The following is a 55967-nucleotide window of genomic DNA, read 5'->3' on the forward strand; positions in this document are numbered from 1 at the left end:
CATGCATGACAAGGTGCCGCAGGCCCGCATCTACCGGGTCTGGAACGTGGCCGAGGTCGGCAATGACGACCTTGAGCGACTGCAGCTCTTGGCGCAGGTGCTGGGCGGCAGCCGGTCGTCGCGCCTGGATGCGCGCCTGCTGCACGGCGACCAACTGGTCGACAGCATCAGCGCGGGCACCTATGCCAAGCAGCTGGGCTCGAACTTCATCCTCATGGCCAACGTGAAGCAGGGCGTGGATCCGGCGAAGGTGGAGGCGGTGATCGACGAAGAGATCGACCGCCTGCTGGCCGAAGGCCCGACCGCGGACGAGATGGAGCGCGCGCGCACCGTGTTCCGCGCCGGCTTCATCCGCGGCATCGAGCGCATCGGCGGCTTCGGCGGCAAGGCCGACGCACTTGCCGAATGCGCGGTCTATGCAGACGACCCGGGCTGCTTCCGCGAGTCGCTGCGCATCATCGACACCAGCACCGCCGACCAGGTGCAGGCCGCCGGCCGCGAATGGCTGGCCGGCGGCGACCACACGCTGCTGATCCTGCCTGGCGAGCGCACCCCGCTGGCCGAGGATCCGGCCGGGACCCCGCAGCCCTGGAACCTGCCGGTCGTTGACCCTGCCTATTCGGTCACGCCGGCGACGGTCGACCGCAGCGCGGGCGTGCCGATGCCCGACGCCTTCCCGGAGCTGAAGTTCCCCGACGTCGAGCGCGCCACGCTCGGCAACGGCACCACCGTGGTCCTGGCGCGCCGCACCGGCGTGCCGGTGGTGCAGCTGCGCTACCAGTTCCCGGGCGCGGGCTACAGCGCCGATGCCGGCCGCAAGATCGGGACCGCGAGCTTCGCCATGGGCATGCTGGACGAGGGCGCCGCGGGCCTCAAGCCGCTTGAATTCGCCGACCGCGCCGAGGCGCTGGGCGCGCAGCTGGGTGCAGGGTCCGGCCTGGATGCCGGCACGGCGTGGCTGTCGGCCCTGAAGGGCCAGCTGGATCCGTCGCTGGCGCTGTTCGCGGACATGCTGCGGCGGCCGGACTTCGACGCGGCCGAGATCGAGCGCGTGCGCGCGACCTGGATCGCCAACATCGCCCAGGAGAAGGCGCGTCCGCAGACCGCGGCGCTGCGCGTGCTGCCGCCGCTGCTCTACGGCGAAGGCCATCCGTATGCGATGCCGTTCACCGGCAGCGGTACGGAAGAGTCGATCGCATCGCTGACACGCGACGACCTGGTGGCCTTCCATCGCGCACAGATGCGGCCGGAAGGCGCGACCCTGGTCGTGGTCGGCGACACCACGCTGGCCGAGATCGTGCCCCTGCTGGAAGCGCACCTGGGCGACTGGTCCGGCAGCGGCGCGGCGCCCGACGCCGCGGCGGCGATCCCGGCCGTGCCCCGCCCCGCGGCGGCGCGCGTGTTCCTGATCGACCAGCCCGGCGCGGTGCAGGCCAACATCTACGCCGGCCTGCTGGTGCCTGCGACGACCGACGACGGCGCGGTGCGCTTCGACATGGCCAACGGCGTGATCGGCGGCGACTTCACAGCGCGCCTGAACATGAACCTGCGCGAGGACAAGCACTGGTCCTACGGTGCGCGCAGCGGCGCCTCCGGGGCCCTGGGCCAGCGCCCGTGGCTGGCCTCGGCGCCGGTGCAGATCGACAAGACCGCCGAAGCGATGGCGGAGATGAAGCGCGAGATCGCGGGCTTCGCCAGCGGCGAGGCGCCGCCGACGGTGGAGGAAGTCGAACGCATCCGTGCGATCAACACGCTCAGCCTGCCGGGCGCGTACGAAACCGCCTCCTCGGTGGCGTCGACCATCGCCGGCAACGTGATGTACGGGCGACCGGACGACTACGTGCAGCGCCGCAAGGCGGAGATCGAAGCCATGACCCCGGCGCAGGTGGCGGAGGCCGCGAAGACCATCGACGCCAATGCGCTGACCTGGGTGGTCGTGGGCGATCTCTCGCAGATCGAAGCCCCGGTGCGCGCGCTGGAGCTGGGCGAGGTCACCGTGCTCGACGCCGACGGCCAGCCCGTGACCCCCTGACCCCCGCGCTCCCGCCAAACAAATGCAGGGCACAATCGACCGGGTCCAACACGGAGCTCCTCCATGCGCCAACTACTGCTGGTTCCCCTCCTGATGGTCTTGTCCGCCTGCACCTGGGTGCATATGGCGCCCGGCGCGTCCGCGGTGCGCATCGCCGCCTCGCCGCCGGCGGGTTGTGAAAAGCGCGGCGAGGTCGAGGTGTCGGTGAAACACAGCATCGCGTTCATCGACCGAAATTCGCTGCGGGTCCGCGAGGAGCTCGAGACCCTGGCCCGCAACGAGGCCCCGGGACTGGGCGCGGACACCATCCATCCCCTGTCCGACCCCGTCCGCGGCGCCCAGCGCTGGGCCGCCTGGCGCTGCGGCAGCTGATCCCCCGCCCCAAGCCACCAGTAGGAGCAGCTATAGCTGCGACCGTACTAACCGGACAGCCGGGCAGCCGGATACCCCCGGGATCCGGGGTCGCAGCTATAGCTGCTCCTGCATAAAGGTGAACGGATTTGCGAGGCGGAAAGTGCGCTGGGGGCCGTAAGCCGCTACATTAGGCGATCTTTTTCCCAGCTTCACGGCGGCATAGCCCATGTTGTTCCATCACGTAGCCATCGCGGGTCTTGCCCACATCGACGCCCCGCGCCGGTTGACCTCCGACGAGATCAACGCCCGCCTGAAGCCGACGCTCGATCGCCTCAACATCCGTACCGATGTCCTCGGCGACGTTGCCGGCATCCATGCCCGGCGCCTCTGGGACGGCGACATGCTGGCCTCCGATGCCGCCACCCTGGCGGGCGTGAAAGCGCTTGCCGACGCCGGCATCGACCCTGCGCGCGTAGGGCTGCTGGTCAACACTTCGGTCAGCCGCGACTACCTCGAGCCGTCCACGGCCAGCATCGTCAGCGGCAACCTCGGTCTTGGCGAAGAGTGCCAGAACTTCGACGTCGCCAATGCCTGCCTGGCCTTCATCAACGGCATGGACATCGCCAGCCGCATGATCGAGCGCGGCGAGATCGAATACGCCCTGGTGGTGGACGGCGAAACCGCCGACCTCGCGTATGAAAAGACCATCGAGCGCCTGAGCCGCACCGAGACCACCGAAGAGAACTTCCGCAACGAGCTGGCCACGCTCACCCTCGGCTCCGGTGCCGCCGCCATGGTGCTGGCACGCGCCGAACTCGCCCCGGGCGCACCGCGCTACCGCGGCGGCGTGACCCGCGCGGCCACCGAGTGGAACAAGCTCTGCCGCGGCAACCTCGACGGCATGATCACCGACACCCGCACGCTGCTGATCGAAGGCGTGAAGCTGGCCACCAAGACCTTCGAGGTCGCCAAGCACAAGCTGGGCTGGGTGGTCGGCGAACTCGACGAGTTCGTGATCCACCAGGTCAGCAAGGTGCACACCGCCGCCTTCACCAAGGCCATGGGCATCGATCCGAAGAAGGTCATGACCATCTTCGGCGAGCACGGCAACATCGGCCCGGCCTCGGTGCCGATCGTGCTCAGCAAGCTGCGCGAAGAGGGCCGCCTGAAGAAGGGCAACCGCGTCGCGCTGCTGGGCATCGGCTCGGGGCTGAACTGCTCGATGGCCGAGGTGGTCTGGTAAGACCGGGCCACATCGCAAGCTGACCGGGGCCGGCCTGTCCGGCCCCGCGTCGTTTCAGGGGCACCCACCCGCATGGCGGGCGGTGCGGATGGTCACCGCGATGGAGGTCGTTCGATGGAGTTCGGTTTCGAGGTGTTGGCCCTGCTGGCGCTGGCGGCCTTCGTCGCCGGCACCATCGATGCGCTGGCCGGCGGCGGAGGGCTGATCACCATCCCCGCGCTGATGGCGGCCGGCATCCCGCCCGTGCAGGCGATCGCCACCAACAAGCTGCAGTCGAGCTTCGGCACCGCCGGCGCAGTGCTGGCCTTTGCGCGCCAGGGGCGGATCGATTTCCGGCGCTTCCTGTGGCCTGCCGTGGGTGCGTTCACCGGCTCGGTTGGCGGCGCGATCGCGATCCAGCTGGTGGATCCGTCCTTTCTCGCCGGCCTGGTGCCGGTGCTGCTGGTGGCGATGGCCGCCTACTTCCTGCTCGGACCGAAGGCCAGCGAAACCGAACGCCACGCGCGGCTGGGGCACGCGGCCCTGGTCACGATCATGTTCGCGATCGGCTTCTACGACGGCTTCTTCGGGCCCGGCACCGGATCGTTCATGGCCACCGCGCTGGTGGCGCTGTTCGGCATGGGGCTGGTCTCGGCCACGGCGCACACCAAGTTCCTCAACCTGGCGAGCAACGTCGCCGCGCTGGCGACGCTCATCGTCGGCGGACAGGTGCTGTGGCTGGTGGGCCTGGTGATGGCGGTGGCGAGCATCGCCGGTGGGCAGCTGGGCGCGCATCTCGCGCTGCGCGTGGGCGGAAAGGCGATCAGGCCGCTGCTGGTGGTGATGTCGCTGGCGTTGACGGTGAAGCTGCTGTTGGACCCGGACAATCCGCTGGTGGCGTTCGTCGTCGGCTGAACTGTCTGCGCAGCGACGCATCTCGGCCACAATGTGCACGGACGCAAGGGCACGGGACGCAGGTACGCATGAGCAAGAGAACGAAGGCCAAGCGGAAACGGACGCAGCCGGCACGGCATGACGCTGGCGTGGCGGCAACGTCGAAAGCGCTGAAAGCGCCACGATCAAGCACCGACATCGCATTGCGTGTGCTCACCGCGTTCGGCCTGCTGCTGACCGCCTACCTGACGTGGGTGGCGATGCGCGAGACCGGTGCGGCGTTCTGCACGGAAGGCTCGGGGTGTGACGTGGTGCAGAACAGCCAGTGGTCGCGCTTCCTCGGCTTGCCGATCGCGCTGTGGGGCGGCGCGCTGTATGCGTTGCTGGCGTGGGTGACATGGCGGCCGGCACCGAGGCTGACGCGCTGGCGGCGGCTATGGCGCCTGTCGTTCCTGGGCCTGGCGATCAGCGTGTACCTGACCCTGGCGGGCTGGATCGCGTTGGCTGCGTTCTGCGCCTGGTGCCTGCTGTCGCTGGCGACGTTGCTTGCGATCTTCGTGCTGGTGCACGTGGCCCGGCCCGACAGTGCGCCGGGAGCGCAGTGGTCGACGTGGTGCCTGGGCAATGGCCTGATCGCGCTTGCGGTGGTGGCGGCCTTGCACGTCTCCTCGTCCGGTCTGCTGGAGCGCCGCGGCGGTCCGCGCCTGCATGCACTTGCCGCGCATCTGGAAGAGTCCGGTGCGAAGTTCTACGGCGCCTATTGGTGCCCCACGTGCACCCAGCAGAAGCGCAAGTTCAGCGGCGCGGCAGCGCAGCTGCCGTACGTGGAGTGTTCGCCCAACGGCCCCAACGGCGGCGTGGCCTCCGAATGCGCCATTGCCGGCGTGACCGGCTACCCGACCTGGGTCATCGGTGGCCGCCAGTATGTTGAAGTGCTCGAGCCAGCGCAGTTGGCCGCGATGACCGGCTTCGACTGGGAGGGTGCACGCGGCGACTGACGGCGGGCAGGTGCCTGCTCGACCACCCGCCACCTCCGCATCCCGGATTTCAACGGCGTCCTGATCTTCGGCAGCCGCGCGTGTTGTGGGCCCCATTTTGCAAAGAATGTTTCTTTCCCAGGCACTTCTGGCGAATAACGAAAAAAAGTGGTATTTAATTTTCCTTGACCCCGCCGCGGGTGCCCACAAGGAAAGCTGACCATGGCCACCAGGGTCACAGGCCACTACGTCTCCGGCTCCTTGGCCGGCAGCCGTTATCAGGCCTTCATCCCCGATCCACTGCCGCCGGAGCCGCCGCTCGACTTTGCCGCAGGGGATCTGGTTGCGCGCAAGGAGCGCGCCGACCAGGCGCTTGGGCGTCTGGACGGCATCACCCTGATGCTGCCGGACCCGGAGCTGTTCCTGTACCAGTACGTGCGCAAGGAAGCGCTGCTGTCTTCGCAGATCGAGGGCACCCGGTCCTCCCTGTCCGACCTGCTGCTGTTCGAGGTTGACGCCGCGCCAGGCGTGCCCATCGACGACGTGGAGGAGGTCTCCAACTACGTGGCCGCGCTCAAGCACGGCCTGCGCCGCCTTCGCGAAGACGACTTCCCGCTCTCCCTGCGCCTGATCCGCGAGATGCATGCGCTGCTGCTGCGCGGCGGGCGTGGTGCCACCAGGCAACCCGGAGAGTTCCGCAAGGGACAGGTGTGGGTCGGTGGTCCGTCGCCGGCACTGGCCCATTTCGTGCCGCCGCCACCGGAGGCCCTGCCGGACGCACTGGCTGCGCTCGAGCGCTTCCTGCATGAGCCGTCAGGCCGGATCCCGCCGCTGGTGAAAGCCGCACTCGCGCACGTGCAGTTCGAGACCATCCATCCCTTCGGCGATGGCAACGGCCGCCTCGGTCGCCTGCTGATCGTGCTGATTCTTTGCAATGAAGGCGTGCTGCGTGATCCCAGCCTGTACCTCAGCCTGTACTTCAAGCGCCATCGCGCCGACTACTACGAGCGCCTCAACGGCGTGCGCGTGCGCGGCGACTGGGAGGGCTGGCTGGGCTTCTTCCTCGACGGCGTGGCCGAAACCGCGCAGCAGGCGGTCGACACCGCGCAGCGCCTGCTGGCGCTGCTGGCAAGCGATCGCGCCCGCATCGCAGCGCTTGGGAAGCGTGCCGGCAACATCGGCCTGGTGTTCGACCAGTTTGCCCGCCGCGTAATACTGACCGTGCCGCGCGTGGCCCCTGAGCTCCCGCTCAGCCCACCCACTATCCGCGCGGCGGTGCGCGCGCTGGAAGAACTCGAGATCGTGAACGAAGTGACCGGGCAGCAGCGGCATCGCGTGTTCGCCTACACCCGGTATCTCGACATCCTCAGCGAAGGAGCGCAGCCGCTGTGAGCAGCACCGGACTGCGGAAGATCAGGGCCGACAACAGGAGCACGTGCGCATGCCGCTGAGCCTCAACGAGATCCGCGACCGCGCGCGTGCCTTCGCCCGCGAGTGGGACGGCGAAACCTCCGAGCGCGCCGAGGCGCAGAGCTTCTGGAACGACTTCTTCCACGTGTTCGGCAAGAAGCGCCGCAGCGTGGCCGTGTACGAGCAGAAGGCGAAGCGCTTTACCGGCACCGCCCAGGGCCGCATCGACCTGTTCTGGCCCGGCGTGATGCTGGCCGAGCACAAGAGCGCGGGCGTGAACCTGAACGCCGCGTTCGACCAGGCCACCGACTACTTCGCGGGCTTGGAACTGGAGATCGGCGTGTCGCGGATGGAGCGACGCGATCCCCGGCAGGGTGCCGTGCTGCGGACATGGCTGGACGGGACGCTGGTCCCGGAATTCGAGGGGCGGGTGCTGCCCGTGGATGGGCAGGTGGCGCTGCGCTGCGCCCGTCTGCACGTGCCGGATCCGCAACCGGAGCGCGACGCGCTGCTGGCCGCCACGGCGCTGGCCCACGGTTTGACCGTGGTGACGCGCAACGAGGCCGACTTCGCGCCAACGGGGGTGGACGTGTTCAATCCGTGGCGTGCCTGGGCGGTGCAGGAAGGTACCGGCCGGTACGTCGCCGGGGACGACCGGGAGTGGACCTCGCCCTAGCTTTTTCCGGCCACTGCGGCCAGCAGCGATCCGGTCAGTCCCGCGCAGGCGCCTCGAACATTGCCTGTCAGGTTTTCTGCCGAGGGTTCGTCTTCAGTTGATACACGAACTTCGGGAGGGGCGGGCATGCAGATGACAGGCGGACAGGACCAGGCGATCGGTCGGGTGCACTCGGGGATGGAATGGGGCCGGGCAGGTGTGTGGTGCATGCGGGGCTGGCGGATATTCCGGCTGGCGCCGGTAAGGATTTCTCTTCTGGCGCTGGTACCCATCGTGGCCGAAGGACTGATCCAGTTGGCTCCCGGGATGGGCGTGGTCGTGTCAAAGATCCTGACTCCAATCGTTGGAGCCTGGGTCCTGCTGATGCTCGATCACAAGGTGCGTGATGCGTTGTTCGGGCCAGGCATGGCTGCCCGGGAAGTCGGGCTGCGCTGGAACAAAGTGGCCGTGATCGCATTGGTGAGCCTGGCTGTCTTCGGCTTTCAGGTTCTGGTGGCGGCCATCGTCGGCAATCAGGAGCAGGCCGTGGCATTTGCGACCGGGGACATTGCCGGCATTGCCTATTCCCGTGCAGAACTCGCCGGCATCCTGACGTCAGGCTTGCTCCCGATGCTTCTGCTGTTCTTTGTTTTTCCACGCATGCTTCTTGACGGTTTGAGCTTGCGGCCGGCATTCGTGGAGAATGCGCGCCTGCTCGTGCACTACTGGCGGCCGATCGCTCTCTACACGTTGGGATCGGCGGTGCTGATGGGCAGTCTGCTGTGGGTGCCGGTGATGCTGCTGGTGCTTCTTCCGGCAGGTTTGTGTGTCGGCTATGGCGCCTACCGTGATGTTTTCGACCTGAAACAGGAATCGTGAGCGTTGCCTCGATTGCCTGATATCGCCGCAGTCCTGCGCGAGCACGGGGGGATGCTGTTCCGCATCGCTTCGGGCTACACGCGCACCACGGCCGCCCGCGACGACCTCGCCCAGGAGATGTCGGTGGCGGTGTGGAAGGCGCTGCCGGCCTATCGCGGTGACGGTGCATTGAAGGCGTTCATCGCGCGCACCGCGCAGTTCGCCGCGCTGGATCACGTACGTAAACGATCCAACCGCTTCGACGGTGACGCTATCGACGAAAACTTCGAGAGTCACGACCTGCGCCCGGATGAACTTGCCGGGCAGTCGCAGCGCCGACAGCAGCTGTTGCAGGCGGTGCGGGGCTTGCCCGTCGGACAGCGCGAGTGCGTATTGCTGGTGCTGGAAGGATTCAACAACCGGGAGATCGCCGACATCCTCGGCATGCCCGCCAACACCGTGGATCAGCGCCTGTCACGAGCGCGGCAGCATCTGCGTACAACGCTGGAGGCAGACACATGAGCAACCAGGAATGGGATGTGCTAGCGGCCCAATGGGATGGAATGGAGGTGGGCGATCCGGCCCTGCTGCAACGGCGCCTGCGCCGTCATGTGCGCTGGAAGCGGGTTGGCCTGCTTGGCGAAGTGTTCGGCCTGCTGTCTGCGCTGGGTGTCATTGCCTTTGCGTGGACTCGCGCCATCGATCTGCGCGACTGGTTGGCCGCCATAGCCGCGGTGCTGGTGCTCAGCCAGGGCATCCATTTGATGCTGCGTCATCGCTACCGGCTTTTTGGCGCACCCGATGGTGGGCTGGTGGGATTGATCGATGCCGAAATCCGCCGGGCGCAGTTCGTGATTGCCGCCCACTGTGCCGGCGCCGGGATTGGAGTGCTGATTCTGTCCTTGGCGTGGGCGCTTATCCCGGCTGATGGTTACTCGCTGGCGGTCGATGGCTTGATCGGCGGCCTGGTCGCTGGCGGGCTGTCCTTGGCGTACATGGCCCTGCGCAGTTGGCAGATGCTGCGGCGGATCCGCCGGCTCCGCGAAGAGCGGACGAGCCTGGCGGAGTGAAGAATGTCGGGCTCAATGCACTCCGCAGCACTTCTTGTGCTTTTTCCCGCTGCCGCAGGGGCAGGGGTCGTTGCGACCAGGTCCTTCATCGCGGCGGATCGGCGTGCGCGGGGTCAGCGCTTCCACCCGGTGGTGGTTGAGGTCGGCCAGCATCCCGGGCAGGTTGATGACGATTCCCAGCCGCTCGCGGTAGTCGACCGGCATCGGCTCGGTGGTGGGATCTTCCGGATTGATGGCTTCGCCGCTGGCCAGCCGGTCGAGGGCGTCGAAAATGTCTTCGATCCACTCGTTGTCATCCAGCCACTGGTCCCACTCGGCCTCGCGCAGCATCACCGCGGAGAAGAAGCCCTGGGACCAGTCGGCGCCGACGTCGAGCTGATCCTCTTGCAGGGCGTCCTCGCCGGTCAGCTCCGGGTCCTCGGGTAGCCACATCAGCGGAGCGAGGTGGTCCGGCAGGTCGCCGTCGTCGTAGCGCACGCGGGCGGTGCACATGTTCAGGTGGCCGAGCAGCAGCTGCTGCACCTGGAGCGCTTCCTCGGCGCTGTCCCAGGTCGGCGGCTTGCCGCCCCAGACCACGGGCTGCCATTCCTCCAGCGGCACCGCCGAGGGCGACACCGCCAGCGCGCTCAGGAAGCCGTCCAGCGCCTCCAGGTTGAATCCCTTGAACGGGACGGCGCGCCGGTCCAGCAGGTCGGCGAGCTGTTCGATGCGTGCTTCGTCGAGGTAGGGCGGGGCGGAGATCGGGCTGGACATGGCGTTTAGGCGGAAGGAGGCGAGGCCTGCATGGTAATCGTGTCGCCGCGCGGCGGAGCGTTCCTGCCCGCGAGCCGGTGCCTTGGGCCGGCGCAGGCACCCGCGTCCTACAATGGCGGCTGTTGTCCGCCATGGCGCCACCATGCATCTTCCGGGTTATCCCACTACTCCCCATCGCTTCCAGGTTCGCCCCGGCATCGAGATGTCCTATCTCGACGAGGGCCCGCGCGACGGCGAGGTCGTGGTCATGGTCCACGGCAATCCGTCGTGGAGCTATTACTGGCGCACGCTGGTGGCGGGGTTGTCGGATCCCGCTTCCGGCAAGGGTTATCGCTGCATCGTGCCCGACCACGTCGGCATGGGGCTGTCCGACAAGCCCGACGACGCGCCGAATGCGATACCGCGCTACGACTACACCCTGCAATCGCGGGTCGAAGACCTGTCCACGCTGCTTGAACACCTCGGTATCGACGGCCCGGTGACGCTGGCGGTGCACGATTGGGGCGGGATGATCGGCTTCGGCTGGGCGCTGTCGCACCAGGCACAGGTGAAGCGGCTGGTGATCCTCAACACCGCCGCCTTCCCGATGCCGGATGCCAAGGCCATGCCCTGGCAGATCGCGCTGGGCCGCGACTATAACGTCGGCGAAATGGTGATCCGCGGGTTCAACGCGTTTTCTTCCGGTGCGTCCTGGCTGGGCGTGGAGCGGAAGATGCCCGCCGACGTGCGCCGCGCCTATGTCGCGCCCTACGACAGCTGGAAGAACCGCATTTCCACCATCCGCTTCATGCAGGACATCCCGCTGTCGCCGAAGGACCGGGCCTGGCCGCTGCTGGAGGAGTCGGGCCGGCGCCTGCACGAGTACGCCGGCCTGCCGGTCTTCATCGGCTGGGGGCTGAAGGACTTCGTGTTCGACCGCCATTTCCTCGAGCGCTTCCAGGCCGAGCTGCCGGGTGCCGAGACGATGGCCTTCGATGATGCCGGCCATTACGTGCTGGAAGACAAACACGAAGTGCTGGTGCCTGCGATCCGCGACTTCCTGGACCGCAACCCACACTGATCAGGCTGCGATCGGCGGGGGCAGTGCGGGCGGCGGGGTGCCGCGGTCGTTGGGGTGGTCGCTGCCGTCGGGATTGCCGTCGCGGTCGTTGGCCGCGGCTTCGCGCCAGATCCAGTCCGCCGGCGTCAGCGCGGCCAGGCCGTGCGCCGCGCGCGCGCTGTCGCACTGGCAACCGTGTTCACCGAACTCCCACGAGGCCGCCACGTCGCGGCAGGCCTGCGGGCGCAGCGGATGGATGCTGCAGCGCGAACGGCGGCCGATGTCCGCCTCCAGCGCCACGCAGCGCGGCGTCGAGCCGCCCGCGGTGCCGCGCATGGCGACTTCGTGGTTGCGCAGCGGAACCGTCAGCGCCGCCGGCACGCGCCCGCCCAGCGCCGGGTCGGCTTCGGACCAGTGCAGGCTCACGCGGAAATGGGCGCAGCAGGCGCCGCAGCTCAGGCAGGGATGGGGCACGCGGGCGGTTCGCGGAGTGGCGGGTGCAGGATTTTTCGGCAAGCGCGGGCGGCGCGCAAGGGGTTTCGGAGCGCGGGCTCGCCTATGCTGGTCCGGCACACATCCGCGCGATACGGCGTTGGGGTGAGGATTGCGGCGGGGTTGCTTTCGCAGCTATAGCTGCTCCCACAAGAGCTGCTCCAACTGGAGCTGATCCTGCAGGAACCATGGCGGCGCCCGGGATCAAGGTCCGGTGCCCGCCGCATCCAGCCCCTGCTGCCAGAATTCCGCTTCCAGGCGCGAGGCCTTGCGGAAGATGGCGACAAGTTCGTCGTAGCGGTTCTCGCTGGCATAGCGCCGTCCGAGGTCGTCCAGCCACGCGTGCGCGGCGGCGCCGGCCTGCTGAAAGGCGCTGCCGGAGTATTCGGCGATCCAGTCGCGGTAGGGATGGTCGGCGGCAATGGCGTCGATGCCTTCGGGCGTGAGCCGGCGGCCGATCTCGGCGTAGCCGAGCGTGCAGGGGATCAGCGCCACCTGCAGGTCGAGCAGGTCGCCGGACATGCCCACGTCGAGCACGAAGCGGGTGTAGGCCACGGTCGCCTGCTGCTCTTCGGTGGCTTCGACATCGGCGGCCGACAGGCCCCAGCGCTCGCACACGCGCAGGTGCAGGCCCATCTCGTCCAGGATCGCGGCCAGCCCGCCGCGGGCCGCCTGCATGTCGGCCAGGCTGCGGCTCTTGTACGCGGCCAGGGCGTGGGCGCGGGCGAACTGGATCAGGAACAGGTAGTCCTGCACCAGGTAGTTGCGGAATGCCGCCCGCGGCAGGCTGCCGTCGCCCAGGCCGCGCACGAAGGCGTGGTCGATGTAGGCGTTCCAGTCATCGGCAGCGGTGGCCTTGAGGCGTTCGAACAGCGACATGATCGGGTCTCGGGGACGCGCGGCCCGGCCGCGGGGCCGGCGATTGTCGACCATTGGTGCGCACGGGGCCAACGGGCTGCCAGGCCGCCCGGGCCGGAAGCGCGATGATCCCGCGATGGCGGAGCCTGCAGGATCGCCGACGCGCCGACGCGCCGACGTGCATGTGCCCCGCGCGGGTCCGGGCGATAATCGGGCCATGACTGGCTCCTGCAACATCGCCGCCGCGCTGCCGCGGCTGGCTCGCGAGCTGCCCGACCGGGTGGCGATGCGCGCCCCGGGCCGTGACGGCCGCTATGCCACCTCGCTGACCTACGCCCAGCTCGACGCGCGCAGTGACGCCATCGCCGCGGGCCTTGCCGCACGCGGCATCGGCCGCGGCACGCGCACGGTGGTGATGGTGCGGCCGACGCCGGAGTTCTTCCTGCTGATGTACGCCCTGTTCAAGGCCGGCGCGGTGCCGGTGCTGGTGGATCCGGGCATCGACAAGCGGGCGCTGAAGCAGTGCCTGGGCGAGGTCCAGGCCGAGGCCTTCGTCGGCGTTCCGCTGGCGATGTTCGCGCGCGTGCTGCTGGGCTGGGCGAAGTCGGCGCGGGTGCGGGTGACCACCGGCGCGCGGCCGCGGTTCGCGGACGTGACCCTGGCCGAGGTCGAGCGCAGCGGCGCCGACGCGGGCCCGCAGCTGGCCGACACCGCGCCCGATGACGTCGCGGCGATCCTGTTCACCAGCGGCTCCACCGGCGTGCCCAAGGGCGTGGTCTATCGCCACCGTCACTTCGTGGCCCAGATCGACATGCTGGGCGGAATGCTTGGCGTGTCGCCCGGTGGCGTGGACTTTCCGACCTTCCCGCCGTTCGCGCTGTTCGATCCGGCGCTGGGCCTGACTTCGATCATCCCGGACATGGACCCGACGCGGCCGGCGAAGGCCGATCCGCGCAAGCTGCATGCGGCCATCGAGCGCTTTGGCGTGACCCAGCTGTTCGGCTCGCCGGCGCTGATGCGGGTGCTGGCAGAACATGGCAAGCCGCTGCCCACGGTGACCCGCGTGACCTCGGCCGGCGCCCCCGTGCCCAGCGAGGTTGTGGCGAAGATGCGCGCGCTGTTGCCCGACGACGCCCAGTTCTGGACGCCCTATGGCGCCACCGAATGCCTGCCGGTGGCGGTGATCGAAGGTCGCGAACTGGTGACCCTGCGTGAGCGCACTGAAACCGGCGCTGGCACCTGCGTCGGCCGCCCGGTGGCGCCGAATGAGGTCCGCATCATCCGCGTCAGCGACGAGGCCATTCCCGAATGGTCCGACGCGCTGCTGGTGAAGCCTGGCCAGGTGGGTGAAATCACCGTTGCCGGACCCACGGCAACCGACACCTATTTCAACCGCGACGCGCAGACCGCGCTGGCGAAAATCCGCGAGGTCGGCAACTTTCCCGCGAACCCCGCGGAGACGTCCCGCATCGTCCACCGCATGGGCGACCTCGGCTATTTCGACGCCGAGGGCCGCCTCTGGTTCTGTGGCCGCAAGTCGCAGCGCGTGGTCACTGCGCAGCGCACCCTGTGCACCGAACAGATCGAACCGGTCTTCGACACGCACCCCGACGTCCGCCGCACGGCGCTGGTCGGGATCGGCGAACGCGGTGCCCAGCGGCCGCTGCTCTGCGTCGAGTTGCAGCCCGGTATCGACAAGGCCGGACGCGCACGCATCGCCGACGAGCTGCGCCACCTCGGCGAAGGTTTCGTGCACACCGCGCACGTGGATGCCTTCACCTTCCACCCTGCGTTTCCCGTCGACATCCGCCACAATGCGAAAATCGGCCGCGAAAAACTGGCCGTCTGGGCCGCGCGCGAGCTGCGCCGCGGCAGGGTCTTCGAAGCGGCGGTGACGCCTGATTGACGCGAGGGAGCACTGAAGTGCGGGTACTGGTGACTGGCGGCGGCGGATTCCTTGGCCAGGCGCTGTGCCGTGGCCTGGTCGAACGCGGACACGAAGTCACGAGCTTCAACCGCGGCCACTACCCGGAGCTCGACGCACTCGGCGTGCGCCAGCTGCGCGGCGACCTTGCCGACCGCGATGCGGTCATCGCCGCGTGCGCGGGCATGGACGCGGTGCTGCACAATGCCGCCAAGGCCGGTGCCTGGGGCAGCTTCGACAGCTACCACCGCGCCAACGTGATGGGCACCGGCCACGTGCTGGCCGGCTGCCGCGAGCACTTCGTGCCGAAGCTGGTCTACACCTCGTCGCCCAGCGTGACCCATCGCGCCACGCACCCGGTCGAGGGCGGCACCGCCGACACCGTGCCCTATGGCGACGACCTCAAGGCGCCGTACGCCGCGACCAAGCTGATCGCCGAGAAGGTGGTGCTTGCCGCCAACGACGAATCCCTGGCCACCGTCGCGCTGCGCCCGCGGTTGATCTGGGGGCCGGGTGACAACCAGCTGGTCCCGCGCCTGGCCGAACGCGCCCGCGCCGGCCGCCTGCGCCTGGTCGGTGGCGGCATGAATTGCATCGATACCACCTACATCGACAACGCCGCGCAGGCACACTTCGATGCGCTCGATCACCTGGGCCCGGGGGCGGCCTGCGCCGGCCGTGCCTACTTCATCAGCAACGGCGAACCGATGCCCATGCGCGAGATCGTCAACGCGCTGTTGCGCGCGGTCGGTGCGCCCGAAGTCGAGGGCACGCTCCCCTTCGGTGTCGCCTATGCGATCGGTGCCGCCTGCGAGACCGCGTGGCCGCTGCTGCGCCTGCGCTCGGAGCCGCCGATGACCCGTTTTCTGGCCGAACAGCTCAGCACCACGCACTGGTATGACATGGCGCCGGCCACCCGCGACTTCGGCTACGTGCCCCGGGTATCGATCGCCGAAGGCCTTGAGCGGCTGGCCATCTCGCAGCGCGGAGCCATCACCTCCTGACGACCCGTGGCCGGCAAGGATGTCGCCAGCCGTCGGCGCTCCGACGGACTGGAGAACCGCCATGCTGAGTTACGCCGTCATCTTCCTGGTCATCGCCCTGATCGCCGCCGTGCTGGGCTTCAGCGGTATCGCGGGTGCCGCCAGCAACATCGCCTGGATCCTGTTCGTCGTGTTCCTGGTGCTGGCCGCGATCTCGTTCTTCCGCGGCAAGCGGGTCTGACCCGCGCCACCGGTGCGCCGCGGCTGTGCGGCGCACCGGTGGGCCGCCTGCAGCGCAGCCTGCGCACCGGTGGCGTGGGCCCGGCCGCTACAATGCCGGCCATGGCCCGATCCCCTTTTTCGCTCCCCGGCTTCAAGCCGCTGGCCGGCCGCGCGCTGGAATCCGCGCTCAACCGCGCGCTCGCACTCGATGACGACACCCGCCAGGCGCTTGCCCGGCTGGACGGGCGCCACGTCGCCCTGCACCTGGCCTCGCCGCCGCTGGCGATGTCGGTGCGCGTGGATGGCGAAGCGCTGCGCGTGGGGCCGGTGGCGGGCGACGCCAGCCCCGACCTGTCGGTGCGCACCACGCTTGGCGGCCTGCTTGGCCAACTGCAGGGCATGCTTGGCGGGGGCGATGAGCACGCCACCCCCAGCGGCCGGCTGCGCATCGAAGGCGACGCCGAGCTGGCGCGCGCGCTGCAGCGGCTGGCCTCGCGCTTCGACCCCGACTGGCAGCGGCCCTTCGTCGCCGCCTTCGGCGAGGTGATCGGCGTGCAGGTGGCCAAGGGCTTGGCGGCGGCGCTGAAGGGTGCGCGCCGCGCCGGCGAAGGCCTCGCCGCCACCGCCGCCGAGTACGTGGTGGAAGAGTCGCGCGACGTCGTCGGCCGCCATGAGCTCGATGCCTTCCATGACGACGTCGACACGCTCCGTGACGACGTCGAGCGCATCGCGGCACGCGTGGCGCGCATGGCACCGGCCGCCGGGGCCGCGCGGTGAGTTCGGCCCTGCATGCGCTCAAGATCGGGCGCGTCCTGCTTCGCTATCGCCTGCACACGCTGTTCGAAGGCACGCCGGCGGAACGCTGGCTGTGGCTGCTGCGGCCATTCGTGCCGCGCGCCTCGCGCGAGATCACCGACCTGCCGCGCGGCGCCCGGGTGCGCCTGGCGCTGCAGGAGCTGGGACCGATCTTCGTCAAGTTCGGGCAGGTGCTGTCGACCCGCCGCGACCTGGTGCCGGCCGACGTCGCCGACGAGCTGGTGCTGCTGCAGGACCAGGTGGCGCCCTTCGACGGCGAACAGGCACGGACCATCGTCGAGCGCGAACTGGAGCGCCCGGTGGCCGAAGCCTTCGCCCGTTTCGACATCGTGCCGCTGGCGTCGGCCTCGGTGGCGCAGGTGCACGCCGCGCAGCTGCCGGCGGTGGACGGCGTGCCCGGCGCCGAGGTCGTGGTGAAGGTGCTGCGTCCCGGCATCGGTGCGCGCATCGCCGCCGACATCCGCCTGCTCGAGCGCATCGCCGGCTTCGTCGAGCGTACACATCCAAGCGCCGACAAGATCCGCCCGCGCGAAGTGGTGGCCGAAGTCGCGGGCACGCTTGCCGCCGAGCTCGACCTGCAGCGCGAAGGCGCCAATGCCTCGGTGCTGCGCCGCTTCTGGACGGGATCACCCGACCTGTACGTGCCCGCGCCGGTGTGGTCGCACAGCAGCGAAGGCGTGCTGACGCTGGAGCGCGTGCACGGCATCCCCAGCGACGACGTCGCCGCCATCGAAGCCGCGGGCATGGACCGGAAGCTGCTCGCCGCCAAGGCGGTGCGCGTGTTCTACACCCAGGTGTTCCGCGACAACTTCTTCCACGCCGATGCGCACGCCGGCAACATCTGGGTCGACAACGACCCGTCGCGGCGCCTTAATCCGCGCTTCATCGCGCTGGATTTCGGCATCGTCGGCCAGCTGTCCGGCGACGACCAGTACTACCTCGCCGAAAATTTCATGGCGATCTTCAACAAGGACTATCGCCGCATCGCCGAGCTGCACGTGCAGGCCGGGTGGATGCCGTCGCACCTGCGGCTGGACGAACTCGAAGCCGCGGTGCGCGGCGTGTGCGAGCCGTACTTCACGCGTCCGCTGTCGGAGTTCTCGCTGGGCGAAGTGCTGCTGAAGCTGTTCCGTACCGCGCAGCGCTACCAGCTGACCCTGCAGCCGCAGTTGATCCTGCTGCAGAAGACGCTGCTCAACGTCGAAGGCGTGAGCCGTCACCTGGATCCGGAAATCGACATCTGGGCGGTGGCGCGGCCGGTGCTGGAGCGGATCCTGGCCGAGCGCTACAGCCCGAAGCGGCTGGCGAGCGAGTTCCGCAAGCGGCTGCCGGAGCTGGTCACGCGCGCGCCGGAGATGCCGCGGCTGCTGCACGCCTGGCTGAGCCAGCAGGTGGAGGGCCGGCACCAGCTGGGCATGCACTCGACCGAGCTGGCCGAACTGGTGCAGGTGATGCGCGCGATGCAGCGGCGCACGGTGGCGGCGATCCTGGGCGTGGGCCTGCTGGTGGTGGCGGCGGTACTGTACGGCCTTGATGCCGGTGGCCCGCGTTTGTGGACGGTGCCGGTGGCTGCATGGATCGCCGGCATCGGCGGCCTGTGGGCGATCATCGCCGCCCGCCCGCGGCCATGAACTCCGGTGGTAACAGCAGCTCTTGTGGGAGCGGCCCGACGGCTGCTCCCACAGCGGCCGCCGCTCCCGCAGCGATGCCGGTGCTGCATCTGGAAGAGCGCTTCGCCGTGGTCGACAAGCCCGCGGGGCTCATGGTCCACGACAGCAAGCTCGCGCGGGGCGAGAGCGACTTCGCCGCCGACCGCCTGCGCGAGCAATTCGGCAGGCCGATCTTCCTCGTCCACCGCCTCGACCGCGCCACCAGCGGCTGCCTGCTGCTGGCCTTCGATCGCGAAACCGCCTCGGTGCTGGGCAAGTCGCTGATGGCCGGCGAGGTCGACAAGGGCTATCTCGCGGTCTGTCGCGGCTGGCCCGCGGAGGAGGCGTTCACCGTCGACCATCCGCTCGACGGCGGCCCCGGCAAGCCGCAGAAGAAGCCGGCCGTGACCCGCTTCCAGCGTCTCGCCACCGCCGAGCTTCCAATCCCGTCCGCCGGTTTCGAGACCTCGCGCTACGCGCTGCTGCGCGCCTGGCCGCAGACCGGGCGCTTCCGCCAGATCCGCCGCCACCTCAAACACCTTTCGCATCATCTGATCGGCGACACCAGCCACGGCGACGGCCGCCACAACCGCAGCTTCCGCATGCTCGGTATCCACCGCATGCTGCTGCACGCGGAGCAGCTGTCGTTCCCGCATCCACGGGATCCGGCGCGGCGCGTGCACGCCGTGGCGCCGCCTGACGCGGAGTTCGCGCGCGCGCTGGCATTCTTCGCGCAGCCGGCGGACGCCGCGCCGGTTGCCGAAGCGGGACCGCCCTGACCATCGCGCTGGCCATCGATTCCGGACGCCCATGACCACCACGCCATCCGCCATCGAAATCCCGGACGCCGAGATCGTCGAACGCTTCGTGCGCGCCTCGGGTCCCGGCGGACAGAACGTCAACAAGGTCGCGACCGCGGTCGAGCTGCGCTTCGACGTCGCCAACTCGCCGTCACTGCCCGAAGCCGTGCGCGAGCGCTTGCTGGCAAAGCGCGACCGCCGGCTGACCGACGACGGCGTGCTGGTGCTCAACGCGCAACGCTTCCGCACCCAGGACCGCAACCGCCAGGATGCGCGCGAGCGGCTGGCGGCGTTCATTGAATCGGGCCGCAAGGCGCCCAAGGCGCGCGTGCCCACCCGGCCCAGCCGCGCATCCAAGGTCCGTCGCCTGGACGCCAAGCGCGAGCGTAGTACGATCAAGCGCGGCCGCACGGGGAAGGGCTGGGACTGAGGGCACGGAGGCGCATGAGCGAAGCGGAACACGACATCCTGCCGTCCCTGCCACCGCAGGTGCCGCGGGTCGAACCCAACCGCTTCACCCGCTGGCTCGGCCGAAGCATCCTGCGCGCCGGCGGCTGGCGGGTGAGCGGCGAGTTCCCCGACGAGCCGCGCGTGGTGCTGATCGCCGCCCCGCATTCGTCCAACTGGGACGGTGTCTGGGGCTTTGCCGTGAAGCTCGGCCTGGGCCTGGACATCAAGCTCCTCGGCAAGCGCGAGCTGTTCTGGTGGCCACTGGCGCCGCTCTTGCGCAAGCTCGGCGTGATCGCGGTCGATCGCAATCGTTCGGCGGGCGTGGTGGAGCAGGTCGCGGCCATGTTCCGCGCGCACGACCGCTTCTGGTTCGGACTGGCGCCGGAGGGCACGCGCAAGCCGGTCGAGCACTGGCGGAGCGGCTTCCTCAAGATTGCCCGCGCCGCCGACGTGCCGGTGCTGCCGGTGTATTTCCATTATCCGGACAAGGTGATCGGCATCGGCACGCCGTTCCGCGTTGTCGACGACGACGCCACGGAAATGGCGCGCGTGCGCGCGTGGTACCGGCCTTGGCGGGGGCGCAACCGCGGTACGGTCTGAGCCCCCGGCACGGCGGCAGCGACGAGCTCGATGCCTCGGCTACGGCGTCCCGTAGCCGCCGAAGCTGCCCGCCGCGCCCGGGAATACCACCGGGCTTTCCGCGCCGTCTCTCGCGACCGCCGACACGCCGAAGAACCAGTTGTCGATCACCACGTTCTTCAACGTGTGCCGGTCCACGTCGCCGACGTACACGCTGTGCGTCCACTGCGGCTCGGTGGTCCGCCGCCAGTGCAGCCGGTAGCCGGCCAGGTCGGGCGCCAGCGCCGCCGGCGCGCGCGTCCACTGCAGCGTGGTGTCGGCGGTGACCGCGCCTTCGATGGTCACGTCCGCGGGCGGCGGCGGTGCCGAAGCCATGCCGGCCAGGCTCACGGCGTTGAGCGCGGTGAGCCTGGCGGCGTAGTCGAAGTCCACGCCTTCGATCACGTCGCCGTAGGCGATGCCGTCTTCGGTGCGCAGGTCCTGGTGCTGGCGGGTGTAGTCCTCGTTGGTCTCCATCACCCGCACCGCGGGGTAGCCGAGGTCGTTGAACGGACGGTGGTGCCCGCCGCGCCCGAAGCGGTCCAAGCGATAGACCACCATCACGTCGAGCCCCGGCACGTAGAGGTCGGCCATGCGGTCGATGTAGCGGGCCAGGTTGCGCGAGGGCGAATCGACCTCGCCGCCGGTGAAGCGGCGCTGCCGCGCCTCGGCCGGCGTTTCGGTCACGCGGGTGCCCTCGGCGAACACGCGCGCGGTGCCGTTGTCGATCACGCCGTTGATGCCGGCGATGTTGCCGATCATGTCGTTGTTGAGCACGGCCTCGATGCGCCAGCCTTCATCGCGTGCCTTTTCGGCGACGATCTTGCCGCCGAACAGGCCCTGCTCCTCGCCGGAGAGCGCGGCGTAGACGATGCTGCCGTGAAAGCGGTGCTTCGACAGGACCCGCGCCGCCTCCAGCGTGCCGGCGACGCCGGACGCGTTGTCGTTGGCGCCGGGCGAGTCGGACGTCGCGTCCATCACGTCGGACACGCGCGAGTCGATGTCGCCGCTCATGATTACGTAGCGGCCGGGATCGCTGGTGCCGCGCTGGATCGCAAGCACGCTCACCACCTCGGTGGCCTCGGGGATGCGGTCTTCGCCGGAGACCGTGCCCGCAACGTCGATCACTTCAAGGCACCCGCCGCACTGGGCGGAGATGCGCTCGAACTCGGCGTGGATCCAGCGCCTTGCCGCGCCGATGCCGCGGGTGTCCGACGTCGTGTCCGACAGCGTGTGGCGGGTGCCGAACGACACCAGCGTGCGGATGTCGGCCTCGATGCGCGCGGCCGACGGTGCGGTGCCGATGTCGTGCAGCAGGGCCTGGGTGGCTGGTGGTGCGGTGGGCGTTTCAGCGGCGGCGACCGGTGCGACCAGGCAGGCGGACAGGATGGCGAGGGGCAGGTGGCGCATGCGCGGGTTCCAACGTTCGGGCGTAGGCGCAACCGTACGCCATCGGTGCTGCCATGTGCCGCACCACACGGCATGCCGGGGCGCGCCGCGTCAACGCGGTTGCGGTGCCCTGTCCACGGCCAGCGCGAGCGGGTGCGGCCAGCCGCCGGCCAGCGCGCGATACAGGCCCACGGCGCCGGTGGCACTGCGCGTGCGCGCGGCCGCGAAGGCGTCTTCGGCCTGCAGGCGGGTGCGTTCGGCGTCCAGCACCTCGAGCAGGCCGATGGCACCGGCGTCGAAGCGGATGCGGGCGAGCTCGGCGGCGCGTGCGCTGTTGTGCGCGGCGCGCTCCAGGTGCGCGTCCTCCACGCGCGCGCGGTCCAGGCGCACCAGCGCGTTCTCGGTGTCCTCCAGCGCCAGCAGCACCGCCTGCTGGTAGCGCGCGAGTTCGCCGGCGGCATCGGCGTCGGCGGCGGCGATGCGCGCGCGCACCCGACTGACGTCGAGGAAGGACCAGTCGATGCCAAGCGCGACGAAGCGCGTGCCGCTGTCGCGTTCGAACAGCGCGCCCGCGTCCGCCGCCTGGCTGCCGAGCAGGCCGCCCAGGGTGAAGCGCGGGAACAGCTCGGCGGTGGCGACGCCGATGCGTGCGGTCGCCGCGTGCAGCCGGGCTTCGGCCGCGGCCACGTCGGGGCGGCGGCGCAGCAGCTCGCCGGGCGTGCCCGGGTCGATCACCGCGGGCAGCGCCGGCAGGGGCGCGGCTTCGCCAAGCACCTCCACCAGCGCATCGGGCGTGCGCCCGGTCAGCACGCCCAGGCGGTGGATGGCGAAGGCCACCTGCGCCTCGAGCGCGGGGATGCGGGCGCGCGTGGTCTCGAGCTGGGCCCGCGCGCGGGCGGTGTCGAACTCGCTGTCGCGGCCGCTGTCGAAGCGCGCCTCCACCAGCTCGAAGGTGTCGCGCTGGTTGCCGGCGTTGCCGCGGGCCACGCGCAGCCGCTCCTGCGCGCCGCGCAGTTCGAGGTAGGCGTGGGCCGTCTCGCCGGCGATCGCCACCTGGACGGCCTGCATGTCGGCGTAGCCGGCGAGCGCGTCGGCGCGCCCGGCCTCGATGCCACGGCGGATGCGTCCGAACAGGTCGATTTCCCAGGCCGCGGCGATGCCGGCGCTGTAGCTGTCGGCGTCGCGCGCGGATCGCGGCTGGCCGGGCGCCTGCGCGGCGCTTGCACGCGTCGTGGCGGCTTCGGCGTTGGCGGTCACCGTGGGCAGGTGGTCCAGCCTTGCGCCGCGCAGCAGCGCGTTGGCGCGGTCATAGCGGGCGAAGGCGATGCGCAGGTCGTGGTTGGCGGACAGCGCGTCTTCGACAAGCTGTACCAGCAGCGGGTCGCCGAAGTCGCGCCAGAAGCGCTCGTCGGCGGTGATTGGCGGCGTCGACGCTGGCGCCGGTGCCGGTGCCGGTGCCGGTGCATCCGCATCGGCCGCTGCCGCGCCCGAGGCATCCGTGGTCGCGCTGCCCGCGGCAACAGCGCCGTGGAATGCCTCGGGCGTCGGCAGCCGTGGACGCACGTAGTCCGGCCCCACGCTGCAGGCGGCCAGCGCAAGCGCGAGCAGGGTGGAGGCAAACGCCGGCCGCCCGGCGGTACGGAAGTCAGTCATCGTCGTTCTCCATGGGGTCGGCGGGCTTGGGCGCGGCACGGTCGGGCGCGGCCGGCGCCGGGCCGGCCGGGGTGTCGTTGCCGAGGATGCGGCGGATGTCTTCAAGCGAAGGAATCGCCAGGTTGCGCTCAGGCACGGGACACCTCCGCGTCCACGTTGCCGGCCGGACCGGCCTGCGTCGCTGTGCGCGTGACCAGCGTGCGCAGCGCGACATAGAACACCGGCGTCAGGAACAGTCCGAACACGGTCACGCCGACCATGCCCGCGAAGACGGTGATGCCGGTGGCCGAGCGCACTTCCGCGCCGGCGCCCGACGACAGCACCAGCGGGACGGTGCCGGCGATGAAGGCGATCGAGGTCATGACGATCGGGCGCAGGCGCAGGCGGCTGGCTTCCAGCGCGGATTCCACGATGCCCTTGCCCTGCAGCTCGAGCTCGCGCGCGAACTCCACGATCAGGATCGCGTTCTTGCACGCCAGGCCCATCAGCACCACCAGCCCGACCTGCACGAAGATGTTGTTGTCGCCGCCGGTCAGCCAGACGCCCAGGAGCGCCGACAGCATGCACATCGGCACGATCAGGATCACCGCCAGCGGCAGCGTCCAGCTCTCGTACAGCGCCGCCAGCACCAGGAACGCCAGCAGGATCGCCACCGGAAACACCACCATCGCCGCATTGCCCTGGGTGGCCTGCTGGAAGCTGAGATCGGTCCACTCGATGGCCATGCCGTTGGGCAGGATGTGGGCGGCCAGCTCGGCGACCTTGGCCATGCCTTCGGCCGACGACATCACCCGCGGGTCGACGTCGCCGGCGAGGTCGGCGGCGGGGTAGCCGTTGTAGCGCAGCACCGGGTCGGGGCCGTAGGTCTGGCTGACGTTGACCATGGAGCCGATCGGCACCATCTCGCCGCGGTCGTTGCGGGTGCGCAGGCTGGCGATGTCCTCGACGCTGTCGCGGAACGGCGCGTCGGCTTGGGCGATCACCTGCCAGGTCCGACCGAAGCGGTTGAAGTCGTTGACGTAGGCCGAGCCGAGATAGGTCTGCAGGGTGTCGAACAGCCCGGTCAGCGGCACGCCCTGCGCCTTGGCCTTGACCCGGTCCACCTCGGCGTCGAGCTGCGGCACGTTGGCCTGGTAGGTGGTGTTGGCGAAGCCCATGCCCGGCGCCTGCATCAGCGCGCCCTGCATGGCCGCGGTGGCGTCCTGCAGCGCGCCGTAGCCGAGATTGGCGCGGTCCTCGATGAAGAGCTGGTAGCCGGCGCCGTTGCCCAGGCCGAGGATCGGCGGCGGCATCACCGAGAAGGTGAGTCCTTCCTGCAGTGCGGCGATCCTTTCGTTGATTTCGGCATTGATCTCGAGCGCCGTGCGCGCCCGGTCCGCGAACGGATCCAGGGTCAGGAACACCACGCCGGTATTGGGCGTATTGGTGAACTGCACGGCGTTGAGGCCGGGGAACGCGATCGTGTGCGCCACGCCCTCGGTGTCCATCGCGATCTCGCCGACCTTGCGCAGCAGTTCGTCGGTGCGCGAGATCGACGCGCCCTCGGGCAGCTTCACGCCGGCGATCAGGTACTGCTTGTCCTGCACCGGGATGAAGCCCGCCGGCACCGCCTGGAACATCAGCCCGGTGCCAAGCAGCAGCACGGCATAGACCGCGAACACCATGCCGCGCCGGCCAAGCGCCCGCGACACCGCGCCCTGGTACTTCTCCGAGCTGGTGCCGAAGAAGCGGTTGAACGGACGGAACACCCATCCAAACAGGCGGTTGATGAGCCGCGTTGGCGCGTCCTTCGGGGCGCCGTGCGGCTTCAGCAGGCGCGCGGCCAGCGCCGGCGACAGGGTCAGCGAGTTGATCGCCGAGATGACCGTGGAGATCGCGATCGTGACCGCGAACTGCTTGTAGAACTGGCCGGTCACGCCCGACAGGAAGGCCATCGGCACGAACACCGCGCACAGCACCAGGGCGATCGCGACGATCGGTCCGGAGACTTCGCGCATGGCCTGGTGCGCGGCTTCGAGCGGCGTCAGGCCTTCCTCGATGTTTCGCTCGACGTTTTCCACCACCACGATCGCGTCGTCGACCACGATGCCGATCGACAGCACCAGCCCGAACAGGGTGAGCGTGTTGATCGAGAAGCCAAGCAGGTACAGCGCGGCGAAGGTGCCCACGATCGACACCGGCACCGCCAACAGCGGGATGATCGAGGCGCGCCAGGTCTGCAGGAACAGGATCACCACCAGCACCACCAGCAGCACCGCCTCGAGCAGGGTAGTGACCACGGCCTTGATCGAATCGCGGACGAAAACCGTGGTGTCGTACACGGCTTCGTACTCGACGCCTTCGGGGAAGCGCTGCGAGACCTCGTCCATGGTCGCGATGACCGAGTCGCGGATTTCCAGCGCGTTGGCGCCGGGCGCCTGGAAGATGCCGATGCCGACCGCGTTGTTGCCGTCGAGCTGCGCGCGCAGCGTGTAGTCGCCGGCGCCCAGTTCGACGCGCGCGACGTCGGACAGGCGGACGATCTCGCCGTCGCTGCCGGCCTTGAGCACGATGTCGCCGAACTCCTGCTCGGTCTCCAGCCGCCCGCGGGCGTTGATCAGGGTGAGGAAGTCGCTGTCGGGCATGGGCTCGGCGCCGATCTGGCCGGCGGACACCTGCACGTTCTGCTCGCGCATCGCCTGCAGCACGTCGCTCGCGGTCAGTCCGCGCGATGCGATCCGGTCGGGATCGAGCCAGGCGCGCATCGCGTAGTCGCCGCCGCCGAAGACCTGGGCGTCGCCGATGCCGGGCAGGCGCGCCAGCGCATCCTTGACGTGCAGGCGCGCGTAGTTGCGCAGGTACAGGGTGTCGTACTTGCCTTCGGGCGACGTCAAGTGCACCACCATCAGGAACACGGGTGATTGTTTCTGCGTGGTCACGCCCTGCCGGCGGACGTCTTCGGGAAGCCGCGCCAGTGCCTGGCTGACGCGGTTCTGCACGCGCACCGTGGCGTCGTCCGGGTCGGTGCCCGGCTTGAAGGTGACCGTCATCTGCAGCACGCCGTCGGAGCCGGCGACGGACTTGAGGTACATCATGTCCTCGACGCCGTTGATCGCCTCTTCGAGCGGCGTCGACACGGTTTCCGCGATCACCTTGGGGTTGGCGCCGGGATACACCGTGCGCACCACCACCGACGGCGGCACCACTTCGGGGTATTCGCCGATCGGCAGCAGCGGGATCGAGATCAGGCCGGCGGCGAAGATCACGATCGACAGCACCGCGGCGAAGATCGGGCGGTCGATGAAGAACCTGGAGAAGTCCATGGGTCGTCCTTCGCGGCGCAGGCCGCGTGGGTCGGGGCCCCGCATGGGCGGAGCGGTGGCGAACGAGGCCGGCGGCCGGCGGGGAATCAGGGCGTTGGCGCGGGCATCACGGCGGCGACGGCGTCAGCGGTGTCCGCAGGCGCCATCGCGACCGCGGTCGGCGCCACCGGCATGCCGGGGAAGAAGACCCGCTGCACGCCGTTCACGATCACCTGGTCGCCGGGCTCGAGTCCCGACTGCACCACGCGCAGGCCGTTGGCCATGCGGCCAAGCTCGATGTCGCGGCGCTCGGCCGTGTTGCCATCGCCCAGCACGTAGACGTACTTGCGGTCCTGGTCGGTGAGCACCGCCTTGTCGTCGACCAGCAGGGCGTCGAACTCGCCGCTGCCCTGCAGTTGCACGCGGGCGAACAGCCCCGGGGTGAACACGCGGTCGGGATTGGGCACGACGGCGCGCGCGCGCACGGTGCCGGTGCTGCTGTCGACCTGGTTGTCGATGAAGTCGACGATGCCGGCATGCGGGTGGCCGGCTTCATCGGCCAGGCCGATGCGCACCGGATTGCTGGTGGCGTCGCGCTCGCCGCTGCGTGCCAGCGCCTGGTAGCGCAGGAAGGCGCGTTCGTCGGCCTCGAAGTGGACGTGCACCGGATCCTGCGAGACCACCGTGGTCAGCAGCGTCGCGTCGGCCTGGGCCAGGTTGCCGGCGGTGACCAGGGCGCGGCCGGCGCGGCCGGCGACCGGTGCGCGCACCTCGGTGAACTGCAGGTCCAGGCGCGCCGCGGCCACCGCGGCTTCGGCGGCGTGCACGCCGGCCTGGCCTTCGGCGGTCGCGGCGCGCCGGGTCTCGAGCTCTTCGCGCGAGATCGCGCGGGCTTCGATCAGCGACTTCGCGCGCTGGTGCTGGCTGCGCGCCAGGCCGGCTTCGGCGCGGGCGCGCTCCAGCTGGGCCTGCGCCTGGTCCAGCGCGGCGCGGTAGGGGCGCTGGTCGATCACGAACAGCAGGTCGCCCTTGGCGACTTCGCTGCCTTCCCGGTAGGCGACGCGCTGCACGTAGCCGCTGACGCGCGGCCGGAGTTCGACCGACTCGATCGCGGCGACGCGACCGCTGAACTCGTCCCACTGGTGCATGGGCGTGGACACGACGGTGGCGACGCCGACTTCGGGCGCCTGCGGGGCTTCGGGATTGGCTGCGGCGTCGCTGCTGCAGCCCGGGGTGGCCAGCGCGATCGCCACGGCCAGGCCGATCGCGACCATGGACAGGCGGATGCCGGAATGGATGATGAGCTTGCGGGTGTTCATGGCGGGAGGTGTCCTTGAATGGGGGAGGCGGCGGCTTTCGGGACGATCAGGCGGACCAGCATTGTCCCGTTCGCGGGATTTGCTCTCCCGTATCCGGGATGCCGGCGTGGCGGTCGGCCATCACCAGCACGGCATCGGCCGCCGACCAGGACAGTGCGAATACAGGGAATGCAAGCGCCATTGCGATCCCCCAGGCCAGGCTCATTGAGGCTCCAAGCCATTGATATGCAATGAAAGATGTCGAGGCCACCAGGTCGAATGCGATCAGCGTGGCCAGCGCGTTGCGGAGCAGGCTGCGGCGTGCGGTGCGGGACATTGGAATCGGCCATCAGGAAGATGACGGATACGATAGGCGCCGGGGCGGCACTTGATTAGCCGGCAAATCGGGGAATAATTGTCCCCCAGTTGGTCCAATCCAGCGTCCAGCCCCGGAGGCGCCGCATGAGTCACGATCTCAACGACACGCTGATCTTCGTCAAGGTGGTCGAGCTCGGCAGCTTCATCGCCGCGGCCAAGGCCCTGCACCTGCCCAAGACCACGGTCAGTCGCAAGGTGCAGGAACTCGAGGCACGCCTGGGCGCGCAGCTGCTCCACCGGACCACGCGCAAGCTCGGCCTGTCCGAGGCCGGCAGCGTCTATTTCGAGCATTGCCAGCGCATCGCCCGCGGGCTCGAGGAAGCGGAAAGCGCGGTCGGCCAGCTGCAGGATGGCCCGCGCGGCTGGCTGCGCGTCAGCGCGCCGTATTCGTCGGGGATCGCATGGATCGCGCCGCTGCTGGGCCAGTTCCACGCGCAGTATCCCGAGGTGCGGGTGGAGCTGTCGCTGAGCAACGAACAGGTCGACCTGATCGAAGGCGAGGTCGACCTCGCGCTGCGCATCGGCAGCCTGCCCGACTCCAACCTGGTCGCGCGCCGGCTGGCGGTGTTCCGCACCCAGGTCTACGCAAGCCCGTCCTACATCGAGCGCCACGGCGAGCCGCTGCATCCCGACGACCTGCAGCACCACCGCACCCTGGGCATGCAGAAGTCGCGCCGCAACGGCCACTATTACTGGGCGCTCGGCGACGGCGCGAAGCGCACGGACTACCGCATCGACCCGATCCTGGTCGCCAGCGATCCGGCGGCGCTCAAGGGCGCGCTGCTCTGCGGCGAGGGCCTGATGCTGGCCAGCGACGTCACCGTGAAGGCCTATGCCGAGCAGGGCATGGTGCAGCGCGTGCTGGCCGGCTGGACCGGCCGGGACCTGGATTTCAACGCGGTGTTCCCGAGAGGGCACGTCACTTCGCCCAAGGTGCGTGCCTTCGTGGACTTCCTGGTCGAACGCCTGTGCTTCGACGCCGACTACATGCAGGCGCTGTGCCCGAGCACGCAGTGCCCCGACCGCCAGAAGGAGACGGTCGCCGCCGAACTCGACCGCGTGTCCCGGCAACCATCGGCCGTGGGCGCCGCGGGCAAGGTCGCGTCCATCGGGCGCAAGGTCGAAGAGGCAGCCTGAGCCCGCGGTCGCGCGGTGCGTGCCCTGCGCTCAGCGTTCGGAGTGCCCGCTGTCCTCGCGGCTGCGGCGCACGAACAGGTCGGGCCTGATCAGGTCCATGAAGGCGCGCGCCTGCGGCGACAGCACCTTGCCCTTGCGCACCAGCACGCCGTAGCTGCGCGCCGGGAACCAGGCGTCGAGCGGCCGGATGGCGAGGTGCCCGGCGTCGGCGTCGTCCAGGCAGATCGAGCTCACGATCGAGATGCCCAGGCCCATCGCCACGTACTGCTTGATCACTTCCCAGCCGCCGACCTCCAGCGACACCGTGTAGGGCACCCGCGCCTGCTGGAACACCAGGTCCACCAGGCGCCAGGTCACCTGGCGCTGCGGCGGCAGGATCAGGCCGTGCTTGGAGATGTCCTCGAGCGTCAGCCGCGGCGTGCGCGCCAGCGGGTGGTCGCGCGGGGTGATCAGCATCGGCTGGAATGAATACACCGGCACGTAGCTGAGGTCGGCGGGCACGTCGAGCATCGAACCGACCACAAGCTCCACCGTGTCCGCGCGCAGCAGGTCGGTGCCGTCGGCGCTGATGGTGTTGTGCAGGCGCAGGCGGACCTCGGGATGCTGCTCGCGGAAGGCGCCGACGATCCGCGGCAGCAGGTAGAGGATGGTCGAGCTGTTGGCGGCGATTTCCAGCTCGCCCGCATCCATGCCCGCCAGCGCGTGGCGAAAGGCCGCGGGCAGGGCGTCGATGCCTTCCACCAGCGGCCGCGCCAGTTCGTACAGCGCCTCGCCCGCCGGCGTCGGCAGCAGGCGGCGACCGTTGCGCTCCAGCAGCGGGGTGCCCATTTCGCGTTCGAGGGCCTGCAGCTGCTGGCTGACCGCGGGCTGGCTGACGTACAGGGCCTCGGCCGCGCGCGAGACCGAACCCAGCCGTGCGACCTGGCAGAAGGCCCGCAGCGGCTTCAGGCGGTCGCCCTTGTAGGCGAAACGGGGGGTGCGAACGGGTTCCAAGACCGCGCCAATCCTTTGGTATAAGCAGGACTTATCAATTGCATTGTCATATCTGTTTTGTCAAATAGTTCCCTTGCGGGGGATGGTGGCTGCCCGACCCCCTCGCCGGAGCCGACATGTCCGCAGCCCCCCATCTCACCGTCGCCGACGCCCGGCTCGCGCCCGGCGCGGCGGACGCGACCGACCTGCTCGACGACCGCGCCCTGGCCTTCCTGGCCGGCCTGCACCAGCGCTTCGAAGCACGTCGCCAGGCCTTGCTCGCGGCCCGCCGCGAGCGCCAGGCTTTCTTCGACGATGGCGGCCTGCCGGACTTCCGCGCCGACACCCGCGCCATCCGCGAGGGCGACTGGCGGGTGGCACCGCTGCCGGTGGCGCTGCTCGACCGCCGCGTCGAGATCACCGGCCCGGTGGATCCGAAGATGGTCATCAACGCGCTCAATTCCGGCGCCAGCTGCTACATGGCTGATTTCGAGGACTCGACCGCGCCGACCTGGGACGCCCTGTTGGCCGGGCAGCGTTCGCTGCGCGAGGCGGTGGCCGGGACGCTGGCCTTCGACGCCGCCAATGGCAAGTCCTACCGGATGAAGCCCGAGGCCGGGCGCGCCGTGCTGATCGTGCGCCCGCGCGGCTGGCACCTGACCGAGAAGCACCTGCTGGTGGATGGTGCGCGCATCAGCGCCAGCCTGTTCGACGCGGGGCTCTTTTGCCTCGACAACGGCGCCGCGCTGGTGGCGAAGGATCGCGGGCCGTACCTCTACCTGCCCAAGCTGCAGTCGATGGAAGAGGCCGCACTGTGGAGCGACGTGCTGGCGCACATCGAGCAGGTGCTGGGCCTGCCCGAGGGCTGCATCAAGGTCACCGTGCTGGTCGAGACGCTGCCGGCGGTGTTCGAGATGGACGAGATCCTGCACGCCCTGCGCGGCCGCATCGCCGGCCTCAACTGCGGACGCTGGGACTACATCTTTTCGTACATCAAGACCTTTCGCGCGCACCGTGACCGTGTGCTTCCCGAGCGTGGCCAGGTGGGCATGACCCAGCCTTTCCTGAAGGCGTATTCCGAGCTGCTGGTGCGCACCTGCCACCGCCGCGGCGCGCATGCGATGGGCGGCATGGCGGCGCAGATCCCGATTTCCGGCGACCCGGAGGCGAACGAGGCCGCGCTGGCGCGCGTGCGCGCGGACAAGGAGCGCGAAGCCGCCGCCGGCCATGACGGCACCTGGGTCGCGCACCCGGCGCTGGTGTCGATCGCGAAGGAGATCTTCGATGCGTCGATGCCGGGGCCGAACCAGCACGGCGTGGCGCGCGATGACGTGGTCGCCGATCGCGACGCACTGATCGAACCCTCGCGCGGCACCATCACCCGCGCCGGCTTCGAGGGCAACGTCGAAGTCTGCGTGCGCTACCTGGCCGCCTGGCTCGACGGCACCGGCTGCGTGCCGATCAACTGGCTGATGGAGGATGCCGCCACCGCCGAGATTGCCCGCGCCCAGCTCTGGCAGTGGCTGCATGCCACCGACCGCGGCGGCGAACCGCTGTGCCTGGACGACGGCGCCGAGATCGACGATTGCCTGTTCGAGCGCGCGCTGCTGAACCTGCCCTCGCGTCTGGCTGCACAGGGGCCGATGCCGGGTGCCGGCCGCGTTGTCGAGGCCATCGCGATGCTGGAAGCGCTGACGCGCAGCGCGGAGCTGGAGGAATTCCTGACCATCCCGGCGTACGAACGCCTCGCATGACGCCGGGTCGCAGCAAGAACCAATCACCACCCTGTGGGAGCGGCTATAGCCGCGATCAGATTCCCGACAAGGCCATCACCAGTCACCTCTGTAGGAGCGGCTATAGCCGCGACCGAGTTCCCGACAAGATCATTCGCGGCCATGGCCGCTCCCACAGGAAGCAACTCTCATAGGAAGCCGCTCCCACAGAAGGCTTTTTACCGCGGCTTCGGCCGCCCCTCACTGAAGACAGGTTCACCGGAGGACTCCCCACATGAGCACGACGCTGCAGACCGCCGAACAGATCAACCAGGAATGGACCACCAGCCCGCGCTGGGCCGGCATCACCCGCAACTACACCGCCGAGGACGTGGTGCGCCTGCGCGGCACCGTGCACGTCGAGCATTCGCTCGCCCGCCTCGGCGCCGGGAAGCTCTGGACTTCGCTGCACGAGCGCGACTATGTCAACGCGCTGGGCGCGCTCACCGGCAACCAGGCCATGCAGCAGGTCAAGGCCGGCCTGAAGGCGATCTACCTGTCCGGCTGGCAGGTCGCGGCCGACGCCAACCTCGCCGGCCAGATGTATCCCGACCAGTCGCTGTACCCCGCCGACTCCGTACCCTCGGTGGTCAAGCGGATCAACAACGCGCTGCTGCGCGCCGACCAGCTACACCACGCCGAGGGCGATGACTCCATCGACTTCCTGCAGCCGATCGTGGCCGATGCCGAGGCCGGTTTCGGCGGCGTGCTCAACGCCTTCGAGCTGATGAAGGCGATGATCGAGGCCGGCGCCGCCGGCGTGCATTTCGAAGACCAGCTGGCCAGCGCCAAGAAGTGCGGCCACATGGGTGGCAAGGTGCTGGTGCCAACGCGCGAAGCGGTGGAGAAGCTCAACGCCGCGCGTCTGGCCGCCGATGTCTGCGGCGTGCCGACCCTGATCGTCGCGCGCACCGATGCCGAGGCGGCCGACCTGCTGACCAGCGACGTCGACGACAACGATCGTCCGTTCACCACCGGCGAGCGCACCGTCGAAGGCTTCTACAAGACTCGCAACGGCCTCGACCAGGCGATCAGCCGCGGCCTGGCCTACGCGCCCTACGCGGACCTCGTGTGGTGCGAGACCGGCAAGCCCGACCTCGGCTTCGCCCGCGCGTTTGCCGAAGCGATCCACGAGAAGTATCCCGGCAAGATGCTGGCCTACAACTGCTCGCCAAGCTTCAACTGGAAGAAGAACCTGGACGACGCGACGATCGCGAAATTCCAGGACGAGATCGCGGGCTATGGCTACAGATTCCAGTTCATCACGCTCGCCGGCTTCCACGCGCTGAACTACTCGATGTTCAACCTGGCCCACGGGTATGCGCGCAAGCAGATGAGCGCGTTCGTGGAGCTGCAGGAGGCGGAGTTCGCGGCGGCCGACAAGGGCTTCACCGCGGTGAAGCACCAGCGCGAGGTGGGTACGGGTTACTTCGACGCGGTGACGCAGGCGATCCAGCAGGGGCAGTCCTCGACGACGGCGCTGACTGGGTCGACGGAGGAAGAGCAGTTCCAGGCGGCCGTCGCCTGACCCGGCCGCCATCCAGACCGGCCCCTGCCCCCGCAAGGCGGGGCAGGGGCCCGAACAAGCATCAGCAAGCTGTTCGCCGAATTCGCTGGCAAAACTCCTGGCAGCACCGACGGGCTAGGGTTCCATTTCCCGTTCCATGGATTGGCAGCCTTCTGGCGGGCGCTCCGGTCTTTCCCGGGCAAGAATGGCAACGAGGTTATACAGGTCGCTCGATTGCTGTCGGTCCAAGGCGACCGTCGGTTTCACCGGATCCGGCCCGCGCACTGGAAGGGTCACCACGTACTCGCGCTCCAAGGTCAGAGCGGCATCCTCGCCTGTCGCCAGCTGCAGGATGTCCTGCCTTTCCCCGGTCAGGTGGCGCACCTGGATCGCTCCGGACTGGCGTGGCACATGCAGGTTGTAATCGGTGACCTCCGGCCGGTTGCAGCAGCCGCCGTTCCTGACCCACCTCACCCGATCTATCCGCGCGCCACCGTCAAGGAAGAAGTAATAGTGGCGACCTGCTGAATCCTCGGCTTCGGCCACGCAGTGCGTCCATGGGGTCGCTGCCTGTACGGGACCAGCGGCCAGTCCGAGCACTGCAGCCGTGAGCAAGGGTCGGTACATGCCAGGCGCTCCCTGCCTGTTCTGAGAGCGCCGAGCGTATCAGGTGCTTCAAAGGGCTCGAGGAGAAGCAAGCGCGTTCTGGATGAAGAGATGTGTCAGAACGGGACCATTCTTGCTTCGGTGACGTGCGAAATCTTTGCGCCGTCCCAGTGGTACTGCAGGTGCGGTCCCTGCCGCACCGGCTTCAACATGTCCGGATAGAAGGCTGCCAGGCAGGTCCCGCCCGGGGCGCGCACGCTGTCATAGACGATGCCGTTGCTGCCGCCTTCCCGCAATTCCACGGCGAAGCGTTGGCTGGCCACGTAGCTGTCGGGGTCGTGCAGTTCCGGATGGCCGCGGCGGATGTCGTGGAAGCGGCCGTCGACGTCGCCCAGGTAGCAGCGCATGTCGAGCACGCAGGCGGGTTCGCGGGTGGCGGCGAGGAAGCGCGCCTTGTGGAACACGGTTTCGGCCACCGCGGTCTGCTGTTCGCGCGCGCAGTAGTAGACGCCGAACCAGCCCGGGGTGAAGCGCGAACCCTCCGGATTGAGGTGGGTAAACGAGGCCATGATCGGCGTGGTGCCGGGACCGGCGATGCGCCGCTTCGGCGGCACCAGTTCGATCGCGCCCAGTTCCTCGCGAATGCGCGGGTTGGTCATCGACTCCAGCTCGATCAGCGCGGGGATGTCGGCGGGCTCGGCGACGGCGTCGAACACGCCCACCGGTGGGAAGCGGCTGGACACCACCCGGTAGGCCGGCCGGATGCGTACCCGGGCGGTGGCCGGCACCTGCATCAGACCCAACCCCGTTGGGCGTCGAGGTACTGGCGCACGATGAACAGGTCCGCGACCTGGCCGCCGAGCATGCGCTCCAGCGCGGAGCGGCCGCCGAACAGCGGCGCAGTATTGCCGCGGCTGATCCACTCATCGGCCTGGCGGTCGCTGCTGAAGAGGATGTGCAGCGCTTTATAGATGCCCAGCACGTAGCTGATCCGCTCCAGCACGTCGTGCGGAAGCTGGCCGGAGAAGTCGCGCTTCCAGCGGTAGAACGTGGAGCGGCCGGGGCTGCCCAGGAGCAGGCGTTCCTGTTCGTTGCCCAGGCCCCAGCGGGCGGTGATGTTGAAGAAGGCGCGAAGCGCGGGCGCGGCCAGGTCGCGGCGGTCGAGGGCTTCGGCGATGCGGGGATGGTTCATGTCGCGTGTCCTCCAAGGGACTCGGCATGGATTATAGTCCCAATAGGGACTTACCGCAAACAGGTCCACCCCGTATCAGGCTGCCAGCGGCTGTCCCCGGGGATCGATGCCCCGATAACCCAGCGCTTCGGCAAGATGCGCGCTGCCGATGGGTTCGCTGCCCGCAAGATCCGCAATCGTGCGCGCCACCCGCAGGATCCGGTGCATGGCCCGGGCGGAGAGCTGCAGGCTGTCGATCGCGCGCTCGAGCAGGGCCTGGTCGCCGGTGGCCAGGCGACAGTGCGTAGCGGTACCAGACTGGTCCAGGTGGGCATTGAGTACGCCGGCGCGCTCGAGCTGCACGGTGCGGGCGGCGACTACGCGCTCGCGCACGGCGGCGCTGGATTCACCGGGCGGCGCGTCCGGCCGGAGCTCGGCGGACGATACGCGCGGCACGTCGACGTGCAGGTCGATGCGGTCGAGCAGCGGCCCCGATACCCGCATGCGATAGCGTTGCACCGCATCGACGCCGCATTGGCAGCGGCCGGAGGCATCGCCGGCCCAGCCGCAGGGACATGGGTTCATCGCGGCGACGAGCTGGAAGCGCGCGGGGAACTCGCTTTGCCGCGCTGCGCGGGAAACGGTGACCGTGCCGGATTCCAGCGGCTGGCGCAGCACTTCCAGCGCGTGGCGGCTCCACTCGGGGAGTTCGTCGAGGAACAGGATGCCGTTGTGGGCCAGCGAGATCTCCCCCGGGCGCGGCTCGCTGCCGCCGCCGGCCAGGGCGACCGCGCTTGCGGTGTGGTGCGGAGCGCGGAACGGACGCTGCAACCAGCGTGCCGGATCGATGCCGCGGCCGCTGACCGAGGCGATGGCCGCGGTCTCCAGCGCTTCGGCTTCGCTGGCTTCGGGAAGGATGCCGGCCAGCCGGGACGCGAGCAGGGTCTTGCCGCAGCCGGGGCTGCCGGCCAACAGCAGGTGGTGCCCGCCGGCCGCGGCGATCTCGAGCGCGCGGCGCGCGCGGAGCTGGCCGCGCACGTCGGCAAGGTCGGGGATGCCCGCAGCCGGCCCCGTGGCGGCCGGTCCAGCCTCGGCCTTTGGCAGCGACCGCTGTCCTGCCAGGTGCGCGCAGACCTCCGACAGCGTGCGCGCAACGCGTACGTCGACGCCGCGCGCGAGGGCGGCTTCGGCGCCGTTCGCAGCCGGCACCACCAGCACGCGGCCGGCCTCGCCGCAGGCCAGGGCGGCCGGCAGCACGCCGTCGACCGCGCGCAGCTCGCCGGTGAGACCCAGCTCGCCCAGGAACTCGTGGCCGGCCAGTGCGGTACGTGGCAGCTGTCCGCTGGCGGCGAGGATTCCGAGCGCGATCGGCAGGTCGAAGCGGCCGCCCCCCTTGGGCAGGTCGGCCGGGGCCAGGTTGACCGTCGTGACCCGCGGCGGGAACTCGAACTGCGCGCAGCGGATCGCGGCGCGCACGCGATCCTTGGACTCGCGCACCGCGGCTTCGGGCAGCCCGACCATCGACATCCGCGGCAGGCCGCCGCTCATGTAGACCTCGACCGTGACTTCCGGCGCGCGCACGCCGGCACGTGCACGGCCGTGCACGATCGCAAGCCCCGGCATGGCGGAGGCCCTAGTGCGGTTGTTGCGGCGCGGGCGGCATGGACTGCGCCGCACCGCCGGCGGCCAGCCGGGCCTCCAGCTGCGCCACCTGTACTTCCAGTGCTTCCAGCTTCTCGCGCGTGCGCAGCAGCACCGCGCGCTGGACGTCGAACTCCTCGCGGGTCACCAGGTCCAGGCGCGAAAGCCCGGCCTGGAGCACGGATTTGAAGTTCTCCTGCAGTTCCTCGCGGCCCTCGCGCAGGCCCGGGGGCACCAGGCTGCTGAGGCGGCGGGCAAGGTCGTCGATATGGCCGAGGTCGATCATGGGGGTGTCCTTCCGGAGTTGGCAGCAGTCTGGCCCGGGCGTGGGCCCGATGCCATCGGCCGGGCGCGTGCCGGCATGTGGGAAAAGCCCGTCCAGCGCCCGGGCCGCGGTATCCTGAGCGCTCTGCAAGCGGAGGCCGCGTGATGAAGATGATCATGGCGATCATCAAGCCGTTCAAGCTCGACGACGTGCGCGAAGCGCTGTCGGAAGCCGGCGTGGCCGGTATCACCGTGACCGAGGTGAAGGGTTTCGGCCGCCAGAAGGGTCACACCGAGCTCTATCGCGGCGCCGAGTACGTGATCGACTTCCTGCCCAAGATCAAGCTCGAGGTCGCGGTCACCGACGACCAGGCGGAGCTGGTCACCGAGGCCATCCTCAAGGCCGCCTCGACCGGCAAGATCGGCGACGGCAAGGTTTTCGTCTACAACCTCGAACGCGCGGTGCGCATCCGCACCGGCGAACTGGACGCGGACGCCCTTTGAGGTTCCTCGCAAAAGGAAAGCTGGGGGAGCGGGTATAGCCGCGATCGACCGCGAATCGCGGCTATAGCCGCTCCCACAAAAGCCGCTCCCACAGACAGGGTTTTCCGGTTCAGCCCAGTGCTTCCGCCACGAACGGCGGCAGCACCTGCGCCGCCTTGTGGATGTCGGCGCTGTAGTACTTCGTCGCGAATGACTTCGCGCGCGCATCGTCTCCGCGGAAGTCAAACCCGCGACCGCCCTTGCGCGCCAGCGTGCAGCTCCACCAGCCGGTGGGATAGCAGGGCTGCGGAAAGGGCAGGGTCTGGAAGCTGTCGAAGCCGGCCTTGCCCATTTCGGCGCGGATGTCCTTGATCAGGTCCAGCAGCACCAGCGGCGATTCCGACTGCTGCACCAGGATGCCGTCGTCCTTCAGCGCGCGGAAGCAGCTGTCGAAGAAAGCCTGGTTGAACAGGCCGGTGGCCGGGCCGACCGGATCGGTGGCGTCCACGATCACCACGTCCAGGCTGCCCGGCGCGCAGTTGGCCATGTACGCGATGCCGTCGTCGAACAGGATCTCGGCGCGCGGGTCGCCGTTGGACTCGCACAGCTCGGGGAAATACTTCTCCGCCATGCGCGTGACCTGCTCGTCGATGTCGCACTGCACCGCGCGCTCCACGCCCGGGTGACGCAGCACCTCGCGCAGGGTGCCGCAGTCGCCGCCGCCGATGACCACGACGTTCTTCGGGGCCGGATGGGTGAACAGCGCCGGGTGCGACATCATCTCGTGGTAGAGGAAGTTGTCGCGCGTGGTCACCATCATCGCGCCGTCGATCAGCATGACGTTGCCCCAGTCGGTCGACGCGAAGATCTCGATCTTCTGGAACGGCGACTGCACCTCGTCGAGCTTGCCGGTGATGCGGTAGCCGATGGCGGAGCCGGAAGGGTCGAAGTTCTCGTAGAGCCAGTTGGGGGCGGTCATCGGGGGGCGTCCATGTAGCAGGGGCGAAGGCCGCGGATTGTAGCGGACCGCCCGTGGCCGATCGTGCATGCAGGCGTGCCGGTCACGGGCCATGGCCGTGCGAAGGCTAGAATGCGCGCCTCACCCCACGGCTCCGGATTGCGCACATGACCGCATGGTCCATCGACCAGGCCCGCAAGACCTACTCGATCCCGCACTGGTCCTCGGGCTATTTCGACGTCGACGACGCCGGCCGCGTCGTGGTCCGCCCGCGCGGCGCCGGCGGGCCGGCGATCGCGCTGCCGGAGGTGGTCGATCGCGCGCTCGAGCAGGGCGCCAACCTGCCGATGCTGGTGCGCTTCCCCGACGTGCTCGGCGACCGCCTGGGCGCGCTGCAGGCGGCGTTCGCGCAGGCGCAGGCCGACTGGGACTACGAAGGCGGCTACACCGCGGTCTATCCGATCAAGGTCAACCAGCACCAGGGCGTTGCCGGCACCCTGGCATCGCATGCCGGTGAAGGCTTTGGCCTGGAAGCCGGCAGCAAGCCGGAGCTGATGGCGGTGCTGGCGCTGTCGCGGCCGGGTGGCCTGGTGGTCTGCAACGGATACAAGGACCGCGAATACATCCGCCTGGCGCTGATCGGGCGCAAGCTCGGCATGAACGTCTTCATCGTGGTCGAAAAGCCCTCCGAGCTGCGCCTGGTCATGGAGGAATCGAAGGCGCTGGGCGTGGCGCCGGTGCTCGGCGTGCGCATGCGCCTGGCGACGCTGGGTGCGGGCAAGTGGCAGAACTCCGGCGGCGACAAGGCCAAGTTCGGCCTCAGCCCGCGGCAGCTGCTGGACCTGTGGAAGTCGCTGCGCGACGCGGGCATGGGCGGCGCGCTGAAGCTGCTGCACTTCCACATGGGTTCGCAGATCTCCAACGTACGCGACATCGCGCGCGGCATGCGCGAGGCCACGCGCTACTTCGTCGAGCTGTCGCAGCTGGGCGCGGACATCGATTACGTCGACGTCGGCGGCGGCCTGGGCATCGACTACGAGGGCACGCGTTCGCGCAGCTACAACTCGGTCAACTACGGCATGGCGCAGTACGCGTCGAACATCGTGCAGCCGCTGGCCGACGCCTGCGTCGCCGCCGGCCTGCGCCAGCCGCGCATCGTGACCGAGTGCGGCCGCGCGATGACCGCGCACCACGCCGTGCTGGTGGCCAACGTGTCCGAAGTCGAGGCCGCGCCGGAGGGCCGCGTTCCGGATATGCACGATGACGAGCCTGCGGTGATCCGCCACCTGCGCGAGATCCACGCCGAGCTCGAGTCGCGCCCGGCGGTGGAGCTGTTCCACGAGGCCCAACACCACCACGCCGAAGGCCTGAGCCTGTACGCGCTCGGCCAGCTTGACCTCGTGCACCGCGCGCGCATCGACGACCTGTTCTACGCCATCGCGCACGCGGTCAAGGCGCGCCTGACCTATGACGAGAAGAGCCACCGACCGCTGCTCGACGAGCTCAACGAGCGCCTGGTCGACAAGTATTTCGTCAACTTCAGCGTGTTCGAATCGATGCCCGACGTCTGGGCCATCGACCAGGTGTTCCCGATCGTGCCCATCGAACGCCTGGACGAGGCGCCCACGCGCCGCGGCACCATCGCCGACCTGACCTGCGACTCCGACGGCAAGATCGACACCTACGTCCAGAACGAGGACCTCGACAGCTCGATGCCGCTGCATCCGCTGCGCCCGGGCGAGAACTACCGCCTCGGCTTTTTCCTGGTCGGCGCCTACCAGGAGATCCTGGGCGACATCCACAACCTGTTCGGCGACACCGACGTCATCGCGGTCAAGGCCGACGGCGAGGGCTATGCCATCGCCCGGCAGCGCCGCGGCGACACCACCGACGTGATGCTCGACTACGTGGGCTACGCTCTGGACGAGCTTCGCGCGGAGTACGACGCCAAGGTCGCTGCCGCGCAACTGCCGGCCGCCGAGTCGGCGAGCCTGCGCGAAGCGCTTGAGGCCGGCCTGACCGGCTACACCTATCTGGACGACGCCCCGCTGGAATGACGCGGACCCGGGTAAGCGGTCTCAGGCCGGCGCCTTCCACGGCGCCGCCACCAGCAGTACGCCCAGCAACACCAGCACGGCGCCGGCGATCCGCGGCCAGTCCGCCGGCCGTTGCGCCTGCAGCACGCCGAAGTGGTCCAGCAGCAGCGAGGCCACCACCTGGCCGAATACCGCCAGGCAGATCGCCGCCGCCGCGCCCACGCGCGGGATCAGCAGGGTGAACACCGCGACGTAGACCGCGCCGAGCACGCCGCCGATCCAGATCCATGCCGGGAAGCGCGCATCGGGCGCCGCGCCCCAGGGCGTGCGCGACGCCAGCAGCCAGCTGCCCAGCACCACGCTGCCGACCAGGAACGAGACGAAGGCCGCCATCACCGGCCCGTGCAGCGCCGTGGCCAGGCGCGCGTTGACCAGTCCCTGCAGCGGCAACACCGCGCCGATGGCGACGATCGCGAGCATCGCCAGCCACGCGTTCACGGCGTGCGCTCCGTGGTGCCCGCGCCGCGGCGGCGTTCCGCGTATCCCGGCCATGGCCGGCGCGGGCTCACGCGTGCGGATCCCGGTGGATCTGCAGCCCGGCCAGCGACTGGCTCACCGGCATCACTTCCAGGCGGTTGATGTTGAGGTGCGGCGGCAGGTTGGCGATCCACCAGGTGGACTCGGCGATGTCGGCTGCGGTGATCGGCGCGGTGCCGGCGTACAGCGCGTCGGATGCCGACTGGTCGCCGCCGGTGCGCACCAGGGTGAACTCGGTCTCCGCCAGCCCCGGTTCCAGCACGCTCACGCGCACGCCGGTGCCGTGCAGGTCCGAGCGCAGGTTGAGCGAGAACTGGTCGACGAAGGCCTTGGTCGCGCCGTAGACGTTGCCGCCCGGGTACGGATACACGCCCGCGATCGAGCCGATGTTGACGATGGCGCCGCGGCGCTCGATGAGCGTCGGCAGCAGCCGGTGGGTGATGGCGACCAGGGCGGTGACGTTGGTGTCGATCATCTGCCGCCACTGCGCCAGGTCGCTGGCCTGCGCGGGCGCGGTGCCGAGCGCGAGGCCGGCGTTGTTGACCAGCAGGTCGAGGTTGCGGAAGCCGTCGGGGATCGCATCCATCGCGGCGGCCATGGCGTCGGCGTCGCGGATGTCGAAGCAGGCGGTGTGGACGCGGTCGCGGCCGAGGCGTTCGGCCAGGGCGTCGAGGCGCTCCTGGCGACGGCCGGTGGCGACGGCGCGCCAGCCAGAGGACACGAAGCGCTCGACGATCGCGGCGCCGAAGCCGGCGGTGGCGCCGGTGACAAGCAGGGCCTTCATGGTCAGCGCGCGCGGATCGCCAAGGCCTCGAGGCCGCCGTTGCCGAGCTTCTGCTTGGCTTCGGCCAGCTCCGACGCGGTGCCATAAGGCCCCATGCGCACGCGGTGCATGGCGCGGCCGTCGATCTCGGCGGTCTCTACGCGGGCCACCAGCCCGAGCATCGCGATGCGCGCCTTGAGCGCCTCGGCGTCGCTGTTGCTGGCAAAGGAGCCGGCCTGGAGGATGTAGCGGGCGCCGTCGGCGGCCGGCGCGCCCGCCGCGGCAGGCGGGCGCGCCGTGGCCGCCGGAACCTGCGCTGCCGATGGCGCCGGACTGGGCGTGGCGGCATCGGCAAGGTCCGCGGCGTCCGCGCTGCGCTCCTGCTGCCGGGCCGCCCGCTCGCGGGCGAGCAGTTCGTCCTGGCGCGCCTGTTCCGCGCGCGCGCTGGCGGCGAGTTCGGCGTCGGTCATGGCCACTTCCTGGCCCGGAAGCAGGTCGTAGAACTCGTAGCGGGTCTCGGGCGCCGCGGACTCGTCGGCGGCGTCGGCAGCCGGTCGCGGCCGCGCGGGCGCATCCTCGGCGACGCTGTCGCCGGCCTCGGGACTGGCCACGGCGGGTCGCGCGTCCGGATTCGGGGTCGGGCGGAAGAAGCTCGATTCGCCGTCCGACTTCAGCAGCCGCGGCGCCACCAGCACCACGACCACCGTGAGCAGGATGCCGATGACCATCCACGCCCAGCCGGGCAGCGGTGCGCTGCTGCCGCTGTTGCGACGGGCCTGGGACTTGCCGCGCTTGACTGCCACTTACATCGCCTCCGGGGCCTGCACGCCCAATACGTCGAGTCCGTTCGCCAGCACTTGGCGGGTCGCGAGCGCGAGCGCCAGGCGGGCGTCGCGGACGTCCTTGTCATCCACCAGGAACTGGTGGTCGTTGTAATACGACTGGAACGCCTGTGCCAGCTCAAGCAGGTACTGCGCCACCAGGTGCGGCTCAAGCAGCTGCCCGGCCGCGGCCAGGAGCTCCGGCCAGCGGCTGATCGAGGTGACCAGCTCGAGCGTGGCGGGGCTGTCGAGATCCAGCGGCTGCGCCAGCCCGTTGTCGAGGTCGAAGGCCAGGCCGCGCTCGTCCACCTGCCGCATCAGGCCGCAGATGCGCGCGTGCGAGAGCTGCACGTAGTACACCGGGTTGTCGAGCGACTGGCTGCGCGCCAGGTCGATGTCGAACACCAGCTGCGAGTCGGGCTTGCGCGCCACCAGGAACCAGCGGGTGGCGTCGCGGCCGGCTTCGTCGATCAGGTCGCGCAGGGTCAGGTAGCTGCCGGCGCGCTTGGAGAGCTTCACTTCCTCGCCGCCGCGCATCACCGTGACCATCTGGTGCAGCACGTATTCGGGATAGCCCTGCGGGATGCCGGCGTCGAGCGCCTGCAGGCCGGCCTTCACCCGCGCCAGCGACCCATGGTGGTCGGCGCCGAGCTCGGTGATGGCGCGCTCATAGCCGCGCTGCCACTTGCCGAGGTGGTAGGCGACGTCGGGCACGAAGTAGGTGTAGCTGCCGTCGGACTTGCGCATCACGCGGTCCTTGTCGTCACCGAAGGTGGTGCTGCGCAGCCACAGTGCGCCGCCTTCCTCGTACGTGTGGCCGGCGGCGACCAGTGCGGCCACGGTCTCCTCGACCTTGCCGTCGGCGTACAGCGACGACTCGAGGAAGTACACGTCGAAGTCGACGCCGAACGCGGCCAGGTCGCCGTGCTGCTCCTTGCGCAGCCAGGCCACGGCGAAGCGGCGGATGGCGTCGAAGTCGTCGGCATCGCCGTTGCCGCTGACCACCTGGCCCTCGACGTCGACGCTGGCGCCGTCCAGGAACGCGCGCGCGACGTCGGCGATGTAGTCGCCGCGGTAACCGGCTTCGGGCCAGCCGGCGTCGTCGGGGCGGATGCCCCTGGCGCGGGCCTGCACGGAATGCGCCAGGTTCTCGATCTGCACGCCGGCGTCGTTGTAGTAGTACTCGCGCTTCACGCTCCAGCCGTTGGCATCGAGCACGCGTGCGATGCAGTCGCCGATCACCGCCGCGCGGCCATGGCCGACGTGCAGCGGGCCGGTGGGGTTGGCGGAGACGTACTCAACGCCCGCCACGCGGCCCGCGCCGCTGGCATTGCGACCGTAGGCGGCTCCCTGCACATGGACTTCGCGCAGCTGGCGCTGCCAGGCGCCGGGGGACAGCCGGAAGTTCAGGAAGCCGGGGCCGGCGATCTCGACCGCGGCGATGTCGCCGCCAGTGGGGATGGCTTCGGCCAGCGCCTGCGCGATCGCGCGCGGGTTGCTGCGCGCGGGCTTGGCCAGCAGCATCGCGGCGTTGCTGGAGAAGTCGCCGTGCGCGCGGTCCTTGGGCCGCTCGATCACGAAGTCGGGCGTGGCCAGGTCGGCGGGCAGGGTGCCCTGGTCGCGAAGGGTGGCGATGCCCTGTTCAACCAGGGCCTTGAGCGTGGATTTCACTGGGATTCGCAGCGGGAACGTACGGCCTTACATTGTACGCGAGGGGCCCGCGCCGGCAGGCCCGCGGCTGAAGCGCCTAGACCCAGCCCCGGGCCGCCAGCGAGACCGGCGCGCCGTCGCCGATCACGAAATGATCCAGCAGGCGCACGTCGACCAGGCGCAGGGCCTGCTTGAGCTGGGCGGTGACCGCGCGGTCGGCGGCGCTGGGTTCGCTGCTGCCGCTGGGGTGGTTGTGGCCGACGATGACCGCGGCCGCGTTGTGGCCCAGCGCCCGGCGCACCACTTCGCGCGGATGCACTTCGGCGCCGTCCACGGTGCCGCGGAACAGCTCTTCGAACGCCAGTGCGCGATGCCGGGTGTCGAGGAACAGGGCGGCGAAGACCTCGCTGGGATACCCGCGCAGGCGCCGGGCGAAGTAGCGGCCCGCGGCATGCGGATCGGTCAGCGCCTCGCCGCGCTCCAGCCCAGCGGCCATGTGGCGGCTGGCAAGCTCCAGCGCGGCGGCGAGCTGGCAGGCGCTGGCGGGGCCCAGGCCGGGCAGCTTGACCAGTTCCGGGCCCGGGAGGTCCAGCAGGCGCCGCAGTGGGCCGTGCCCGGCGAGCAGCCTGCGTGCAGTGGCGACGGCATCCAGGCCACGCACGCCGGACCCCAGGAACAGTGCCAGCAGCTCTGCGTCCGAAAGCACCGCGGCGCCGCGTGCAAGGAGCTTCTCGCGCGGGCGTTCGCCGCTGGGCCAGTCGCGGATGTGCATGGGCGTTGCTCCAGGGAGGGTGGTCGTCGGCCGCCGGCGCATCGCGACAGGGGTGGGCCGCATGGCTGGTGGAGCGGGGGGCCTGCACCGGCTGCCGACGTGGATCCATTGCACGCGATACGGCCTCGCGCCGCCGCCGGCGCGCCACGGGGGTTCGGGTAAGCTGTCCGACCGTTCCCGGGTCAGGACACTCCGAACGCCCATGGCCAAGGTCGACAGCCAGCTTGAAGGCGAGCGCATCCTGCTGTGCGTGTGCGGCGGCATCGCCGCGTACAAGTCCGCCGACCTGGTGCGCCGCCTGCAGGACGCAGGTGCGCAGGTGCGGGTGGCGATGACTGAAAGCGCTACGCACTTCGTTGGCGCCACCACCTTCCAGGCGCTTTCCGGCGAGGCCGTTCGCACGTCGCTGTGGGACCCGGCAGCCGAAGCCGCGATGGGCCATATCGAACTTGCGCGCTGGGCCACGCGCGTGCTGGTGGCGCCAGCCACGGCCAATACGCTGGCCAAGCTCGCGCACGGACTCGCCGACAACCTCGTCACCACTCTGTGCCTGGCCACCACCGCGCCGCTGGCCCTGGCGCCGGCGATGAACCACCGCATGTGGCTGCACCCGGCCACGGTGGCCAACATGGCCCTGCTGCGCGAGCGCGGCGCCATGGTAATGGACCCGGTCGATGGCCCGCTTGCCGAGGGCGAGTCCGGCCCCGGGCGTATGGCCGAACCGCTCGACATCGTCGCTGCGCTGGCGGCCGCGAAGGCATGAGTCGAAACCCGCTCGCCGGCCTGCGCGTGGTGGTCAGCGCGGGGCCGACCTACGAGGACATCGACCCGGTGCGCTTCATCGGCAACCGCAGCAGCGGCAAGACCGGCTTCGCGATCGCCGCCGCGGCAGCGCGCCGCGGCGCGGACGTGGTGCTGGTGGCCGGCCCGGTCGCGCTGGCCACGCCCGGAGGCGTGACGCGTATCGACGTGCGCTCGGCCGCGCAGATGCACGACGCCGTGCTCGCCGCGCTGCCGGCCGACATCTACATCGCCGCCGCCGCGGTCGCTGACTTCACTCCGGCCGCCGTGGCCGAAGGCAAGATCAAGAAGCAGCCCGGTGAAGACGGCCTGGTGCTGACGCTGGTGCGCACCGCCGACATCCTTGCCGACGTCGCGTCGCACGCGCTGCGCCCGCGGCTGGTTGTCGGCTTCGCGGCCGAGACCGGCGACCTTGAAGACAATGCCCGCGGCAAGCTGCAACGAAAGCGCGTGGACCTGATCGCCGCCAACCGCGTCGGCGTCGCCGGCAGCGGCTTCGAGTCGGATGACAACACCCTCCACGTCTTCAGCGCCGACGGCGTGCAGGTGCTCGGCCCGGCGCCCAAGACCGGACTCGCCGACGCGCTGCTCGACATCGTCGCCGCGCGCCTGGCCTGAATCCGCACACTCCGCGCGCCACGGCGCTTACAAGGACGCATCACGCCATGCAGCACACCCTGGACCTGAAGATCCTCGACCCGCGCATCGGCGCTGAATGGCCGCTGCCGGCGCACGCCACCGAAGGCAGCGCGGGGATGGACCTGCGCGCGGCGATCGACGCGCCGCTCGAACTCGCCGGCGGCGACACCGCGCTGGTGCCCAGCGGCATCGCCATCCACATCGGCGATCCCGGCTTGTGCGCGATGGTGCTGCCGCGTTCGGGCCTCGGCCATCGCCATGGCCTGGTGCTGGGCAACGGCACCGGCCTGATCGACGCCGACTACCAGGGCCCGCTGATGGTCAGCCTCTGGAACCGCTCGCGCGAGGCCTATTTGGTGCAGCCCGGTGACCGCATCGCGCAGCTGGTGCTGGTGCCGGTGGTGCGCGCGGGGCTGCGGGTGGTGGATACTTTTGAACAGAGCGCGCGGGGCACGGGTGGATTTGGCCATACGGGCACGCGCTGAAAGGGGGCGACACAGGCATGGATCTCAAGGTTTCCAACAAGGCCCGGCAAGCCGTGGCGCAGGCGCGGCCCTTGCTGCTGCTATTGGCCGGGCTCGTGGTGGTGCTGGCGCTGTGGCTGGCGTGGACGGGCTGGCGACAGATGCAGGACCAGGCGCGCCGCGACTCGCTTGCCGTCAACCGCGACGCCGTGGCGCAGTCGGTCGCGCGCTCGCTGCAAACCGAACTCGAGCGCCTCGAGGAACGCCTGGCTTCGCTGCCCGTGCGCGATGCGCTGGCGGCCGGCGACTTCGCCGCGGCGGCCGAGGCCCTTGGCCGCGACTGGCCGAACCTCGACCACGCCGTGATCCAGGACATCACATTGGCCGATGCCTACGAGGCGATCGCCGATGCCGGCTACGGCCGGATCCTCGTGGCCGAAGCCGCGATCGCCGAGGGCAAGCCGGTGCTGTGGGTGGTGCGCGACGGTGGCGCGCCGATGCTGGCCCTGGCCGGGTCTGCGCGGGTGGACGGCGAGCCGGTGGGCGTGGCCTACGTGCGCCTGCCGCTGGTCCGCGCGAGCGCCAGCCTCGCCGCCGTGGACGTGCCGGGCTCGACCTACCTCGCGCTCCGCCAGGGCGGCTTCACGCTTGCCGAGCGCGGCGACGCCAAATACGCCGAATCCGCGGAACGCATGGCGGTGCCGGTCGCCGGCAGCGGGATCCGCGTCGCCGCCGGCCTGCCGGCGCGCCCGCAGGCGCTGTTCGGCCTGGCCGCGGCGCCGTCGTTCGTGGTCGCCGGCGTGCTGCTGCTGCTCGGCTACCTGCTCGCACGGCTGCCTTCGCTGCTTGGCAGGCCGGAGGATGAAGACGCGGGCGATGCACCCACGCTCGAACAGGCGCTCGAGCTGGGGCCGATTGCCGATGGCAGTGCCGTTCCGGCAGCGCCGGTGCGTGAAATGGCGTCGGCGGCGGTGGCGATCGACCCCGGCATCTTCCGCGCCTACGACATCCGAGGCATCGTCGGCCAGACGCTGGACGTCGGCGTCGCCGAACTGATCGGGCATGCCATCGGCTCGCTGATGCACGAGCAGGGGCTGAAGGACATCGTGATCGGCCGCGACGGCCGCCTGTCCGGTCCCGACATGGTCGCCGGGCTCACCGCGGGCCTGCGCAAGGCCGGCCGCGACGTCATCGACATCGGCATGGTGCCGACGCCGGTGGTGTACTTCGGCGCCTATCACCTGCGCACCGGCTGCTGCGTGTCGGTGACCGGCAGCCACAACCCGCCCGACTACAACGGCTTCAAGATCGTGGTCGGCGGCGAGACGCTGGCCGGTGACGCGGTCACCGACCTGTACGCGCGCATCGCCGAGGACCGGCTGCACACCGCGCCCGCGCCCGGCGGCGTCACCGAGCGCGATATCGCCGATGACTACGTCGAACGCATCGCCTCCGACGTCCAGATCGACCGCCCGCTGAAGGTGGTGGTGGACGCCGGCAACGGCGTCGCCGGCGAGATCGGCCCGCGCGTGCTCGAAGCCATCGGCGCCACGGTCGAACCCTTGTTCTGCGAGATCGACGGCACCTTCCCCAACCATCATCCGGACCCGAGCGACCCGGACAACCTGGTCGACCTGGTCAACATGGTGGAGCGCTTCGACGCCGACCTGGGCATCGCCTTCGACGGCGACGGCGATCGCCTGGGCGTGGTCACGAAGAACGGCGAGAACATCTTCGCCGACCGCCTGCTGATGCTGTTTTCCGCCGACGTGCTGGAGCGCAACCCGGGCGCGGTGATCGTGTACGACGTGAAGTGCACCGGCCGCCTGCAGGGCCACATCCTGCGCCACGGCGGCAGTCCCCTGATGTGGAAGACCGGGCACTCGCTGATCAAGGCGAAGATGCGCGAGACCGAAGCGGAGCTGGCCGGCGAGATGAGCGGACACTTCTTCTTCGGCGAGCGCTGGTATGGCTTCGACGACGGCATCTACGCTGCCGCGCGCCTGCTCGAGATCCTGGCCTCGCGCACGGAGTCGCCCGGCGAGGTGCTGTCGGCGCTGCCGGCCGGCATCGCCACCCCGGAGATCAAGGTCGATGCCCCCGGCGGCAACCCGCATGCCTTCGTCGAGCGCTTCGTGGCGCAGGCGAAGTTCGAGGGCGGCGCGCGTCCCTCGACCATCGACGGCCTGCGCGTGGATTTCCCCGATGGTTGGGGCCTGGTCCGCGCCTCCAACACCACGCCGGTGCTGGTGCTGCGCTTCGACGCCGACAGCGAAGAGGCGCTGGATCGGATCCGCGGCGAGTTCAGGGAGCAGCTGCTCGCGATCGACCCGGAGCTGCCGTTGCCCTTCTAGCCTGTCGTCAGTTGGGGCGCCGCCATGGCGGCGATCGCGGCCATGGCCGCTCCCACAGGTGCAGGGGCGGCGACACAGGTGCCAGGGGCAGCCTTGCTAGCCGCCCTTCATCGCGCGGTAGCGTTCGAGGGCACCGTCCAGGTCGCTCCCCAGCGATGCGCGATCGACCAGCTGCCGCTCCATGATCGCCTGTTGCCGCAGCAGGTCGCCGTGCTGTGACCGGACACCATCGGCCAGGGCCTTGCCCACCGGCTGTTCCAGCAGCTCGCGCTCCGCCGCCTGGCGCAGCAGCGACAGCAGGCTCTGGCGCAGGTTGGCGATGCTGAGCTCGGAGGTCTTCAGCGACTCATCCACCAGCAGGATGCGTTCGCTATAGGCGCGGCGCAGGTCGTTCTCGGTGGCATAGGACTCGACCATGGCCAGGTCGCGGCGGTGGCGTTCGGCTTCGGCCATCTCGGCCTCGGCGGCGGCGCGGGCGTCGGCGGCGGCGGCGGTGCGCTCATCGCCGGTCAGTGCACGCGGCACTTCCCCGGTGCGGTTGCCGCTTGCGGCGCTGATCTCGGTGCGGGCGCGATCCAGGGCGCTGGCCGGCACGGTGTCGCCGCAGACCTGGACCCCGCCTTCGTCCCAGCAGTAGAGCTTCTTGTTGGCGGGCGCCTTTTGCGCCACGGCCGCCAGCGGCAGCGTGGCCAGCGCGATGCCGGCTATCCAGTTCATGGTCTTCATGGTGTCCGTCCCCCCGGTCGGCCGCATCAGCCCGCCGCGCTGCCATAGCGCGTGCGGTAGGCGAACAGGCGCTCGCGCTCGTCCGACAGTGTCGCGTTTTCGCCGGTGAACGCAAGCAGGTCGCCGAGGCTGGCGATCGCCACCACCGGCACGCCCTCGTTCGCGGCTACCAGCGCCGCGGCCGAGCGGCGGTCGGCGGAATCGCCGTCCAGCACTTCCTCGCGGTCGAGCGCGATCGCAACGCCGGCGGGCGTGCCGCCGCCGTCGCGGATCAGCGCCAGCGCCTCGCGCACGGCCGTGCCCGCGGTGAGCACGTCATCGACCACCAGCACGCGGCGGCCGGCCAGCGGCGCGCCGACCAGGTTGCCGCCTTCGCCATGCGCCTTGGCTTCCTTGCGGTTGTAGGCCAGCGGCAGGTCGCGGCCGCGGCGTGCGTATTCGCAGGCCAGCGCGGTCGCCAGCGGAATGCCCTTGTAGGCGGGGCCGAACAACAGGTCGAAATCGAGGCCGGTGGCGTCGATGGCGTCGGCATAGCAGGCTGCGAGCGCCGCCAGCGTTGCACCGGAGGCGAAGCGGCCGGCGTTGAAAAAGTAGGGACTGGTGCGGCCGGACTTCAGCGTGAACTCGCCGAAGCGCAGCGCTTCGGCCGCCAGTGCCAGCTGCAGGAACCGGGAGCGGTGATCGGACATGGCGTGTGCAGGCGGCCGCGGCGGGGTGGCCATGTTAGCAACCCGCCGGGGTTGACCTCCGTCAACGCCCCTCCGCGGTCGTTGACCTATGGTTGACCGTGATGATGGCCTGGATGCGGAGACGCGTGATGCACGTTCGGACGAAGCTTGCAGTGTCGGTTGCCATGGCGCTGGTGGTGGCCACGGGATGCGGACAGACCGGTGGCGACGGGGTGGATGCGGGCGTGGCCGGAGCCGCCACGGCCGACGTGGCCGCCGCTGATGCCGCGGCCCCGGCCGGAACCGCGCCCGAACCTGCCGGCGCGGCGGCGGCAGGCGGCGTGCCGGGCACGGCCGAGACCGCGAACGCAGCGGAGCCGGCGGTGGCCGATGCCGATGGCGATCCGCTGCGGGCCATGGCCGCCGCCATGTTCGGCACTATCCCGGCCAGCGTCGACGAACTCCGCGGCAAGCCGCTGGTCGCCGGGCAGGTCGAGCTGGGCCGCATGCTGTGGTTCGAGCCGCGGCTTTCACAGAGCCACCTGATCACCTGCAATACCTGCCACAGCCTTGGCACCGGCGGCGCCGACAACGTGCCGGTCTCGATCGGGCACGGCTGGCAGAAGGGCCCGCGCAATTCGCCGACCATGCTCAACGCCGTGTTCAACGCCGCCCAGTTCTGGGACGGCCGCGCCGCGGACCTGGCCGAACAGGCCAAGGGGCCGGTGCAGGCGAGCGTGGAGATGAACAGCACGCCCGAGCTCGTGGTCCGGACCCTGCAGAGCATTCCCGAATACGTGGATCGGTTCGGCGAAGCCTTCCCCGGCGAGCGCCCGGTGAGCTTCGACAACATGGCGCTGGCGCTGGAGGCGTTCGAGGCCACCCTGGTGACGCCGGACGCACGCTTCGATCGCTGGGTCCTGGGCGACGACAGCGCGATCGACGCCACCGAGCGCCGTGGCCTGGAGCTGTTCGTCAACAGCGGCTGCGCGTCCTGCCACAACGGCCGCAACTTCGGCGGCCAGACCTACTTCCCCTTTGGCGTGATCGAGCGCCCGGGCGCGGAGATCCTGCCCGAGGGCGACAAGGGCCGGTTCACGGTCACCAATACCGCGACCGACGAATACGTGTTCCGCGCCTCGCCGCTGCGCAACGTCGAGCTGACCGCGCCCTATTTCCACAGCGGCCAGGTCTGGAACCTGGAGCAGGCGGTGGCGATCATGGGCACGGCGCAGCTGGGCCGCGAGCTCGACGAGGAGGAGTCCGGCGCCATCGCCGCCTTCCTGCGCACGCTGACCGGGCGCCAGCCGGTGGTGGAGTACCCGGTCCTGCCGCCGAGCACGCCGGATACGCCCAAGCCGGTCGCGATGTAACCGGTCGCGATGTAACGCGCGTGCCTGCGCGTTGCCGGCGGCCGTGCCGGCGGTGCGTTAACCTTCACGCCATGCGCATCATCAGCTTCAATGCCAACGGCATCCGCTCGGCCGCCAGCAAGGGGTTCTTCGACTGGTTTCGCGCCCAGGATGCGGACATCCTCTGCGTGCAGGAAACCAAGGCCCAGGAACACCAGCTTCTGGCCGCCGACGGCAACGGCCTCCACCCCGACTTCCTTCCCGACGGCTACAAGGCCTGGTTCAAGGACGCGAGCACGAAGAAGGGCTACAGCGGCGTGGCGATCTACAGCCGCCGCGAGCCCGACGAGGTGCGCACCGCGCTCGGCTGGGCGCCGTTCGATGATGAAGGCCGCTACATCGAGGCGCGCTTCGGCAACCTGAGCGTGGTGTCGTTCTACATCCCGTCGGGCTCGTCCGGAGAGCTGCGCCAGGGCTTCAAGTTCGAGGTCATGGACTGGCTGCGGCCGATCCTCGACCAGTGGCTGGCCAGCGGCCGCGACTACGTGCTGTGCGGCGACTGGAACATCGTGCGCTCGCGCAACGACATCCGGAACTGGACCGGAAACCAGAAGAATTCGGGCTGCCTGCCGCCGGAGCGCGCCTGGCTGAACACGATGATCGCCGACGGCTGCGGCGACGGGCTGGGCGAGGCGCCGGCGCATGGCTGGGGCGACGCCCTGCGCATGCTGCGGCCCGACGCGGCGGACGAATACACCTGGTGGAGCAACCGCGGCGCCGCACGCGCCAAGAACGTCGGCTGGCGCATCGACTACCAGTTCGCGACCCCGGCGCTGGCGAAGCGGGTCGAGGCCTGCGCGGTGCACGGCGAGCCGCGCTTCTCCGACCATGCGCCGCTGGTCGTGGACTACCGCGAGTGAGCACGGCCGCGGACGGAGCGACGCCGCCGACGCCGTCGGCCTGGCGCGCGTTCGCGCAGCCTTCGGCGCGGACCATGTTCTTCTTCGGCTTTGCGTCGGGGCTGCCCTTCCTGCTGGTCGCCGGCACGCTGGCCTACTGGCTCCGCGACGGCGGGCTGGAGCTGCGCGAGATCACCATGATCGCCAGCGCCGGCCTGGCGTATTCGTTCAAGTTCGTCTGGGCGCCGCTGGTCGATCGCTGGCGGCTGCCGCTGCTCGGCCGCTTCGGGCAGCGCCGCGGTTGGCTGCTGTTGGCGATGGCCTGCGTGATGGGCGGGCTGCTGGCGATGTCGATGCTGACGCCCGAGCGGCTGGCGGTGTTCGTGGCGCTGACGCTGTTCGTGGCCTTTTCCGGCGCCACGCTCGACATCGCGGTGGACGCCTATCGCGTCGAGATCGCACCCGCCTCCGAGCAGGGCGCGCTTGTGGCGACCTATTCGCTGGGCTACCGGATCGCGCTGATCGTGTCCGGTGCGCTGGCGCTGGTGCTCGCCGACCACGCCGCGTGGGCGAGCGTGTACCGGGTGATGGCGGCCTGCATGCTGGTGCCGATGGTGGCCTGCCTCCTGGCGGCCGAACCCGACGTGGTGCGCGTGCGCACCAAGGGCTGGGCGGCCGGCCTGCGCGAGGGCGTGGTCGAGCCCTTCGCCGACTTCTTCCGCCGCTTCGGCAGCGGCATCGGCCTGGTGGTGCTGTTGTTCATCCTGTCGATCAAGATCTCCGACCAGGCGATCGTCGGCGGCATCATCGGCCCGTTCTACCTCGACCAGGGCTTCAGCAAGACCGAGATCGCCGCGGTGACCAAGGTCTACGGCATCTGGGTCGGGATCGCCGGCGCCTTCCTCGGCGGCGTGGCCGTCGCGCGCTGGGGCATCCACTGGCCGCTGCTGGTGGCGATCATCCTCGGCGCCGCCAGCAACCTGCTGTACCTGGCGCTGATAGGTGCCAACGGCGACATCGGCCTGCTGACCCTGGTGATCTCGGGCGAGAACCTGGCCCAGGGCTTCCTTGGCACCGCCGCGGTCGCCTACCTGTCGGCGCTGGTGAACCAGCGCTACACCGCCACGCAATACGCGCTGTTCTCGTCGCTGATCATGCTGCCGGGCAAGGTGCTGGGCTTTTTCTCGGGCGCCATCGTCGAGACCAGCGCCGGCGGCTATGCCACCTATTTCCTGATCACCGCGGTGGTGGCGGTGCCGGCGGTGCTGCTGTTCTTCTGGCTGAAGCCGCGGCTGCGGCTGGGCGACGAGGCGGGCGGGGTCGCGGAGGACGCGGCGTGAACGCGGGCCGGGCCTTGCCCATCCGGCCGCGTCGTCGTATCTATGGCGCGTTGCCGTGACCGATGGCGACTACTGGACGCGGGCCATGACCGACATCGTGCTCAAGGACATCGACGAGGTGCTGCTGGAACGCATCAAGCGCGTCGCCGACCGCCGCGGCTGGGCGCTGTCGCACGCGCTGCTGCAGCTGCTGGAGCGCGGCCTGTACGCGGCCGAAGGCGACGGCAAGCTCAGCTTCGACAGCTCCGAGGCCGACGTGCTCCAGGCCGCGATCGCGGCCCTGGAAGGCGTGCCCGACGGCGATTTCTCGCTGATCGGCCAGCTCCCCCAGTAGGAGCAGCTACAGCTGCGACCGGGATCTCCGGCCGGAGCCCGATTGGAGCCCGATCAGACCGGGTGGATGGCGCCGAGGATGCGTGGGCCGGCGGCGCCGGTGACGCTGGCGAGGTTGCCCGGGCGTCCGGCCAGGGTCTCGCGCGCCAGCCAGGCGAAGGCCATGGCTTCGATCGCATCGGGATCCAGTCCGTGCGCGGCGCTGGATTCGACCGCGATGCCCGGCATCTCCGCTGCCAGCGCCTGGGTCAGGCGCGGATTGTGCACGCCGCCGCCGCAGGCGATCACGCGCGTGGTGGAGGGCTGGGTCGCGCGCAGGGCGTCGGCCACGGTGCGCGCGGTCAGGGCGAGCAGGGTGGCCTGGACGTCGGCCGGTGATTCCGTGCCCGCCAGCCGCGATTCCACCCAGCCGAGGTGGAACGTGTCGCGCCCGGTGGACTTCGGCGGCGGCAGGGCGAACCAGGGTTCGTCCAGGAGGCGTGCCAGCAGCGCGGCGTCGACCCGGCCCTCGGCGGCGAACGCGCCGCCGACGTCGAAGGCCTTGCCGCGGTGGCGCAGGCACCAGGCGTCCATCAGGCCGTTGGCCGGACCGGTGTCGAAGCCGCGCACCGGGCTTTCGCCGGGCAGCAGGGTGAAGTTGGCGATGCCGCCAAGGTTGAGCACCGCGCGCGATTCGGCGGGATCGTGCAGCAGCGCCGCGTGCAGCGCCGGGACCAGCGGCGCGCCGTGGCCACCCGCGGCCACGTCGCGACGGCGGAAGTCGGCCACGGTGGTGATGCCGGTGCGCTCGGCGATGGTCGCCGCGCAGCCGAGCTGCAGGCTGAAGGGCAGGGCGCCGTGCGGGCGATGGCGCAGCGTCTGTCCGTGCGAACCGATTGCGGTGACGGTCGCCGGTTGGGCGCCCGAGTCGGCCAGCGCGCGCAGTGCGGCGGCGGCGAAGGCGCGCCCAATGGCGACGTCGAGCTCGCCCACCGCGTCCAGCGACAGCAGCGCGTCTTCCTGGCCGAGCGCCACCAGCCGTTCGCGCAGGACGGGGTCCCAGGCGTAGGTGCGCGCGAAGCGCAGGGTCGGGCGCGTAGTGGCGGCGTCGTCTTCGAAGTCGACCAGCGCGGCGTCGATGCCGTCTGCGCTGGTGCCCGAGATCAGTCCGAGAAAGCCCTGCCGGCCTGCCATGCGTGAAGCCCCGTGTGACGCCGCGTAGGCGGCGCGGCGATCAGCCCTGTCCG

General features: G+C 70.0%; 55 protein-coding genes and 1 pseudogene (2 of these 56 only partly in view). 31 read left to right on the forward strand and 25 right to left on the reverse strand.

Annotation, left to right across the window (positions count from 1 at the left end; all coding sequences use genetic code 11):
• The 10 genes from ACW7G5_RS12325 to ACW7G5_RS12370 form a co-directional block, all read left to right on the forward strand.
• Nucleotides 1–2032, forward strand: partial view of a M16 family metallopeptidase gene (locus ACW7G5_RS12325; RefSeq protein WP_457004922.1) — the 3' portion only. Its footprint begins 833 nt before the window's first position; 2032 of the gene's 2865 nt are visible here — the last part of the coding sequence; the start codon falls outside the window, past its left edge; it ends in the stop codon at nt 2030–2032.
• A gap of 63 nt (nt 2033–2095) precedes the next feature.
• Entirely contained in the window at nt 2096–2404 is a 309-nt protein-coding gene (locus ACW7G5_RS12330; RefSeq protein WP_457004924.1) for a DUF4156 domain-containing protein, read from the forward strand.
• 208 nt (nt 2405–2612) lie between these two features.
• Nucleotides 2613–3629 (forward strand): 3-oxoacyl-ACP synthase III, encoded by a 1017-nt coding sequence (locus ACW7G5_RS12335; protein WP_457004925.1) that lies wholly within the window; start codon nt 2613–2615, stop codon nt 3627–3629.
• Nucleotides 3630–3743: 114 nt separating this feature from the next.
• On the forward strand, nt 3744–4523 hold the full coding sequence (locus tag ACW7G5_RS12340) for a TSUP family transporter (RefSeq protein ID WP_457004927.1): 780 nt from the start codon (nt 3744–3746) through the stop codon (nt 4521–4523).
• A 68-nt stretch (nt 4524–4591) separates the two neighbouring features.
• Entirely contained in the window at nt 4592–5500 is a 909-nt protein-coding gene (locus tag ACW7G5_RS12345; protein WP_457004929.1) for a vitamin K epoxide reductase family protein, read from the forward strand.
• Nucleotides 5501–5701: 201 nt separating this feature from the next.
• A complete protein-coding gene (locus ACW7G5_RS12350; RefSeq protein ID WP_457004931.1) occupies nt 5702–6871 on the forward strand; it encodes a Fic family protein in 1170 nt (389 codons plus the stop codon).
• Nucleotides 6872–6920: 49 nt separating this feature from the next.
• Nucleotides 6921–7565 carry a type IIL restriction-modification enzyme MmeI gene (locus ACW7G5_RS12355; protein WP_457004933.1) on the forward strand — a complete coding sequence of 215 codons (645 nt, stop codon included), beginning with the start codon at nt 6921–6923 and terminating at the stop codon, nt 7563–7565.
• 126 nt (nt 7566–7691) lie between these two features.
• The gene (locus ACW7G5_RS12360; protein WP_457004935.1) at nt 7692–8423 is read left to right on the forward strand and encodes a hypothetical protein; all 732 of its coding nucleotides are present in this window, start codon (nt 7692–7694) and stop codon (nt 8421–8423) included.
• Nucleotides 8424–8435: 12 nt separating this feature from the next.
• A complete protein-coding gene (locus tag ACW7G5_RS12365) occupies nt 8436–8924 on the forward strand; it encodes an RNA polymerase sigma factor (RefSeq protein WP_457004937.1) in 489 nt (162 codons plus the stop codon).
• Nucleotides 8921–9472 carry a hypothetical protein gene (locus ACW7G5_RS12370; RefSeq protein WP_457004938.1) on the forward strand — a complete coding sequence of 184 codons (552 nt, stop codon included), beginning with the start codon at nt 8921–8923 and terminating at the stop codon, nt 9470–9472. Before ACW7G5_RS12365 ends, ACW7G5_RS12370 begins: the two co-directional genes overlap by 4 nt.
• A gap of 12 nt (nt 9473–9484) precedes the next feature.
• On the opposite strand, the gene ACW7G5_RS12375 is transcribed toward ACW7G5_RS12370, so the two are convergent.
• Complete coding sequence (locus ACW7G5_RS12375; protein WP_457004940.1) at nt 9485–10225, reverse strand: UPF0149 family protein; 741 nt, start codon at nt 10223–10225, stop codon at nt 9485–9487.
• A 142-nt stretch (nt 10226–10367) separates the two neighbouring features.
• Between ACW7G5_RS12375 and ACW7G5_RS12380 the strand changes: the two genes are divergently transcribed.
• Nucleotides 10368–11285, forward strand: coding sequence for an alpha/beta fold hydrolase (locus tag ACW7G5_RS12380; protein WP_457004942.1), 918 nt, complete (start codon nt 10368–10370; stop codon nt 11283–11285).
• Here the strand turns inward: ACW7G5_RS12380 and ACW7G5_RS12385 are convergent, their stop codons facing one another.
• The gene (locus ACW7G5_RS12385) at nt 11286–11738 is read right to left on the reverse strand and encodes a YkgJ family cysteine cluster protein (RefSeq protein WP_457004944.1); all 453 of its coding nucleotides are present in this window, start codon (nt 11736–11738) and stop codon (nt 11286–11288) included.
• 222 nt (nt 11739–11960) lie between these two features.
• Entirely contained in the window at nt 11961–12635 is a 675-nt protein-coding gene (locus ACW7G5_RS12390) for a TenA family protein (protein WP_457004945.1), read from the reverse strand.
• Nucleotides 12636–12831: 196 nt separating this feature from the next.
• On the opposite strand from ACW7G5_RS12390, the gene oleC reads away from it, so the two are divergent.
• The 8 genes from oleC to ACW7G5_RS12430 all read left to right on the forward strand — a co-directional run bounded on the left by oleC (nt 12832) and on the right by ACW7G5_RS12430 (nt 20058).
• Complete coding sequence (gene oleC / locus ACW7G5_RS12395; RefSeq protein WP_457004947.1) at nt 12832–14520, forward strand: olefin beta-lactone synthetase; 1689 nt, start codon at nt 12832–12834, stop codon at nt 14518–14520.
• Nucleotides 14521–14537: 17 nt separating this feature from the next.
• Complete coding sequence (gene oleD / locus ACW7G5_RS12400) at nt 14538–15542, forward strand: 2-alkyl-3-oxoalkanoate reductase (protein WP_457004949.1); 1005 nt, start codon at nt 14538–14540, stop codon at nt 15540–15542.
• 61 nt (nt 15543–15603) lie between these two features.
• Nucleotides 15604–15762 (forward strand): DUF1328 domain-containing protein, encoded by a 159-nt coding sequence (locus tag ACW7G5_RS12405; RefSeq protein WP_343254651.1) that lies wholly within the window; start codon nt 15604–15606, stop codon nt 15760–15762.
• A gap of 101 nt (nt 15763–15863) precedes the next feature.
• Nucleotides 15864–16520: a ubiquinone biosynthesis accessory factor UbiJ gene (locus tag ACW7G5_RS12410; RefSeq protein ID WP_457004951.1), complete on the forward strand. Its 657-nt coding sequence runs from the start codon at nt 15864–15866 to the stop codon at nt 16518–16520.
• Nucleotides 16517–18190, forward strand: a complete 1674-nt coding sequence (ubiB, locus tag ACW7G5_RS12415; RefSeq protein WP_457004953.1) for a ubiquinone biosynthesis regulatory protein kinase UbiB — start codon at nt 16517–16519, stop codon at nt 18188–18190. The genes ACW7G5_RS12410 and ubiB overlap by 4 nt, the downstream gene beginning before the upstream one ends.
• Nucleotides 18133–18987 (forward strand): pseudouridine synthase, encoded by an 855-nt coding sequence (locus tag ACW7G5_RS12420; RefSeq protein ID WP_457004955.1) that lies wholly within the window; start codon nt 18133–18135, stop codon nt 18985–18987. Before ubiB ends, ACW7G5_RS12420 begins: the two co-directional genes overlap by 58 nt.
• A 31-nt stretch (nt 18988–19018) precedes the next feature.
• Nucleotides 19019–19438, forward strand: coding sequence for an alternative ribosome rescue aminoacyl-tRNA hydrolase ArfB (arfB, locus tag ACW7G5_RS12425; protein WP_457004957.1), 420 nt, complete (start codon nt 19019–19021; stop codon nt 19436–19438).
• 14 nt (nt 19439–19452) lie between these two features.
• The gene (locus ACW7G5_RS12430) at nt 19453–20058 is read left to right on the forward strand and encodes a lysophospholipid acyltransferase family protein (protein WP_457004959.1); all 606 of its coding nucleotides are present in this window, start codon (nt 19453–19455) and stop codon (nt 20056–20058) included.
• 39 nt (nt 20059–20097) lie between these two features.
• On the opposite strand, the gene ACW7G5_RS12435 is transcribed toward ACW7G5_RS12430, so the two are convergent.
• From ACW7G5_RS12435 to ACW7G5_RS12460, 6 genes are all read right to left on the reverse strand, one after another.
• Nucleotides 20098–21486, reverse strand: coding sequence for a M28 family metallopeptidase (locus tag ACW7G5_RS12435; protein WP_457004961.1), 1389 nt, complete (start codon nt 21484–21486; stop codon nt 20098–20100).
• A gap of 90 nt (nt 21487–21576) precedes the next feature.
• Complete coding sequence (locus tag ACW7G5_RS12440) at nt 21577–23118, reverse strand: efflux transporter outer membrane subunit (RefSeq protein WP_457004963.1); 1542 nt, start codon at nt 23116–23118, stop codon at nt 21577–21579.
• Nucleotides 23111–23254 (reverse strand): hypothetical protein, encoded by a 144-nt coding sequence (locus ACW7G5_RS12445; protein WP_457004965.1) that lies wholly within the window; start codon nt 23252–23254, stop codon nt 23111–23113. The genes ACW7G5_RS12440 and ACW7G5_RS12445 overlap by 8 nt, the downstream gene beginning before the upstream one ends.
• The gene (locus tag ACW7G5_RS12450; protein WP_457004967.1) at nt 23247–26420 is read right to left on the reverse strand and encodes an efflux RND transporter permease subunit; all 3174 of its coding nucleotides are present in this window, start codon (nt 26418–26420) and stop codon (nt 23247–23249) included. Before ACW7G5_RS12450 ends, ACW7G5_RS12445 begins: the two co-directional genes overlap by 8 nt.
• Nucleotides 26421–26506: 86 nt before the next feature.
• Nucleotides 26507–27718 carry an efflux RND transporter periplasmic adaptor subunit gene (locus ACW7G5_RS12455; RefSeq protein WP_457004969.1) on the reverse strand — a complete coding sequence of 404 codons (1212 nt, stop codon included), beginning with the start codon at nt 27716–27718 and terminating at the stop codon, nt 26507–26509.
• Between the two features lie 46 nt (nt 27719–27764).
• Nucleotides 27765–28034 carry a hypothetical protein gene (locus ACW7G5_RS12460; RefSeq protein WP_457004971.1) on the reverse strand — a complete coding sequence of 90 codons (270 nt, stop codon included), beginning with the start codon at nt 28032–28034 and terminating at the stop codon, nt 27765–27767.
• Between the two features lie 125 nt (nt 28035–28159).
• Here ACW7G5_RS12460 and ACW7G5_RS12465 point away from each other — a divergent pair, with 125 nt between their 5' ends.
• On the forward strand, nt 28160–29212 hold the full coding sequence (locus ACW7G5_RS12465; RefSeq protein ID WP_457004973.1) for a LysR substrate-binding domain-containing protein: 1053 nt from the start codon (nt 28160–28162) through the stop codon (nt 29210–29212).
• 30 nt (nt 29213–29242) lie between these two features.
• Here the strand turns inward: ACW7G5_RS12465 and ACW7G5_RS12470 are convergent, their stop codons facing one another.
• Entirely contained in the window at nt 29243–30205 is a 963-nt protein-coding gene (locus ACW7G5_RS12470; RefSeq protein WP_457004975.1) for a LysR family transcriptional regulator, read from the reverse strand.
• A 116-nt stretch (nt 30206–30321) separates the two neighbouring features.
• On the opposite strand from ACW7G5_RS12470, the gene aceB reads away from it, so the two are divergent.
• Together aceB and aceA are read left to right on the forward strand one after the other, a co-directional pair.
• Nucleotides 30322–31938, forward strand: coding sequence for a malate synthase A (aceB, locus tag ACW7G5_RS12475; RefSeq protein ID WP_457004977.1), 1617 nt, complete (start codon nt 30322–30324; stop codon nt 31936–31938).
• 253 nt (nt 31939–32191) lie between these two features.
• Nucleotides 32192–33484, forward strand: coding sequence for an isocitrate lyase (aceA, locus tag ACW7G5_RS12480; RefSeq protein ID WP_457004978.1), 1293 nt, complete (start codon nt 32192–32194; stop codon nt 33482–33484).
• 114 nt (nt 33485–33598) lie between these two features.
• Here the strand turns inward: aceA and ACW7G5_RS12485 are convergent, their stop codons facing one another.
• The 5 genes from ACW7G5_RS12485 to ubiK all read right to left on the reverse strand — a co-directional run bounded on the left by ACW7G5_RS12485 (nt 33599) and on the right by ubiK (nt 37167).
• Nucleotides 33599–34009: a hypothetical protein gene (locus ACW7G5_RS12485; RefSeq protein WP_457004980.1), complete on the reverse strand. Its 411-nt coding sequence runs from the start codon at nt 34007–34009 to the stop codon at nt 33599–33601.
• Nucleotides 34010–34185: 176 nt separating this feature from the next.
• A complete protein-coding gene (locus tag ACW7G5_RS12490) occupies nt 34186–34863 on the reverse strand; it encodes an RES family NAD+ phosphorylase (protein WP_457004982.1) in 678 nt (225 codons plus the stop codon).
• On the reverse strand, nt 34863–35261 hold the full coding sequence (locus ACW7G5_RS12495) for an MbcA/ParS/Xre antitoxin family protein (RefSeq protein WP_457004984.1): 399 nt from the start codon (nt 35259–35261) through the stop codon (nt 34863–34865). Before ACW7G5_RS12495 ends, ACW7G5_RS12490 begins: the two co-directional genes overlap by 1 nt.
• A 75-nt stretch (nt 35262–35336) precedes the next feature.
• Entirely contained in the window at nt 35337–36863 is a 1527-nt protein-coding gene (locus tag ACW7G5_RS12500) for a YifB family Mg chelatase-like AAA ATPase (RefSeq protein WP_457004986.1), read from the reverse strand.
• 10 nt (nt 36864–36873) lie between these two features.
• Nucleotides 36874–37167, reverse strand: a complete 294-nt coding sequence (gene ubiK / locus ACW7G5_RS12505; RefSeq protein WP_457004988.1) for a ubiquinone biosynthesis accessory factor UbiK — start codon at nt 37165–37167, stop codon at nt 36874–36876.
• A 143-nt stretch (nt 37168–37310) separates the two neighbouring features.
• On the opposite strand from ubiK, the gene ACW7G5_RS12510 reads away from it, so the two are divergent.
• Complete coding sequence (locus ACW7G5_RS12510; RefSeq protein ID WP_343254637.1) at nt 37311–37649, forward strand: P-II family nitrogen regulator; 339 nt, start codon at nt 37311–37313, stop codon at nt 37647–37649.
• Between the two features lie 109 nt (nt 37650–37758).
• Here the strand turns inward: ACW7G5_RS12510 and speE are convergent, their stop codons facing one another.
• Entirely contained in the window at nt 37759–38607 is an 849-nt protein-coding gene (speE, locus tag ACW7G5_RS12515) for a polyamine aminopropyltransferase (RefSeq protein ID WP_457004990.1), read from the reverse strand.
• Between the two features lie 146 nt (nt 38608–38753).
• Between speE and speA the strand changes: the two genes are divergently transcribed.
• Nucleotides 38754–40643 (forward strand): arginine decarboxylase, encoded by a 1890-nt coding sequence (speA, locus tag ACW7G5_RS12520; protein WP_457004992.1) that lies wholly within the window; start codon nt 38754–38756, stop codon nt 40641–40643.
• 21 nt (nt 40644–40664) lie between these two features.
• On the opposite strand, the gene ACW7G5_RS12525 is transcribed toward speA, so the two are convergent.
• From ACW7G5_RS12525 to radC, 5 genes are all read right to left on the reverse strand, one after another.
• Nucleotides 40665–41120: a DMT family transporter gene (locus ACW7G5_RS12525; RefSeq protein WP_457004994.1), complete on the reverse strand. Its 456-nt coding sequence runs from the start codon at nt 41118–41120 to the stop codon at nt 40665–40667.
• 67 nt (nt 41121–41187) lie between these two features.
• Complete coding sequence (locus ACW7G5_RS12530) at nt 41188–41943, reverse strand: SDR family NAD(P)-dependent oxidoreductase (protein WP_457004996.1); 756 nt, start codon at nt 41941–41943, stop codon at nt 41188–41190.
• A gap of 2 nt (nt 41944–41945) precedes the next feature.
• Nucleotides 41946–42725, reverse strand: coding sequence for an SPOR domain-containing protein (locus ACW7G5_RS12535; RefSeq protein WP_457004998.1), 780 nt, complete (start codon nt 42723–42725; stop codon nt 41946–41948).
• Entirely contained in the window at nt 42726–44414 is a 1689-nt protein-coding gene (argS, locus tag ACW7G5_RS12540; protein ID WP_457004999.1) for an arginine--tRNA ligase, read from the reverse strand.
• Nucleotides 44415–44490: 76 nt separating this feature from the next.
• Complete coding sequence (gene radC, locus ACW7G5_RS12545; RefSeq protein WP_457005001.1) at nt 44491–45165, reverse strand: RadC family protein; 675 nt, start codon at nt 45163–45165, stop codon at nt 44491–44493.
• A 202-nt stretch (nt 45166–45367) separates the two neighbouring features.
• On the opposite strand from radC, the pseudogene coaBC reads away from it, so the two are divergent.
• From coaBC to ACW7G5_RS12560, 3 genes and pseudogenes are all read left to right on the forward strand, one after another.
• Nucleotides 45368–46584 (forward strand): annotated as a pseudogene (coaBC, locus tag ACW7G5_RS12550) (bifunctional phosphopantothenoylcysteine decarboxylase/phosphopantothenate--cysteine ligase CoaBC).
• A 47-nt stretch (nt 46585–46631) separates the two neighbouring features.
• Nucleotides 46632–47090, forward strand: coding sequence for a dUTP diphosphatase (gene dut / locus ACW7G5_RS12555; protein WP_457005002.1), 459 nt, complete (start codon nt 46632–46634; stop codon nt 47088–47090).
• A gap of 17 nt (nt 47091–47107) precedes the next feature.
• Complete coding sequence (locus ACW7G5_RS12560) at nt 47108–49423, forward strand: phosphomannomutase/phosphoglucomutase (protein WP_457005004.1); 2316 nt, start codon at nt 47108–47110, stop codon at nt 49421–49423.
• 96 nt (nt 49424–49519) lie between these two features.
• On the opposite strand, the gene ACW7G5_RS12565 is transcribed toward ACW7G5_RS12560, so the two are convergent.
• On the reverse strand, nt 49520–50149 hold the full coding sequence (locus ACW7G5_RS12565) for a hypothetical protein (protein WP_457005006.1): 630 nt from the start codon (nt 50147–50149) through the stop codon (nt 49520–49522).
• 26 nt (nt 50150–50175) lie between these two features.
• Nucleotides 50176–50838 carry an orotate phosphoribosyltransferase gene (pyrE, locus tag ACW7G5_RS12570; protein WP_457005008.1) on the reverse strand — a complete coding sequence of 221 codons (663 nt, stop codon included), beginning with the start codon at nt 50836–50838 and terminating at the stop codon, nt 50176–50178.
• A gap of 128 nt (nt 50839–50966) precedes the next feature.
• On the opposite strand from pyrE, the gene ACW7G5_RS12575 reads away from it, so the two are divergent.
• From ACW7G5_RS12575 to ACW7G5_RS12590, 4 genes are all read left to right on the forward strand, one after another.
• Nucleotides 50967–52190, forward strand: coding sequence for a cytochrome-c peroxidase (locus tag ACW7G5_RS12575; RefSeq protein WP_457005009.1), 1224 nt, complete (start codon nt 50967–50969; stop codon nt 52188–52190).
• A gap of 71 nt (nt 52191–52261) precedes the next feature.
• The gene (locus ACW7G5_RS12580; RefSeq protein ID WP_457005011.1) at nt 52262–53089 is read left to right on the forward strand and encodes an exodeoxyribonuclease III; all 828 of its coding nucleotides are present in this window, start codon (nt 52262–52264) and stop codon (nt 53087–53089) included.
• Nucleotides 53086–54408 (forward strand): AmpG family muropeptide MFS transporter, encoded by a 1323-nt coding sequence (locus tag ACW7G5_RS12585; protein ID WP_457005012.1) that lies wholly within the window; start codon nt 53086–53088, stop codon nt 54406–54408. Before ACW7G5_RS12580 ends, ACW7G5_RS12585 begins: the two co-directional genes overlap by 4 nt.
• Before the next feature lie 55 nt (nt 54409–54463).
• Nucleotides 54464–54742 carry a hypothetical protein gene (locus tag ACW7G5_RS12590; protein ID WP_457005013.1) on the forward strand — a complete coding sequence of 93 codons (279 nt, stop codon included), beginning with the start codon at nt 54464–54466 and terminating at the stop codon, nt 54740–54742.
• Between the two features lie 53 nt (nt 54743–54795).
• On the opposite strand, the gene ACW7G5_RS12595 is transcribed toward ACW7G5_RS12590, so the two are convergent.
• Together ACW7G5_RS12595 and ACW7G5_RS12600 are read right to left on the reverse strand one after the other, a co-directional pair.
• On the reverse strand, nt 54796–55914 hold the full coding sequence (locus ACW7G5_RS12595) for an anhydro-N-acetylmuramic acid kinase (protein ID WP_457005015.1): 1119 nt from the start codon (nt 55912–55914) through the stop codon (nt 54796–54798).
• A gap of 40 nt (nt 55915–55954) precedes the next feature.
• Nucleotides 55955–55967 carry the final stretch of a M23 family metallopeptidase gene (locus ACW7G5_RS12600; RefSeq protein WP_457005017.1) on the reverse strand. The gene runs 1481 nt beyond the window's last position, so the window shows 13 of its 1494 coding nt (coding positions 1482–1494); the start codon falls outside the window, past its right edge — the gene reads right to left on this strand; it ends in the stop codon at nt 55955–55957.

The sequence above is a fragment of the Luteimonas sp. A501 genome (assembly GCF_054052085.1).

Coding starts and splice junctions, on each gene's coding strand:
- ACW7G5_RS12330 (WP_457004924.1), top strand. CDS start 2,096: ATGCGCCAACTACTGCTGGTTCCCCTCCTGATGGTCTTGTCCGCCTGC.
- ACW7G5_RS12335 (WP_457004925.1), top strand. CDS start 2,613: ATGTTGTTCCATCACGTAGCCATCGCGGGTCTTGCCCACATCGACGCC.
- ACW7G5_RS12340 (WP_457004927.1), top strand. CDS start 3,744: ATGGAGTTCGGTTTCGAGGTGTTGGCCCTGCTGGCGCTGGCGGCCTTC.
- ACW7G5_RS12345 (WP_457004929.1), top strand. CDS start 4,592: ATGAGCAAGAGAACGAAGGCCAAGCGGAAACGGACGCAGCCGGCACGG.
- ACW7G5_RS12350 (WP_457004931.1), top strand. CDS start 5,702: ATGGCCACCAGGGTCACAGGCCACTACGTCTCCGGCTCCTTGGCCGGC.
- ACW7G5_RS12355 (WP_457004933.1), top strand. CDS start 6,921: ATGCCGCTGAGCCTCAACGAGATCCGCGACCGCGCGCGTGCCTTCGCC.
- ACW7G5_RS12360 (WP_457004935.1), top strand. CDS start 7,692: ATGCAGATGACAGGCGGACAGGACCAGGCGATCGGTCGGGTGCACTCG.
- ACW7G5_RS12370 (WP_457004938.1), top strand. CDS start 8,921: ATGAGCAACCAGGAATGGGATGTGCTAGCGGCCCAATGGGATGGAATG.
- ACW7G5_RS12375 (WP_457004940.1), bottom strand. CDS start 10,225: ATGTCCAGCCCGATCTCCGCCCCGCCCTACCTCGACGAAGCACGCATC.
- ACW7G5_RS12380 (WP_457004942.1), top strand. CDS start 10,368: ATGCATCTTCCGGGTTATCCCACTACTCCCCATCGCTTCCAGGTTCGC.
- ACW7G5_RS12390 (WP_457004945.1), bottom strand. CDS start 12,635: ATGTCGCTGTTCGAACGCCTCAAGGCCACCGCTGCCGATGACTGGAAC.
- oleC (WP_457004947.1), top strand. CDS start 12,832: ATGACTGGCTCCTGCAACATCGCCGCCGCGCTGCCGCGGCTGGCTCGC.
- ACW7G5_RS12405 (WP_343254651.1), top strand. CDS start 15,604: ATGCTGAGTTACGCCGTCATCTTCCTGGTCATCGCCCTGATCGCCGCC.
- ACW7G5_RS12410 (WP_457004951.1), top strand. CDS start 15,864: ATGGCCCGATCCCCTTTTTCGCTCCCCGGCTTCAAGCCGCTGGCCGGC.
- ACW7G5_RS12420 (WP_457004955.1), top strand. CDS start 18,133: ATGGATCGCCGGCATCGGCGGCCTGTGGGCGATCATCGCCGCCCGCCC.
- arfB (WP_457004957.1), top strand. CDS start 19,019: ATGACCACCACGCCATCCGCCATCGAAATCCCGGACGCCGAGATCGTC.
- ACW7G5_RS12430 (WP_457004959.1), top strand. CDS start 19,453: ATGAGCGAAGCGGAACACGACATCCTGCCGTCCCTGCCACCGCAGGTG.
- ACW7G5_RS12435 (WP_457004961.1), bottom strand. CDS start 21,486: ATGCGCCACCTGCCCCTCGCCATCCTGTCCGCCTGCCTGGTCGCACCG.
- ACW7G5_RS12440 (WP_457004963.1), bottom strand. CDS start 23,118: ATGACTGACTTCCGTACCGCCGGGCGGCCGGCGTTTGCCTCCACCCTG.
- ACW7G5_RS12450 (WP_457004967.1), bottom strand. CDS start 26,420: ATGGACTTCTCCAGGTTCTTCATCGACCGCCCGATCTTCGCCGCGGTG.
- ACW7G5_RS12455 (WP_457004969.1), bottom strand. CDS start 27,718: ATGAACACCCGCAAGCTCATCATCCATTCCGGCATCCGCCTGTCCATG.
- ACW7G5_RS12460 (WP_457004971.1), bottom strand. CDS start 28,034: ATGTCCCGCACCGCACGCCGCAGCCTGCTCCGCAACGCGCTGGCCACG.
- ACW7G5_RS12465 (WP_457004973.1), top strand. CDS start 28,160: ATGAGTCACGATCTCAACGACACGCTGATCTTCGTCAAGGTGGTCGAG.
- aceB (WP_457004977.1), top strand. CDS start 30,322: ATGTCCGCAGCCCCCCATCTCACCGTCGCCGACGCCCGGCTCGCGCCC.
- aceA (WP_457004978.1), top strand. CDS start 32,192: ATGAGCACGACGCTGCAGACCGCCGAACAGATCAACCAGGAATGGACC.
- ACW7G5_RS12490 (WP_457004982.1), bottom strand. CDS start 34,863: ATGCAGGTGCCGGCCACCGCCCGGGTACGCATCCGGCCGGCCTACCGG.
- ACW7G5_RS12495 (WP_457004984.1), bottom strand. CDS start 35,261: ATGAACCATCCCCGCATCGCCGAAGCCCTCGACCGCCGCGACCTGGCC.
- ACW7G5_RS12500 (WP_457004986.1), bottom strand. CDS start 36,863: ATGCCGGGGCTTGCGATCGTGCACGGCCGTGCACGTGCCGGCGTGCGC.
- ubiK (WP_457004988.1), bottom strand. CDS start 37,167: ATGATCGACCTCGGCCATATCGACGACCTTGCCCGCCGCCTCAGCAGC.
- ACW7G5_RS12510 (WP_343254637.1), top strand. CDS start 37,311: ATGAAGATGATCATGGCGATCATCAAGCCGTTCAAGCTCGACGACGTG.
- speE (WP_457004990.1), bottom strand. CDS start 38,607: ATGACCGCCCCCAACTGGCTCTACGAGAACTTCGACCCTTCCGGCTCC.
- speA (WP_457004992.1), top strand. CDS start 38,754: ATGACCGCATGGTCCATCGACCAGGCCCGCAAGACCTACTCGATCCCG.
- ACW7G5_RS12530 (WP_457004996.1), bottom strand. CDS start 41,943: ATGAAGGCCCTGCTTGTCACCGGCGCCACCGCCGGCTTCGGCGCCGCG.
- radC (WP_457005001.1), bottom strand. CDS start 45,165: ATGCACATCCGCGACTGGCCCAGCGGCGAACGCCCGCGCGAGAAGCTC.
- dut (WP_457005002.1), top strand. CDS start 46,632: ATGCAGCACACCCTGGACCTGAAGATCCTCGACCCGCGCATCGGCGCT.
- ACW7G5_RS12560 (WP_457005004.1), top strand. CDS start 47,108: ATGGATCTCAAGGTTTCCAACAAGGCCCGGCAAGCCGTGGCGCAGGCG.
- ACW7G5_RS12565 (WP_457005006.1), bottom strand. CDS start 50,149: ATGAAGACCATGAACTGGATAGCCGGCATCGCGCTGGCCACGCTGCCG.
- pyrE (WP_457005008.1), bottom strand. CDS start 50,838: ATGTCCGATCACCGCTCCCGGTTCCTGCAGCTGGCACTGGCGGCCGAA.
- ACW7G5_RS12575 (WP_457005009.1), top strand. CDS start 50,967: ATGCACGTTCGGACGAAGCTTGCAGTGTCGGTTGCCATGGCGCTGGTG.
- ACW7G5_RS12580 (WP_457005011.1), top strand. CDS start 52,262: ATGCGCATCATCAGCTTCAATGCCAACGGCATCCGCTCGGCCGCCAGC.
- ACW7G5_RS12595 (WP_457005015.1), bottom strand. CDS start 55,914: ATGGCAGGCCGGCAGGGCTTTCTCGGACTGATCTCGGGCACCAGCGCA.